The organism is Actinosynnema pretiosum, assembly GCF_024171695.1.
Lineage (GTDB): Bacteria > Actinomycetota > Actinomycetes > Mycobacteriales > Pseudonocardiaceae > Actinosynnema > Actinosynnema pretiosum.
In genome coordinates this window covers 346,029-403,699 of record NZ_JAMTCF010000006.1, presented here as the reverse complement: position 1 = coordinate 403,699, position 57,671 = coordinate 346,029, and the positions used below count along the sequence as shown (strand labels likewise).

At 74.8% G+C, this 57,671-nt stretch carries 48 protein-coding genes (2 of these 48 cut by a window edge); 26 read left to right on the top strand and 22 right to left on the bottom strand.

Annotated elements, in window-relative coordinates; genetic code table 11:
- The 4 genes from LV78_RS14970 to LV78_RS14955 all read right to left on the bottom strand — a co-directional run.
- Positions 1 to 87: the 5' end (the start) of a glucuronyl esterase domain-containing protein gene (locus LV78_RS14970; RefSeq protein ID WP_253845880.1), read on the bottom strand. It extends 1,527 nt beyond the left edge of the window; 87 of the gene's 1,614 nt are visible here — the first part of the coding sequence; the start codon lies at positions 85 to 87; its stop codon lies off the left edge, out of view.
- Between the two features lie 117 nt (positions 88 to 204).
- Positions 205 to 702 carry a hypothetical protein gene (locus LV78_RS14965; protein ID WP_253845879.1) on the bottom strand — a complete coding sequence of 166 codons (498 nt, stop codon included), beginning with the start codon at positions 700 to 702 and terminating at the stop codon, positions 205 to 207.
- A gap of 153 nt (positions 703 to 855) precedes the next feature.
- Complete coding sequence (manD, locus tag LV78_RS14960) at positions 856 to 2,079, bottom strand: D-mannonate dehydratase ManD (protein ID WP_253845878.1); 1,224 nt, start codon at positions 2,077 to 2,079, stop codon at positions 856 to 858.
- A complete protein-coding gene (locus LV78_RS14955; RefSeq protein ID WP_253845877.1) occupies positions 2,076 to 4,004 on the bottom strand; it encodes a cellulase family glycosylhydrolase in 1,929 nt (642 codons plus the stop codon). Before LV78_RS14955 ends, manD begins: the two co-directional genes overlap by 4 nt.
- Before the next feature lie 95 nt (positions 4,005 to 4,099).
- On the opposite strand from LV78_RS14955, the gene LV78_RS14950 reads away from it, so the two are divergent.
- A complete protein-coding gene (locus LV78_RS14950; RefSeq protein ID WP_253845876.1) occupies positions 4,100 to 5,131 on the top strand; it encodes a LacI family DNA-binding transcriptional regulator in 1,032 nt (343 codons plus the stop codon).
- 298 nt (positions 5,132 to 5,429) lie between these two features.
- Positions 5,430 to 6,128, top strand: a complete 699-nt coding sequence (locus tag LV78_RS14945; RefSeq protein WP_253845875.1) for a hypothetical protein — start codon at positions 5,430 to 5,432, stop codon at positions 6,126 to 6,128.
- Positions 6,129 to 6,198: 70 nt separating this feature from the next.
- Here LV78_RS14945 and LV78_RS14940 read toward each other — a convergent pair whose 3' ends face one another.
- Complete coding sequence (locus tag LV78_RS14940; RefSeq protein WP_253845874.1) at positions 6,199 to 7,254, bottom strand: restriction endonuclease; 1,056 nt, start codon at positions 7,252 to 7,254, stop codon at positions 6,199 to 6,201.
- A gap of 83 nt (positions 7,255 to 7,337) precedes the next feature.
- On the bottom strand, positions 7,338 to 8,171 hold the full coding sequence (locus tag LV78_RS14935) for a polysaccharide lyase (RefSeq protein ID WP_253845873.1): 834 nt from the start codon (positions 8,169 to 8,171) through the stop codon (positions 7,338 to 7,340).
- Positions 8,172 to 8,360: 189 nt separating this feature from the next.
- On the opposite strand from LV78_RS14935, the gene LV78_RS14930 reads away from it, so the two are divergent.
- Both LV78_RS14930 and LV78_RS14925 read left to right on the top strand, forming a co-directional pair.
- On the top strand, positions 8,361 to 8,825 hold the full coding sequence (locus LV78_RS14930) for a (2Fe-2S)-binding protein (protein ID WP_253845872.1): 465 nt from the start codon (positions 8,361 to 8,363) through the stop codon (positions 8,823 to 8,825).
- The gene (locus LV78_RS14925) at positions 8,822 to 10,837 is read left to right on the top strand and encodes a xanthine dehydrogenase family protein molybdopterin-binding subunit (protein ID WP_253845871.1); all 2,016 of its coding nucleotides are present in this window, start codon (positions 8,822 to 8,824) and stop codon (positions 10,835 to 10,837) included. The genes LV78_RS14930 and LV78_RS14925 overlap by 4 nt, the downstream gene beginning before the upstream one ends.
- Positions 10,838 to 10,843: 6 nt before the next feature.
- Here LV78_RS14925 and LV78_RS14920 read toward each other — a convergent pair whose 3' ends face one another.
- The 4 genes from LV78_RS14920 to LV78_RS14905 all read right to left on the bottom strand — a co-directional run bounded on the left by LV78_RS14920 (position 10,844) and on the right by LV78_RS14905 (position 17,018).
- Entirely contained in the window at positions 10,844 to 12,133 is a 1,290-nt protein-coding gene (locus LV78_RS14920) for a putative PEP-binding protein (RefSeq protein WP_253845870.1), read from the bottom strand.
- Positions 12,134 to 12,206: 73 nt separating this feature from the next.
- The gene (locus tag LV78_RS14915) at positions 12,207 to 14,045 is read right to left on the bottom strand and encodes an FAD/NAD(P)-binding protein (RefSeq protein WP_253845869.1); all 1,839 of its coding nucleotides are present in this window, start codon (positions 14,043 to 14,045) and stop codon (positions 12,207 to 12,209) included.
- Between the two features lie 365 nt (positions 14,046 to 14,410).
- Positions 14,411 to 16,438, bottom strand: a complete 2,028-nt coding sequence (locus LV78_RS14910; RefSeq protein ID WP_253845868.1) for a DUF6239 family natural product biosynthesis protein — start codon at positions 16,436 to 16,438, stop codon at positions 14,411 to 14,413.
- 4 nt (positions 16,439 to 16,442) lie between these two features.
- A complete protein-coding gene (locus LV78_RS14905; RefSeq protein WP_253845867.1) occupies positions 16,443 to 17,018 on the bottom strand; it encodes a hypothetical protein in 576 nt (191 codons plus the stop codon).
- 1,049 nt (positions 17,019 to 18,067) lie between these two features.
- On the opposite strand from LV78_RS14905, the gene LV78_RS14900 reads away from it, so the two are divergent.
- On the top strand, positions 18,068 to 18,811 hold the full coding sequence (locus LV78_RS14900; protein ID WP_301306620.1) for a helix-turn-helix domain-containing protein: 744 nt from the start codon (positions 18,068 to 18,070) through the stop codon (positions 18,809 to 18,811).
- 127 nt (positions 18,812 to 18,938) lie between these two features.
- On the opposite strand, the gene LV78_RS14895 is transcribed toward LV78_RS14900, so the two are convergent.
- Entirely contained in the window at positions 18,939 to 20,000 is a 1,062-nt protein-coding gene (locus LV78_RS14895; protein ID WP_372494906.1) for an enediyne biosynthesis protein, read from the bottom strand.
- A 1-nt stretch (position 20,001) separates the two neighbouring features.
- The gene (locus tag LV78_RS14890; RefSeq protein ID WP_253845865.1) at positions 20,002 to 21,969 is read right to left on the bottom strand and encodes a CRTAC1 family protein; all 1,968 of its coding nucleotides are present in this window, start codon (positions 21,967 to 21,969) and stop codon (positions 20,002 to 20,004) included.
- Positions 21,970 to 22,357: 388 nt separating this feature from the next.
- Here LV78_RS14890 and LV78_RS14885 point away from each other — a divergent pair, with 388 nt between their 5' ends.
- From LV78_RS14885 to LV78_RS14850, 8 genes are all read left to right on the top strand, one after another.
- Positions 22,358 to 23,188: a p-hydroxycinnamoyl CoA hydratase/lyase gene (locus tag LV78_RS14885; RefSeq protein ID WP_253845864.1), complete on the top strand. Its 831-nt coding sequence runs from the start codon at positions 22,358 to 22,360 to the stop codon at positions 23,186 to 23,188.
- Positions 23,185 to 24,744 (top strand): AMP-binding protein, encoded by a 1,560-nt coding sequence (locus LV78_RS14880; protein ID WP_253845863.1) that lies wholly within the window; start codon positions 23,185 to 23,187, stop codon positions 24,742 to 24,744. The genes LV78_RS14885 and LV78_RS14880 overlap by 4 nt, the downstream gene beginning before the upstream one ends.
- Before the next feature lie 36 nt (positions 24,745 to 24,780).
- Entirely contained in the window at positions 24,781 to 25,479 is a 699-nt protein-coding gene (locus tag LV78_RS14875) for a DUF899 domain-containing protein (protein WP_253845862.1), read from the top strand.
- A gap of 67 nt (positions 25,480 to 25,546) precedes the next feature.
- Positions 25,547 to 26,293, top strand: a complete 747-nt coding sequence (locus LV78_RS14870; protein WP_253845861.1) for an SDR family NAD(P)-dependent oxidoreductase — start codon at positions 25,547 to 25,549, stop codon at positions 26,291 to 26,293.
- Between the two features lie 345 nt (positions 26,294 to 26,638).
- On the top strand, positions 26,639 to 28,579 hold the full coding sequence (locus tag LV78_RS14865; protein WP_253845860.1) for a CRTAC1 family protein: 1,941 nt from the start codon (positions 26,639 to 26,641) through the stop codon (positions 28,577 to 28,579).
- Positions 28,576 to 29,580, top strand: a complete 1,005-nt coding sequence (locus LV78_RS14860; protein WP_253845859.1) for an enediyne biosynthesis protein — start codon at positions 28,576 to 28,578, stop codon at positions 29,578 to 29,580. Before LV78_RS14865 ends, LV78_RS14860 begins: the two co-directional genes overlap by 4 nt.
- A complete protein-coding gene (locus tag LV78_RS14855) occupies positions 29,577 to 30,866 on the top strand; it encodes an ACP S-malonyltransferase (RefSeq protein WP_253845858.1) in 1,290 nt (429 codons plus the stop codon). Before LV78_RS14860 ends, LV78_RS14855 begins: the two co-directional genes overlap by 4 nt.
- Positions 30,863 to 31,375: a flavin reductase family protein gene (locus LV78_RS14850; RefSeq protein ID WP_253845857.1), complete on the top strand. Its 513-nt coding sequence runs from the start codon at positions 30,863 to 30,865 to the stop codon at positions 31,373 to 31,375. Before LV78_RS14855 ends, LV78_RS14850 begins: the two co-directional genes overlap by 4 nt.
- A gap of 273 nt (positions 31,376 to 31,648) precedes the next feature.
- Here the strand turns inward: LV78_RS14850 and LV78_RS40755 are convergent, their stop codons facing one another.
- Complete coding sequence (locus LV78_RS40755) at positions 31,649 to 32,218, bottom strand: TetR/AcrR family transcriptional regulator (RefSeq protein ID WP_301306523.1); 570 nt, start codon at positions 32,216 to 32,218, stop codon at positions 31,649 to 31,651.
- A gap of 84 nt (positions 32,219 to 32,302) precedes the next feature.
- Between LV78_RS40755 and LV78_RS14835 the strand changes: the two genes are divergently transcribed.
- Positions 32,303 to 33,256, top strand: coding sequence for a zinc-binding dehydrogenase (locus LV78_RS14835; RefSeq protein WP_253845856.1), 954 nt, complete (start codon positions 32,303 to 32,305; stop codon positions 33,254 to 33,256).
- A 99-nt stretch (positions 33,257 to 33,355) separates the two neighbouring features.
- Here LV78_RS14835 and LV78_RS14830 read toward each other — a convergent pair whose 3' ends face one another.
- Positions 33,356 to 34,063: a TetR/AcrR family transcriptional regulator gene (locus tag LV78_RS14830; RefSeq protein WP_253845855.1), complete on the bottom strand. Its 708-nt coding sequence runs from the start codon at positions 34,061 to 34,063 to the stop codon at positions 33,356 to 33,358.
- A 408-nt stretch (positions 34,064 to 34,471) separates the two neighbouring features.
- Here LV78_RS14830 and LV78_RS14825 point away from each other — a divergent pair, with 408 nt between their 5' ends.
- Positions 34,472 to 35,224 (top strand): helix-turn-helix transcriptional regulator, encoded by a 753-nt coding sequence (locus LV78_RS14825; RefSeq protein WP_253845854.1) that lies wholly within the window; start codon positions 34,472 to 34,474, stop codon positions 35,222 to 35,224.
- Positions 35,225 to 35,276: 52 nt separating this feature from the next.
- Here the strand turns inward: LV78_RS14825 and LV78_RS14820 are convergent, their stop codons facing one another.
- From LV78_RS14820 to LV78_RS14810, 3 genes are read right to left on the bottom strand one after another with little or no spacing between them, the layout of a single operon-like run.
- A complete protein-coding gene (locus LV78_RS14820; protein WP_253845853.1) occupies positions 35,277 to 36,608 on the bottom strand; it encodes a carboxymuconolactone decarboxylase family protein in 1,332 nt (443 codons plus the stop codon).
- Between the two features lie 31 nt (positions 36,609 to 36,639).
- Positions 36,640 to 37,998, bottom strand: coding sequence for a cytochrome P450 (locus LV78_RS14815; RefSeq protein ID WP_253845852.1), 1,359 nt, complete (start codon positions 37,996 to 37,998; stop codon positions 36,640 to 36,642).
- Positions 37,995 to 38,981, bottom strand: coding sequence for a DUF1702 family protein (locus LV78_RS14810; RefSeq protein ID WP_253845851.1), 987 nt, complete (start codon positions 38,979 to 38,981; stop codon positions 37,995 to 37,997). The genes LV78_RS14815 and LV78_RS14810 overlap by 4 nt, the downstream gene beginning before the upstream one ends.
- Before the next feature lie 216 nt (positions 38,982 to 39,197).
- On the opposite strand from LV78_RS14810, the gene LV78_RS14805 reads away from it, so the two are divergent.
- Entirely contained in the window at positions 39,198 to 40,745 is a 1,548-nt protein-coding gene (locus tag LV78_RS14805; protein ID WP_253845850.1) for a GMC family oxidoreductase, read from the top strand.
- Positions 40,746 to 40,852: 107 nt separating this feature from the next.
- On the opposite strand, the gene LV78_RS14800 is transcribed toward LV78_RS14805, so the two are convergent.
- From LV78_RS14800 to LV78_RS14790, 3 genes are read right to left on the bottom strand one after another with little or no spacing between them, the layout of a single operon-like run.
- On the bottom strand, positions 40,853 to 41,722 hold the full coding sequence (locus tag LV78_RS14800) for an SDR family NAD(P)-dependent oxidoreductase (RefSeq protein WP_253845849.1): 870 nt from the start codon (positions 41,720 to 41,722) through the stop codon (positions 40,853 to 40,855).
- Positions 41,719 to 42,351 carry a carboxymuconolactone decarboxylase family protein gene (locus tag LV78_RS14795; RefSeq protein ID WP_253845848.1) on the bottom strand — a complete coding sequence of 211 codons (633 nt, stop codon included), beginning with the start codon at positions 42,349 to 42,351 and terminating at the stop codon, positions 41,719 to 41,721. Before LV78_RS14795 ends, LV78_RS14800 begins: the two co-directional genes overlap by 4 nt.
- A gap of 7 nt (positions 42,352 to 42,358) precedes the next feature.
- Positions 42,359 to 43,675, bottom strand: a complete 1,317-nt coding sequence (locus tag LV78_RS14790) for an ABC1 kinase family protein (RefSeq protein WP_253845847.1) — start codon at positions 43,673 to 43,675, stop codon at positions 42,359 to 42,361.
- Positions 43,676 to 43,941: 266 nt separating this feature from the next.
- Here LV78_RS14790 and LV78_RS14785 point away from each other — a divergent pair, with 266 nt between their 5' ends.
- Positions 43,942 to 44,820: a maleylpyruvate isomerase family mycothiol-dependent enzyme gene (locus tag LV78_RS14785; protein ID WP_253845846.1), complete on the top strand. Its 879-nt coding sequence runs from the start codon at positions 43,942 to 43,944 to the stop codon at positions 44,818 to 44,820.
- Here LV78_RS14785 and LV78_RS14780 read toward each other — a convergent pair whose 3' ends face one another.
- Positions 44,821 to 45,798, bottom strand: coding sequence for a hypothetical protein (locus tag LV78_RS14780; RefSeq protein WP_253845845.1), 978 nt, complete (start codon positions 45,796 to 45,798; stop codon positions 44,821 to 44,823).
- 974 nt (positions 45,799 to 46,772) lie between these two features.
- Between LV78_RS14780 and LV78_RS14775 the strand changes: the two genes are divergently transcribed.
- The 7 genes from LV78_RS14775 (at position 46,773) to LV78_RS14745 (ending at position 55,302) form a co-directional block, all read left to right on the top strand.
- Positions 46,773 to 47,912 carry a Gfo/Idh/MocA family protein gene (locus LV78_RS14775; protein ID WP_253845844.1) on the top strand — a complete coding sequence of 380 codons (1,140 nt, stop codon included), beginning with the start codon at positions 46,773 to 46,775 and terminating at the stop codon, positions 47,910 to 47,912.
- 49 nt (positions 47,913 to 47,961) lie between these two features.
- Positions 47,962 to 48,735 (top strand): DUF899 domain-containing protein, encoded by a 774-nt coding sequence (locus tag LV78_RS14770; protein ID WP_253845843.1) that lies wholly within the window; start codon positions 47,962 to 47,964, stop codon positions 48,733 to 48,735.
- A 127-nt stretch (positions 48,736 to 48,862) separates the two neighbouring features.
- Entirely contained in the window at positions 48,863 to 50,086 is a 1,224-nt protein-coding gene (locus LV78_RS14765; protein WP_253845842.1) for an epoxide hydrolase family protein, read from the top strand.
- Between the two features lie 192 nt (positions 50,087 to 50,278).
- On the top strand, positions 50,279 to 51,457 hold the full coding sequence (locus LV78_RS14760; protein ID WP_253845841.1) for an acyl-CoA dehydrogenase family protein: 1,179 nt from the start codon (positions 50,279 to 50,281) through the stop codon (positions 51,455 to 51,457).
- Between the two features lie 128 nt (positions 51,458 to 51,585).
- Positions 51,586 to 52,872: a glycosyltransferase gene (locus LV78_RS14755; protein ID WP_253845840.1), complete on the top strand. Its 1,287-nt coding sequence runs from the start codon at positions 51,586 to 51,588 to the stop codon at positions 52,870 to 52,872.
- The gene (locus LV78_RS14750; protein WP_253845839.1) at positions 52,869 to 54,128 is read left to right on the top strand and encodes a glycosyltransferase 87 family protein; all 1,260 of its coding nucleotides are present in this window, start codon (positions 52,869 to 52,871) and stop codon (positions 54,126 to 54,128) included. The genes LV78_RS14755 and LV78_RS14750 overlap by 4 nt, the downstream gene beginning before the upstream one ends.
- 151 nt (positions 54,129 to 54,279) lie before the next feature.
- Positions 54,280 to 55,302: an alpha/beta fold hydrolase gene (locus LV78_RS14745; protein WP_253845838.1), complete on the top strand. Its 1,023-nt coding sequence runs from the start codon at positions 54,280 to 54,282 to the stop codon at positions 55,300 to 55,302.
- Here the strand turns inward: LV78_RS14745 and LV78_RS14740 are convergent.
- The gene (locus LV78_RS14740) at positions 55,287 to 55,856 is read right to left on the bottom strand and encodes a winged helix-turn-helix transcriptional regulator (RefSeq protein WP_253845837.1); all 570 of its coding nucleotides are present in this window, start codon (positions 55,854 to 55,856) and stop codon (positions 55,287 to 55,289) included. The genes LV78_RS14745 and LV78_RS14740 overlap by 16 nt on opposite strands.
- A gap of 229 nt (positions 55,857 to 56,085) precedes the next feature.
- Here LV78_RS14740 and LV78_RS14735 point away from each other — a divergent pair, with 229 nt between their 5' ends.
- Together LV78_RS14735 and LV78_RS14730 are read left to right on the top strand one after the other, a co-directional pair.
- On the top strand, positions 56,086 to 57,363 hold the full coding sequence (locus LV78_RS14735; RefSeq protein ID WP_253845836.1) for an MFS transporter: 1,278 nt from the start codon (positions 56,086 to 56,088) through the stop codon (positions 57,361 to 57,363).
- A gap of 197 nt (positions 57,364 to 57,560) precedes the next feature.
- On the top strand, positions 57,561 to 57,671 hold the beginning of the coding sequence (locus LV78_RS14730) for a carboxymuconolactone decarboxylase family protein (protein WP_253845835.1). The gene runs 438 nt beyond the window's last position; 111 of the gene's 549 nt are visible here — the first part of the coding sequence; it begins with the start codon at positions 57,561 to 57,563; its stop codon lies beyond the right edge, outside the window.

Sequence of the window (57,671 nt, the reverse complement as noted above, 5' to 3'; positions counted from 1 at the left end):
CGCGGCGGTGGCGAGCGCGGTGCCGGTGAGGGCGAGCGCGGTGAGGAGGGCCAGGGACAGCCGGAGACGGCCGGAGCGGGTGATCACCGTTGATCTCCTTCCGGGGAGGAGGCGTGGCGGCGGTGTTCTAAAGTTTCGAGGCAGAGCTCGAAACATGTCAATGCCGCCGGGGTGACCGGTGGTCTCAGTTGGCCGGGAGCGCGCTCACGCGTCGGTGACGGTGAAGTGGCGCAGCGTCAGGGTGAGGACGCACCCGTCGGGGACCTCGGCGTTGGCGGAGAACCCCAGCTCCTTCGTCGACGCGGGGACCTCCCAGCGGACCGGGGCGAGCGAGGGGACCGGCGCCTCGGCGAAGCTCGCCGCCCCGGTCGCGCCGCTGTGGTAGTCCGCCTGGTAGGGGCCCGCCCCGTCCACGCGCACGGTCAGCGAGAAGGAGAGCGGGGAGCAACCACCCGTCGCGGACACCCCCGGCGTTCCTTCGAGCAGTCGTTTCCTGCCCTCCAGGGGGAGGGTGAAGAACGTCTCGACGTTCTTCTCGTTCACCCTCAGGTCGAACCGGACCTCGTTGTCCTGCTTGCTGACGATCGGGGTGCTGCCGCGAAACTCGGAACCCGCGATGGCGTGGGGCGGGGTGAACAGTTGGCACCCGCTGACCAGGGCGAGCAGCGCTGTCAGCAGGGCAGTGGGGAGTAATCCGCGCATCCCGCAACTGTAGAGCGCGATTCTCCCTGGGGCGGTGAGTGGGTATTCGGGGAATTTTGTCCCCGCAATTCTGCGATTCCCGGCAGGGAATTGCTCACCCCTGCCGGAAAACCACGCCCGCCGAGGCCTCGAACCCCGGCGGGCGCGGCCCGGTCACCAGTCGTGCACGGTCCCGTCCCGCAGCCGGTTCACCGGCAGGTACGCCGCCTCGTACGGGAAAGCCGCCGCCGCCTCGTCGTCCAGCTCCACGCCCAACCCCGGCGCGTCCGACGGGTGCAGCAGCCCGTCCCCGAACGTGAACGACGTCCGGAACACCTCCAGCGTCCGGGCCGTGTGCTCCATGTGCTCCTGGATGCCGAAGTTGTGCACCGCCAGGTCCAGGTGCAGCGCCGCCGCCATCCCCACCGGCGAGATGTCCGTCGGCCCGTGGATGCCCGACTTGATCCCGTACACCCCGGCGAAGTCCAGCAGCCGCCGCATCCCGGTCACCCCGCCCGTGTGCGTCACCGCCGACCGCACGTAGTCGATCAGCCGCTCGGTGATCAACCCCTGGTAGTCGTGCACCGAGTTGAACACCTCGCCGATCGCCAGCGGCGTCGTCGTGTGCTGCCTGATCAACCGCAGCGCCGCCTGGTCCTCACCGGGGGTGGCGTCCTCCAGCCAGAACAGGTCGTACGGCTCCAGCGCCTTCCCCAGCTTCGCCGCCTGGATGGGCGTCATCCGGTGGTGCCCGTCGTGCAGCAGCGGCAGCTCCGGGCCGAACTCCGCCCGCACCGCCTCGAACACCCCCGGCACGTGCCGCAGGTACGCCCTGGTGTCCCACTCCTCCTCCACCGGCAGCGCCGTCCGCCGCGCGGGCTCGTAGTCGTACCGCTGCCCGCCCACCGACGCCGCCACCCCGTACACCACGCCCAGCCCCGGAACCCCGGTCTGCACCCGGATCGCCCGGTACCCGCGCTCCAGGTGCGCCCGGATCGAGTCGAACAGCTCCGGCAGGTCCCGCCCCGACGCGTGCCCGTACGCCAGCGCGCCCACCCGGCACGCCCCGCCGAGCAACTGGTACAGCGGCATCCCGGCCGCCTTCGCCTTGATGTCCCACAGCGCCGTGTCCACCGCCGCGATCGCCGCCATGGTCACCGGCCCGCGCCGCCAGTACGCGCCCCGGTACAGGTACTGCCAGGTGTCCTCGACCGCCGACGCGTCCCGCCCGATCAGCAGCGGCACGACGTGCTCCACCAGGTACGCCCGCACCGCCAGCTCGCGCCCGTTGAGCGTCGCGTCCCCGAGCCCGGACAGCCCGTCCTCGGTGGTGATCCGCAACGTCACGAAGTTCCGCCCAGGGGAGGTCACCACGACCTCGGCCGACACGATCCTCACCGCTCCACCTCCGCCACCACGACCCCGTGCGGGCCGAGCTCCACCACGTCGCCGAACGAGCGCAACCCCGCCCCGAGCACCCGCGCCGTCACCGGTTCCCCGCGCTGGCTCACCAGCCACGCGAACCGCCGCCCGTCCTCGTGCTCCAGCACCGACACCAGCACCCCCGGATCGTCCACCGACACCTCCGGCGCCACCCCGGCCTCCGCCGCGAGCGCCGCGTACAACCGCCAGGTGTCCTCCGGGTTCACCGACGGCGTCGCGGAAGCCATGTGCTCCAACGGATACGCGCACAGCACCATCGCCCCGGACCCCACCCGCCGCCGCAGCAGCGCGGGCCGCCCGCGACCGTCCACCGCCAGCACCTCGGCCTCCACCGGGTCCACCGGCAGGAACGCCCGCGAGTGCTCGTTCCCGCCGACCGCGAACACCAGCTCCTCGCCCACCGCCAACCCGCCGAACCCGGTCACCACCCGCAACCGCAGCTCGTCCTCCACGACCGGTTCCACCAGCCCGTACCGGGACCGCTTGGCCACCCCGAACATCCCGTCCAGGTCCGGCCACCACGACCCGCGCTGCACCTTGTGCGCCCCGTGGAAGTACGACGCGTACACCACCGCCCCCTCCTCCGCCCGCCGCAGCAGCTCCCGCCACGTGGGCGCCAGGAGCTGCTTCGCCGACGGCAGCAGGTAGAGCGCGCAGTCGTCGGGCAGGCCGTCCAGCTCGCGCGCCACCCCCACCGGCAGGTCCGCCTCGCGCGCCGCCGCGTACGCCTGCCGCCCGTGCTCGAACACGCTCGTCGCGTCCTCGGGCATCGTGAACGGGTAGCGCTTCTCCAGGTACGACGGCACCACCAGCGCCACCTCGGCGTCCGGCCTGCGCAACCGCGAGAAGTCGGTGCGCCGCAACACCTCCGCGAACTCCCGCAGCTCCAGCAGCTGCGGTTTCGGCACGCCGCGCGCGTCGGTCAGGCCGAAGTGCAGCTCGAACGGGTGGTGCGAGTACGGCTCCTGGTCGGCCAGGTCGTCGAAGTCCGTGTTGTTCCAGGCGATCCAGCCGGTCGCGCCCGCCAGCAGCGAGTTGTGCAGCACCTGCCGGTAGTAGTGCGCGGCGTTCTCGTCCGAGGTGTAGTCGGAGGTGACGCCGAACTCCTCCAGCACCACCGGCCGCCCGCCCACGTCGAGCAGCTCGCACACCCACGCCGCCGCGAGGTGCAGCCGCAGCGGGTCGTCCTCCATGCGGTAGACGTGCGGGCCGTGGAAGTCCACCAGCGGGGCCAGGTCGCGCACCCGGAAACCGTTGTCCAGCCCGGTGACCTCCACGCCCCACGCGCCGTCGCCGACCGACACCGGCTGCCGCGCGCCCGCCGCCCGCACCTCGCCGATCAGCGCCTCCGCCCACGCCGTGACCGCGTCGGCGTCCAGGGTGCCGATGCCGCGCGTGCGCTCGTCCGCGTAGAGCGGGATCTCGTTGCTCAGCAACCACCCCGCGACCGCCGGGTGGTCCTTCCAGCGCGCGACCAGCTCCCGCACGTACCAGCGCTGCCGCGCCACGAACGACTCGTCGCCGAACACGTCCCGACCGCGCCGCCACGGCGGGTCCCAGTTCTGGCCGGACATGTGGCCCACCAGGAACGTCGGGATGGTGCGCATCCCCAGCTCCTCGTGCAGGTCCAGGAAGTGGTCGAACCGGGCCAGGACCGCCTCGTCCAGCCGGTCCTCCTCGGGCATGAAGTCCGGCCAGTAGCAGAAGCTCCTGGTCAGCGGGACGCCGTGCGCGCGCATCACCAGCAGTTCCGCGCGCACCACGTCGGGGTCGTAGCGCCGCCACATCAGCGGGCCGCCGACGCGGGACCAGAAGTTCACCCCCAACCACACGTCGGGCCTGCCGTCCGGACCGGTCACCAGTGCCGAAGAGCGCTTCACGCCATCAGGTATAACGTTTCACCACGGTCGAGGGCGAGACCCTGGACCGCAGTGCGGCGACGGGTTGCGCCGAACGGGCTCCGGAGGAGGTCGCGGTGGGGCGAACGGGATCGGGCAGACCGACCATCGCGGACGTCGCCGCGCGCGCGGGCGTGTCGGTGGGCGCGGTGTCGGCGGCGGTCAACGGCAAGGGGCGGCTGGCCGAGGCGACCCGGCTGCGCGTGCTCGCCGCCGCCGCCGAACTCGGGTGGGCGCCGTCGGTCGCGGCCGTGGCGCTGCGCGGGGCGCGGGTCGGCGCGCTCGGGCTGGTGCTGCGCCGCGAGCCCGACCTGCTCAGCAGCGACCCGCACTTCGCCCAGCTCATCACCGGCGTCGAGAGCGCGCTCGCGCCGCTCGGGTGGGGGCTGCTGCTGCACCTGGTCGACGCGGACGGCGAGGAGGGCGCGTACCGCGGGCTCGCCGCCGGGCGGCGGGTGGACGGGGTGGTGCTCACCGAGAGCCGGGTGCGGGACCCGCGCTTCGCGCTGCTGCGCGAGCTGGGGCTGCCCGCCGTGCTGGTCGGCACGCCGTGGCGGCCCGACCCGGTGCCGACCGCCCGCGCCCGCGACCAGCACCGGGGGATCGCGCGAGCGGTGGAGCACCTGGTGGGGCTGGGGCACCGGCGGTTCGGGTACGTGAGCGGGCCGGAGGACCGGGTGCACACGCGGCGCAGGCGCGCGGCGTTCCGGCGGGCGCTGGGCGGGCACGGCCTGGTCCCCGAGTGCGCGTCGGCCACCGGGTTCGACCCCGGCGCGGCGGCGGTGGCGGCCCGCGCGCTGCTGACCTCGGCCGAGCGGCCCACGGCGGTGCTGTTCGCGAACGACTCGATGGCCGCCGCCGGGCTCGCCACCGCCCGGCGGCTCGGGATCGACGTGCCGGGGGAGCTGTCCGTGGTGGGGCACGACGACCTGCCGCTGTGCGAGCTGCTGCACCCGGCGCTGACCACGGTCCGGCAGGACCTGGTCGGGCTCGGGCGGGCGGCGGCGGTGGAGCTGCTGGCGGGGCTCGGGGTGGTGGACGGGGGACCGGCGCAGGTGCGCCCGCCCGAGCTGGTGGTGCGCGGGTCGACGGGACCCGCGCCGCGCTGAGCCGCCGGGGTGTCGCGGCGGTGGTGGCGGTGGCGGTGGCGGGAGCGTGGTGGCGGCGGTGTCACGGGAGCGCGTCGGCGGTCGTCGCGCAGTGTCCGCCCGCTCGCTGAAGTCCCGCTGAAACCACCGCCGGGTGTCACCCGGATTCCCCGCTCCGCTCACCGGACGTCACGGTGCACAAGTGGGTGCCCTGCAAGGGTGATCACCGCGTTCTGCCGGGTGGTTCCCGCCGCTTGGCTGGCCGCACCGCCGTCCGGCGCGCTGCACTCGGAGGGACGAGTCCACATCCGAGGAGCTGATGACGTTGTCCCCCAGCACCAGGCGAGCGGCGGTGACGGCGGTGGCCGGGCTGCTCGCGCTCACCCCCGTGCCCGCGACCGCCGCACCCGAGGGCGCACCGGCCAGGACCGCGCCCACCAGGACCGCGCCCGGCGGCGTCTCCGGCGCGGCCAGCGTCGGCAACGCCGTGATCCGCACCGCGAGCGAGCTGCTCGTGGACATCCCGCCCCTGGCCACCTGCGTCAGCGGCGAGTCCACCGGCGCCGAGACCTCCGGGGTGACCGGCGGCAAGCTGGTCGCGTTCGGCCAGGGCAGCACCACCTGCGAGACCGAGCCCTCCGGCGCCGTCACCACGACCGCGACCGGCAAGGCCTTCCGCTTCAACCACGCCGACACGGGCCTCCCGCTGCTGAAGGTCGGCACCTACGCGATCTCCTGCCGCGCCACCCCGGACGGCACCGTCGAGTCCGCGTTCACCCTGCGCGGCGTCGTCGGCGCGTCCCTCCCGGACACCGTGCCGGTCGACTACGAGACGACCCTGGCGAACGGCGTGCGCGCCGTGTTCAACACCCGCTCGTGGGACGAGGACGGCGACGGCTCACTGACCGTGCACGCGGTCCGGCTGTGGCTGGGCCCGGACATGGGCCCGGCGACCGACCGCGCGGGCGAACGCGGCGCGGTGACCGTGGGCAGCGTGACCTGCACGCCGCCCGCGTGAGCCGAGCACCGGGTGACGCCGCCCGCGCGCCGATCGCAGGCGCGCGGGGCGGCGTCCCCGCGCACCACCCTCACCCGTCCTCCACCAGCGCCCACACCTGCCGCAGCGGCAGTTCCGCGCGCAGTTCCGCGGGCAGCGCCGGGTAGTTCGCGAACACCCGCTCCAGCAGCAGCTCCGAGTCCCACACCTTGATCGTGAACCGCTGGGTCGACAGGTACTGCTTGGCCTGCTTCGTGATCCCGCCCCACGCCACCAGCAGCCCCGCCGCGCCGTGCGCCGTCGCCGCGCCCTGGAGCTGCTGCACCACCGGCAGCCCCACCTGCCCGGCCTCCGACTTCACCTGCACCACCAGGCGCGGCTCGCCGAGGCCGAGCGCGCCGGTTCCCGCCAGGACGTCCACGCCCTGGTCGGCGCCAGGCGGGGACTTCTCGCACTGGAAGCCCTCCGCCGTCAGCACCGCCGCGACCAGGTCCGCCAGCCGGTGTCCGGCGAACTCCTCGATGGTGCGGCTCGCTATGCGGTCCAGGGCGTAGCGGGCGATGTCCACGTCGTGCTGCGCCGAGTCCGCCACCTCGTCCGGGGCCTCCTCCGGCTCCCGGCGGCCCTTCGGCGCGGGGGTCGACGCCCGCGCGCCCGGATCGCGGCCCAGCTCGGCCAGCCGGGACACCCGCCAGGCGGCGTCGTTGCGGGACAGCTCGCAGACCGTCGAGAACGCGCCGAACGAGTACAGCAGGTCCTGCTTCACCACCGTGCGCGGCAGGTCCGTCACCAGCCAGCGCACCGGGCGCACGTGCCTGCGGTCCACGTCCGGCTCCGCCGCCGAGTACCGGTAACCACCCGTGACCTCGCCGATCGCCAGGTGCTGCCCCGAGCTCTTCAGCGGCATCACCACCAGGTCGCCCTCGGCCATCCGCGAGCGCAGCGCCCACAGCTGCGCGGTGAAGTTCCGCAGCGCCTGCTCGGCGGCGTCCGGCTTCGCCGCGCGCACCGCCGCCAGCACCGCCTCGCGGTCCACCGCCCCGCCCAGGTCCGCCACCCCGCCGAACCCGCCGCCCGTGCACCCGGCCCCCAGCGCCCACGCCTCGCGCTCGCCGCCCCTGCCCGCCCGCACCAACCACGCCCGCACGTCGCGACCTCCCCGGCTCCGACCAGGGGCGATCCTAGTGCGGGCCCGGCCTGGCGCGGCCGTGGTTCACCCTGCCGTGCGAGCTACAGGGGGGTGGTGGACACCCGGACGTCGTCGTACCAGATCCACGAGTCCCGCTGCGGGGCGAAGCTCTCCGTCGCGCCCCCGAAGAACGAGGAGAAGTACGCCCGGTCCACCAGGTCGGCGTTGGTCACGAACCGCAGCCCGGCGCGCTCGCCCGCCTTGCGCCCGTCGAACCACACCTCCACCGCGCCGTCCGGGTTCGCCACCCCGTTCGCCACCGTGTTCACCCGCACCCGCTGCTTGAGCTCCACCCACCGGCCGAGCGGGTAGTGGACCGGCGCGCCGTCCAGGCGGAGGTCGATCGCGTCGCCGTACTGACCCTCCTTGCCCATGTGGTAGACGTACAGCGACGCCCGCCCGCCGGTGCGCCAGGTGAACCGCGAGGTGAACCCGTTCGTCCCGTCGCACGCCTGCCCGCCCGAGCACGCCTTGCCCCCGCCGAGGCCGATGCCGATCTTGCCGCCGTACTCGGTGGTGCCCCAGCTGAAGTCCGGCGAGAACCGCACCCACTGCCGAACCCAGTACTCGCGCGCGGGTTCCAGCGCGAACGGGGCCTGCGCGCCCGAGTCCGCCGGGCCGATCTTCCCCTTCGGGTACAGCACGCGCAGCGACTTGCCGCCGGATCGGGCCACCGAACCGTCGACCACCGCCCGGCTGCCCATGCCCTGGTCCCAGGTCGCGCTCCAGCCGTCCGCCGCCCACTCCGCGCGGGTGTACGGCGCGCCCGACGGCAGCCGCTCGAAGCCGTTGGACCGGGTCGCGGCGCTCGCGGCCGTCGCGGGCACGAGCAGCGCCGCGCACACCCCCAGCGCCAGCAAGGACTTCCTGCGCACCAGCGGCTCCCCTGGTCGTCGTGGGCCGTTCGGAGCACCAGTATCGGCACACCCGGCGGATCTGGGTCAACGCCTCGCGGCCGACTCAGGGGTCGCGCGCGGCCGAACGCCACCCCCGCCGCCGAACGGGCGCATTGTGCCGATTGTCCGATCGGGGCACGCTGGCCGACGGCTACCCGAGGAGGACGCGTGGTGCGACGGCGGTTGCGGGTCAACGAGCGGTGGCACGTCGTGGACGTGCCCGACGACACCCCGCTGCTGTGGGTGCTGCGCGAGGACCTCGGGCTCACCGGGCCCAAGTACGGGTGCGGCGTCGGCGCGTGCGGGGCGTGCACCTCGCTGGTCGGCGGCGCGGCGGCGCGACCGTGCGTGCTGCCGGTCTCCGACGTGGCGGCCGAGGTCACCACCGTCGAGGGACTGTCCGCCGACGGCGACCACCCGGTGCAGCGGGCCTGGTTGGAGCTGGACGTCGCCCAGTGCGGCTACTGCCAGCCCGGCCAGATCATGAGCACCGTCGCCCTGCTGGCCCGCGTGCCCGACCCGAGCGACGCGGAGATCGACGAGGCGCTGCGCGACAACGTCTGCCGCTGCGGCACCTACTCGCGGGTGCGCGCGGCCGTGAAGCGCGCCGCGCGGGACCGGGGGCCGAGGTGATCGGGCGGCGCGGCTTCCTGGCCGCCGTCGGGCTCACCGTCGCGCTCCCCGTTCCCGCCCTCGCCTCCGGGACGGGGCTCGTGCCGAACGTGCTGGTGCGGCTGGACGCGCGCGGCCGGGTCACCGCCACCGTGCCCCGGCCCGACACCGGGCAGGGCGTGCGCACGGTCGTCGCCATGCTGGTCGCCGAGGAGCTGGCCGTGCCGCTCGACGCGGTCGCCGTCGAGCAGGCCCCCGGCGACACCGCCCGCTACGGCAGGCAGGGCATCGGCAACTCCACCTCGGTGCGCCAGCTCGCCGACCCGGTGCGCCGCGCCGCCGCGACCGCCCGCGCCCTGCTGGTCACCGCCGCCGCCCAGCGCTGGGGCGTGCCCGTCGCCGAGTGCGCCGCCCGCGACGGCCACGTCCGGCACCGCCGCCGCGCGCTCCCGTACTCCGCTCTGGTCGAGGCCGCCTCGGCGCTCGACCCCACCACCGTCACCGCCCCGCTGACCCCGAGCGCCGACTGGAAGGTCCTCGGCAAGCGCGCGGGCCGGGTCGACGCCCGCGACATCGTCACCGGCCGCGCCCGCTACGGCCTGGACGTCACCCTCCCCGGCCTGCTCACCGCCGTCGTGGCCCGCCCGCCGTGGCTGGGCGCCCGGCTCGCCTCGCACGACGACGCGCGGGCGCTGGCCGTCCCCGGCGTGCTGACCACCGTGGTGCTCGACGGGGTCGACGGGGCCCAGGGCGGGGTGGCGGTCATCGCGCGCTCCGCGTCCGCCGCGCTCGCGGGCAAGGCCGCGCTCACCTGCGAGTGGACCGGCGGCACCCCGGACGCGGACAGCCGCGAGTGGCTCGCGCAGCTGGTGGCCGCGCTCCCGCAGGAACCGCCTGCGGCGGACGGCCACACCGCCACCTACGAGCTGCCGCTGCTCGCGCACGCCCCCATGGAACCCATGAACGCCACCGCCGACGCCCGCCCCGACCTGGTCCGGCTGTGGGCGCCCACCCAGGACCCCGGCGGGCTGCGCGACACCCTCGCCCGCAAGCTCGGCGTGCCCGTGGAGGTCGAGCCCACGCTGTCCGGCGGCGCGTTCGGCAGGCGCATCGAGGACGACTACGCGCTGGAGGCCATCGCCTGCTCGCGCGCGGCGGGCGCCCCGGTCAAGGTGCTGTGGACCCGCGAGGACGACACCAGGCACGACTCCTACCGGCCCATGTCCGCGCACCGGCTCACCGCCGAGCTCGGCCCCGACGGGCTGCCCGTGCGGCGCGCGCACCGGGTCGCCACCTGGGGCCTGACCGTGCTGCCGTTCTTCGGCACCCCCGAGCTGGTGCTGGCCAGCGGCGACCACTTCCCGTACGCGGTGCCCGGCGAGGTGACCGCCACCGTGCTGCCCGCGCCGCTGCGCACCGGGTTCTGGCGCGCGGTCTACGCCGGGCAGTTCGCCTACGCCGAGGAGTGCTTCCTCAGCGCGCTCGCCCAGCGCGGCGGCTGGGACCAGGTCGAGTACCGGCGCAGGCTGCTGGCCGACCAGCCCAGGCTGCTGCGGGTGCTGGACGCGGCGGCGGCCAGGGTCCGGTTCCGGCCGGGGCCGGGGCGGGCACTCGGCGTCGCCTGCCACCTGGAGTACGGCTCGGCCATCGCGGTGCTCGCCGAGGTCGACGCGCGCGGGGAGAAAACCCTGGTGCGCAAGGTGACCGCCGCCGTCGACGTCGGCCGGGCGCTGCACCCGTCCGGGGTGCGCGCGCAGGTGGAGGGCGGGGTGCTGGACGCGATCTCCACCGTGCTCGGCGCCCGGATCACCGTCCGCGCGGGCCGGGTGGAGCAGTCGTCGTTCCGGGACTACGCGTGGGCCCGGATCGACGCCGCGCCCGAGTTCGACGTGGTCCTGGTCGACTCCGACGCGCCGCTCGGCGGCATGGGCGAGCTGGCCTACCCGCCCGCCGCCGCGGCGATCGCCTCGGCCGTGGCGCAGGCGACCGGCAGGCCGGTGACGGGGATGCCGGTGCACTCCGAGGTCGGCTGACCGGCCTCAGCCCGCCGTCGCCAGCCGTTGCCCCGCAGCCCGCTCCACGGCGGCCTGCTCCTGGGCCGCCCGCTCCCGCGCGGCCAGCGCCACCTGGCGCAGCTCGGCCGTGCACATCATCAGCCTGCGGGTCGGCAGCCTGCGCACGTAGTGCTCCACGTCCGCGCCCAGCGCGAACACGTGCACCGGCACCCCGCCGCCCCGCCCGGCGGTGACCGCGTGCCGCAGCGCCGCCAGCACCGCCGGGTGCCTGGTCTGGTAGGTCGCCGCCACCAGGTGGTTGCCCCGGTCGGCGGCCAGGTAGAACTGGATCAGGTCCTTGGTGCCGACGAACAGCTCGCTCGCCCCGGCCACGCAGAACTCGGCGGTCGAGTGCACCGCCGCCGGGGTCTCCACGAACACCCCCAGCGGGGTCCCCCCGTCCAGCCCCAGGTGCGCGCGCAACCGCTCGAACTCGTCGCGGTCGTTGATGAACGGCACCGCGAAGCTCACCCGGTCCGCCGCGGGCCCCGCCAGCTCGCGCACCCGCTCGCGCAGCGCGCGGAACGCGTGCGGGTAGTTCTCCTCCGCCAGCAGCCAGCGCGCCCCGTGCAGGCCCAGCTCCGGGTTCGGCTCGCCCTCCACCGGCACGCCCGTGGTGATCTGCGCGGCGTCGTCCGAGCGCAGGTCCAGCAGGCGCATCACCAACCGCTGACCCGGCAGCAGCTCCGCGAGCATCCCGCACAGCTCGTCCGCCAGCGCCGCCCCGTACCGGCGCGCCCCGGCCACCCCGGAGCGCAGCGCGTCGATCGGGCTCAGCTCCGCCGACAGGCAGGCGAACTCCTCCCGGATGAAGTAGCTGTCCACCTGCGCCACCCCCGGCGACAGGGCGTTGACCGCGCGCACGTCCGTCGCGTCGGCCACCACCACGCACACCGAGTCCACCTCGTCCAACCGCGCCGGGGCCGGACCGGGGGCGCGCGGGGCGGGGACGGCCGCGCCCAGCAGCACCGACTCCCGGTCCAGCCGCACGGTCACCTCGCCCACCAGCGCCCCCAGCTCGGCCGGGGCCACCCGGAGCACCGGGATGCCCCGCGAGCGGCACAGCGACTGCATGTGCCCGGTGCGCCCGCCCCGCGCGCACACCACCGCCGCCGACACCACGATCGCCTCGTACAGCTCGGGTCCGAGCGATTCGGCCACCAGCACCGCGCCCGGTATCGGCTCACCTCCCCGGTTGCACTCGCCGTGCACGCTCGCGGTCGGCGAACCGACGAGCACCACTCCGGGGACCTCACGCACGCTCGTTGCCGTCATGCCCCGAGCGTGCTGCCCACCCGACCTCCTCCGCATCTCCTCCCGTGCGCGGTCCTAGTACATCCACAGTGGACTAGTCGACCGGCAACCCCTGCTGCGAAAGGGTTTCGGCCAGGCCGAGGCGGTCGCGCAGCTCGCGCGGGGTGACCGACAGGTCGTTCAGCCGGGTCGACGCGGCCTCGTTCACCGCCGTCCGCAGCTCGCGCGTCGAGGGCGCGCTCCCACCCCAGCGCTCGCGCGCCGACCGCACCGCGCCCGCCAGCTCCCCGGCCAGCGCGGTCCGCTCCGCCAGGGTCGCCGCGGCCATCCGGCGCACGTCCAGGTCCACCGCGCGCTCGAAGTCCGCGCGCGCGGCCGGTTCCGCCGCGTCCGGATCGGCCTTCGCCGGGCCGTAACCGGACTCCAGGCGGCGCAGCAGCGCCGACGCCACCCCCACCGAGTGGTTCTTGATCGCGGCCAGGTTGAACGAGAACGCGCCCAGCCTGCCGTTGCGCACCACCTCGTCGCCCTCGCGCGGCCCGCCCACCGCCCACAGCCCGCCCCGCTCGGTCCCGCCGGGGCACAGCAGCGCGCCGTCCGCGTCCACCTCGACACCGCGCCCGGTGCGCGCGTGCGGCACCGCCAGCCCGGTGCGCAGCAGGGTGCGCCACAGCGCCGAGTCCACCCGCTCGTAGTCCGGTTCCCGGCCGAAGTTGGAGATCACCAGGTCGGCCGGGAACTCGCGGCCGTCCACCAGCGACACCACCAGCGAACCCCCGTCCACCGCCCGGATGCCCGCGACCCTGCCGGACTCGGCGGTGACCCGGTCGCCGTCGGCGAGCGCGGCGTCCACCACCCCGGTGGTGTGCTCGACCGCGCTGACCCGCAGCGTCGCCAGCAGCCCGCCGTGCGCGTCCAGCAGCGCCCGCAGCTCCGGCGTGGGGATGCGCGCCATCACCTCCGGCAGGTGCGGCTCCCAGGCCTTGAGCACCCGCTCGGCCACCACGGCGGGCGCGACGTCGGGGTGCTCGCCGACCAGCGCCTCGCACGCCCGCCGCCACTCCGCCAGCCAGCGCCGCACCAGCGCGTCCCTGCCCTCGTAGCGGGGCGCGGACAGCCGGGGCGGCGGCAGGTCGAGCACGCGGTGGCGGTGGTCGGCCGGGTAGGTGCGCAGGGTGCGGCCGGAGCCGGACAGCATCCGGACGCGACCGGTGTGGCCCCGGCGCAGCAGCAGCGCCGCCGAGTCGTAGGCGCTCAGCAGCGTCCCGACGATCACCACGCTCGCCTCGGGCGGGACGGCCAGCACGCGCTCCAGGCCGTCGCGGGAGTACGGGCGGCGCACGAACGCCGGGTGGTCGGCGACGTCCGCCGCGAACGGCAGGTCCTTCTCCTCCAGGCCGGTGGCGAGCACGACGTGGTCGGCGGGCACGCGCTCGCGCCCACCGCCCTCGGACGGCGGGCGCTCCACGACGACGAGGTGGCCGTCGTGGTCCGGTTCGACGTCGACCACCTCGCCGTCCACCTCCACCAGGCGCACGCCCGGCGCGGCCTCGCGGGCGGCGGCGGCCAGCCGGTCGGCCAGGTAGTCGGCGTACACCCGGCGCGGCGCCGGGCCGGACTCGGTGAACTCGGTCCCGCGCCACTCGTCCGGCCAGGCCGAGCGGTCGGCCTCGGTGTTGGCCCAGGAGACGAAGTCGTCCACGGCCTCGCGGAACACCGACATGCGACCGGCCTGGATGTTGAACACGTGGTGCCAGTGGTTGCCGTCGTGGTGGTAGGCGACGCCCGCGCTGCGGTGCGCGGCCCTGCGCTCGACCAGGCGCACCTCGACCGGTTCGGCGGCGAACCGGAGCAGGCGGATCGCGGTGGCCGTGCCTGCCAGGCCCGCGCCGACGATGACCACCCTGCGGGGGCGGTCTGCTGGAAGCGGCATTCTCTGGGGGTCCTCTCGGGGGATGGCCGGGGCGCGGGGAGGGCTGGGGTGGTGGTTCCTGGGGTGGGAACCGGGGCGGTTGAAGGACTTGGGGCGGGAACCGGGGGCGGGGTGTGGTTCCTGGGGCGTGGGGAGGGGAGCGGGGCCAGGCAGAGGCGAGGGCTGGAACTGGGAGGGGTTGGGTCTGCGGCGGGGCTGGATTTGGGCCTATGGCCCATGCCGGGGCTTGGGTTTGTGCTCGGTCCGGTCCGGGGGCGGTGGGGACAGGGGCGCGGCGGTGGTTCGGGTGTGGCTGCGGGGCCGGGGTGTTCCGGGTGCGGGACGGGGTGGTCGCGCTCCCGGAGCGCTGTGGTCAGGAGCTGCGGTCAGGCACCGGTGGTGAGCCAGGCGCGCAGGCCGGACGTGGTGGGTCTCGCGTCGGGGAACGCCTCGGCGAGCACGGTGGCGTACCGGCGCGCCTGCGGTGACGACAGGTCCGGCGGGGCGAGCCAGGGCGCGAGGTGGTCGCCGGTCGGCGCACCGTCCAGTGCGAGGGTGCTCGGCGCGGCCGGGTCGACGGGGACGCCCAACCGGTCCGCCTCCGCCCGCACCACCTCCAGGGCCCGCGCCGAGCGCGGCGAGGCGTCCGCGCGCACCGCGAACGGGCCGCCGATCGCCGCGACCTCCGCGCGCAGCGCGCCCGCGTCCTCGTCGGACAGCTCGGGCAGCGGAAGGTCGCCGCGCCCGCCCGCGAGCCTGGCGGCCAGCACGGCGGACGCGTAGTCGGGCCCGTCCGGGCCGCGCACGTCCCGCCCGGTCCACGCGGTCTTCCCGGTGTCCACGACCACGGTCGTCCGCGCGCCCGCCCCGGCCAGCCACAGCTCGCCCCTGCCCTCGTCCAGCCACACCAGCGCCCACCGCCCGCCGTGCCCGGCGACCGGTTCGGCGGGGACCAGCGCGGTGGGGGAGTTGCCCACGGACAGGTCGGCGTCCGAGGTCTGCACGAGGTTCCAACCGGGCATGTGCGGCACCACGAGCACGTCGACCACGCCCCCGCCCAGCTCCGCGCGGGACAGCAGCGGATCACCGGCGGTCGGCGACACCAGCCAGCCGGAGGCGGTGACGTGCCCGAGCGCGGCCAGCAGCACCGCGCCGAACGCGCCCCCGACCACCCGCGCCGCCCGCGTCGGCGGGCACAGCGCCAACCAGGACGCGCCCGCGAACGCGGCGATGAGCGCCAGGTAGGACAACGTCGACGGGGGAGCGGCGAGCACCGCGTCCAGCGGGGAACCGGTCGTGAGGGTAGAACCGGCGTCGAGCGTGGAACCGGTGTCCAGGGCGGAGTCGACGTCCAGGGCGGACCCGGTGTCGGGCGTGGGGCCGGTGTCGAGCGCGGAGCCACCGGCGGGGCTGGAGCCGTTGGCGAGTCCGGAACCGGTGTCGGGCGTGGGGCCGGTGTCGAGCGTGGGGCCACCGGCGGGGCTGGAGCCGTCGGTGAGTCCGGAACCGGTGTCGGGCGTGGGGCCGGTGTCGAGCGCGGAGATACCGGCGGGGTTGGAGCCGTCGGTGAGTCCGGAACCGGCGTCGGGCGTGGAGCCGTCGCCGATCGCGGAGCCACCGGCCTGACCGGAGCCATCGGCAGGCCCGGAACCACCCGCCGAACCGGAGCCGCTGTCCGGCCCGGAAGCAGCACCCGGTCCCGCGCCGTCGGCGAGTCTGGAACCGCTGTCCGGCCCGGAGCCGTTCGCCGAACCGGCGCCGTTGGCCAGCCCGGAACCGCCGTCCAGCCCTGGGCCGCTGTCCGGCCCGGAACCTTCGGCCGTGTCCGCAGGCGGTCCGGCGTCGGCGGGAGTGCTCGCCGAACCGGTCGCCGCGTCCACCGCCGGTCCGGGCGCGGGGGCGACCCCCGCCGGGTCGACGGCCGATCCTCCACCGGCCGCCGAACCCGCAGGCGCGCCCCCGCCAGTCGGCGCGGACCCGCCCGCAGGCGCGCCCCCACCCGCCGCCGTCCCGCCGGCAGGCGCGCCCGCACCCGCTGCCGTCCCGCCCGCCGTCCCGCCCGCAGGAGCGCGCAGCGCCGCCACACCCACCGCCAGCGCCACCGCCGTCACCCCGGCCGTCGCGGACCAGCCCAGCAGCGGGCGCGGGCCGCGCAGGACCGGGGGGAGCACCAGCAGGGCGATCACCACCACCGCCGCCTGGTCCGGCATCCAGTTCGCGCCCGCCGCGAGCAGCGCCGCGATCCCGCCGAGCGTCGCCGCCCCGGCCGCCGCCCGCCGGGACCGCTCGCCGGGGTGCGCCGGGGCGACGGCGCGCAGCAGCGACCAGGACGCCACCAGCGTCACCGAGCCGAGCAGCAGCAGCCGCAGCAGGGTGAAGCCGAGCGGCAGGCCGACGGCGCCGTGGTCGTGCACCGGCTCAGGCCGCCGAGGTCGCCGGGGCGGCGCAGGAGCAGGCCATGCCCGCGCGCTCCTCCGGGGTCGGCCGCATGTGCTTGACCACCGCGACGACCATCGGCACGGTCACCAGGAAGTTGTAGAACAGGTGCAGCTCCACCCTCGGCACGATCAGCTGGATCACGCTCGTGGGCACCGGCTTGCCGAGCAGGTACGCGCCCGTCGACGCCTGCACGATCAGCAGCAGGTGCTCGAAGTGGTGCCAGAACTGGAGTCCCAGCGTGAGGTCCCACCACTTGCGCGACCGGCCGGTGAACCCCTTCCGCAGCGCGAAGAGGAACACCAGCATCACCAGGGCGAAGCCGTAGTGCATCACCTCGGACTTGACCAGCCACGGGAACCACAGCCCGAGCACGCCGCCCGCCCTCGGGGTCGGCCAGCCCAGCACGTAGATCTGGTACGCCTGCGCCAGGTGCTCCGCCCAGTGCGCGACCACGATGGCGGTGAAGGCGTACAGCGCGGGCTTGTGCCAGCGCGTGTTGAGCGCCGCGCCGGTGAGGCGGGCGCCGGAGCGGGTGGGTAACGACGCGTCGACCACTGTTCCTCCTGGATCGGTTGTCCCGGTCGGGTGCTGCTCGTTCCGGCGCCGCTCGTTCCGGTGCCGCTCTTTCTTGAGCCGGGCGGTTTCGGAACTGCGGACCGTTCCTGACCAGCCAGATTATCGGTCGCGGCGGCTCGGGAGAACGGGTTCGCGCCGATTGGGCAACCTCGGAGAAACCCGAGCGGCGTTCGGTGCCAGGATGGGGTTCGGGCCCGTTCCGAGAAGCGCGGAGGTTACCCGCCGGTCGGTTGGCGGATCTCCGAAGTGCCCCGCGCGGTCGGTGCTCGCGGAACCGGTCGCGGCGCCTTGTTGGGCCGGTCGTGATCGTTCACACCCCGTCCGCACCAGTGCGGTTTCCGCGCTTCGAAGCGGGAGAACGGGCGTGAGGTGCGGCGCGACGGTCCGAGCGGGACCGGTCGCGCTTGGACGGTGCCGCGCCATTCGTCCTCCCGATGGCCGCCGCGCGACCGGTCCGCAGTGGACCCCGCCGCGCCCCGCGCCATCCGGAGCGGACTGTTCGCTGAGGTGGCGGGCCTCCGCGCGCGGCGACCGCCGACCCCGCTGGGGCGGATGACGGCGTCGCCGCTGCCCCGTGCCGCCCCGCGGCCGGGCGTTCCGGTGGAGGGGGTCGGATCCGGGTCTCGCCGGAACGGTCCGGTCGGTGCGGATTGTCCGACTGCGCTCGGCTACCGGATTCGGCGCGCACTCACTCGGAAGGTCTAGCAAACACCGGGCGCCGGGTGATGAAAATAATTTATCGGGTCACCCTCCGGGGTGAGGCTGAAGGCAATGTCAAGATCATCCGCCGGTTCGCGGAGTGATCGCGAACGGCGGAATCGGGAGCCGTATTCGCTGCTTGCGGAGGTTGTTTGGGTCAGGTAGCTTCCGGAAATATAGCAGGTGGATTAGTTGGGCCCGGAGTCGCCGAAATTGTTTTCGCTAACGCGTCGTGGCGCGGCGCGGGCGCGTTTTCGCCTCCGCACGCGAGGATGGGAGCCCAGGTGGAGGAAGTCGTGGAACAGGCAGTCGGTCGCGTCATCGAATTCATGCGCAGCAGCATGGGCGAGCAGTTCACCATCGACGACATGGCCCGAGCGGCGATGTACAGCAAGTTCCACTTCTCCAGGGTCTTCCAGCGCGTCACCGGCGTCTCGCCGGGGCGGTTCCTGTCCGCGATGCGGCTGCAGGAGGCCAAGCGGCTGCTGGTGTCCACCACGTTCACCGTCACCGACATCAGCCACCGCGTCGGCTACACGAGCGTCGGCACGTTCAGCTCCCGCTTCCGCGCCAGCGTCGGCGTCTCGCCCACCACCTACCGCCAGCTCGGCGGCTTCCCGCCCCGGACGTCCGCGCTCGTCGCCGCCTCCAGCCCGGTCGGCCCAGCCGCCGAGGGCGGCGGGCTCGGCGAGGTGCGCGGCAGGGTCGGCGCGCCCTGCGGCGACGTGCCCGGCCCGATCTTCGTCGGCCTGTTCCCCGACCTGATCCCGCAGGGCGCCCCGGCCCGCTGCACGGTGCTCGACCGCACCGGCCCGTACACGATCACCGACGTGCCGCCGGGGACCTGGCACGTGCTGTCCACGACGGCCTACCCGTCCTTCGCGGGCAAGCCCGCGCGGGCGACCGCCGAACCCCCGTCGGTCGCCTCCGCCGGGCCCGTGACGGTGCCGCCGGGGGAGCTGGTCGAGCGGATCGACCTGGACCTGCGGCCGAGGGGCGTCCTGGACCCGCCGGTGCTGCTGGCGCTGGTCGACATCCGCACCATCGTGCTCGCCGCGACCGCCGCAGGCTGAGCGCACGGCTGAGGCCCACCGCTCCCCGGAGCGGTGGGCCTCAGCCGTGCGTGGGGAAGTCCGACCCGCGCACGGGCGCGCCGCTCCTCCCCACGCGGGGAGGAGCGGCGCGCCCAGGCAATCCGGCTCAGCCCGCGGCCACCCGCGCCCCGCCGGGCAGGCCGCTCGGCGCGCCGTCCAGCACCGGGTCCGCCGCCGGGCCCACCGCCGCCGCCCGCTCGGCCGCGACCCGCGCCGCCGCCTGCTCGCGCGAGCGGTCCACGAAGTGCAGCGCCCACAGGAAACCGCCGCGCACCAGGCACACGATCGCGGTGGCGAAGAAGATCCCGTACGGGATGCTCATGCCCATCAGCACCCCGTACACCAGCGCCACCCCGCCGCCGAACGCCACCTGCGACGCCGGGCGCGACGGCGAGGTGCCGGGGTCGGTCACCATGTAGTTGGTGAACAGGATGAACGCCACCCCGGTCATCATCCCCAGCCCGGCCGGGATCGACACGTCCAGCAGCACCCCGCGCACCACCGCCTGCACCGCGAAGCCCAGCAGCCAGGCCAGGATCAGCCACATCCGGCCGGTCAGCGCCCCGTTCAGCATCGACCCGGCCACCAGGATGATCAGCGGGATCACCCAGTCCCAGAACGTGCCGACGTGCTCGGTGAAGTGGTACGGCGGCGCGGTCGACGCCCACGGGAACACCAGCAGGATCACCGTGATCCCGAAGTTCGACGGGTTCATGAAGTGCCGCAGCCGCCCGCGCACCGGCGCCCGCAGCACCCACTTCGCGCCGACCGCCACCACCACGCCGAACACCATCACCCAGACCCGGTCGTTGACGTAGGTCAGCATGTTCACCGCGAGGCTGGTGATGTGCGCGGGCAGCAGGAAGTCCGCCAGCCCGCGAGCCCCGCCGCCCGCGAACCTGGGCGCCCTGCCCTCCTGCCGCGCCGACACCGCCTCCAGCAGCAGCTCCACCGAGTAGCCGGTGAGCACCGCGATGAACGGCCACAGCCACGGCTGCTCGAACCCGAGCACGGTGTAGCCGAGCGCGTTGAACACGCTGATCGAGATCGCGAACCGCCGCAGCGCGGTGGTCACCTTCGGGTCGTGCCTCGGCGCGCCCGCACCCTGCCCCGTCGCCACCACGCCCGTCGTCGTGCCCGTCACCGCGCCTGCCGTCGTGCCCGCCACGTCACTCACCCTCCTCGACCCGCTCGCCCAGCCGCAGGTCGTGCCAGCCCGGCTCCAGCGACAGCTCCTGCTCGTGCGCCTGCCCGTCCCGGTCGCGCCAGGAGATCCGCGCGCGCACCGCCCGGTCGTCCTCGCCCAGTCCGAAGTGGACCTCGTGGGCGCGCTTGCCGGAGTGCCCGCTCCCGCCGTCCACCCGGTTCACCAGAACCCGGCCCGACGCGGTCGTCACCTCCACCTGCGCGCCGATCACCGGCGAGCCCGCGCCGGGGAAACCGCTTTCCGGGCGCTGTCCCTCGTGGGTCAGCCGCAGCCCCAGGAAGTTCCCGGACCGCTGCGAGGTGTTGCGGTAGAACACCGGGTCCTCCCACTGCCGGGACACCGCCATGTCGAGCCTGCCGTCCCCGTCCACGTCCCCGGTCGCGATGCCCCGCGTGGGCACCGGCACGTCAAGGCCCAGCTCGTGCGACAGGTCGCTGAAGAACCCCTCGTCGCCGGTGCGGGCGAAGAACGCGAACCGCTGGTGCCCGCCGACGTCGTCGCCGGGACCGACCACCGGCCACCACAGCGGGTTCGCCAGCAGCGCGTCGTTCGCGGTCGCCAGCTCCTGCAGCTGCGGCCAGCGGTTCACCTGCCCCTTCACGAACCCGGTGGCCTGCGCGATCTCCAGGCCGCCGCTGTTGTCGAAGTCGGCGAGCTTGACGTCCCAGCCCCAGCCGGACCAGGCCACGTGCAGCGGCGCGCTCTCGTCCTCCCACACCGCGCGCCCGGCGCCCAGCTCGCGGGCCACCTCCGACCGGTCGCCGGTGGTGCTCAGGAACGCGAAGTGCGACTCCTCGATGCCGAACGAGGTGGTGATGTTGCTGACGTACATGTCGTACACGCCGTCGCCGTTGAGGTCGCCGAAGTCCACGCCCATGCCCTTGAACGAGTCCTGGCCGACGTTCTTCGACTTCGGCTCCATCGGCCCGCGCGAGCCCTCGGCGATCCGGAACCGGATGCTGCCGGGCGTGGACTCGTTGTGCAGCAAGCGGTCCGGGCCGAAGTCGTGCGCCAGGTACAGCTCGGGCAGCAGGTCGCCGTCCAGGTCGTTGGAGCCCGACGCCAGCGCCCAGCCGCGCGAGGCCTCGTCCGGGATCACGCCCTCGGCGAGCTCGAAGCTCGCGGTCGGCCGCCCGCCCTCGCTGCCGCCGGTCCAGCGCAGCACGTGGTCCTCGCCGCCGTTGAGCGCGCTGGACATGGAGGCGTTCATCTCCACGCCGGTGCTCTGCGCCGGGTCGAGCACCGGGCCGTCCGGGAAGTAGTTGCCGATGTGGACGTCGTCGTGGCCGTCGCCGTCGAAGTCCGCGACCGTCGCCGAGTTCGAGTTCCAGCGCGGCCCGTCGTAGGTCCCGGAGCCGTTGCCCGGCACCAGTTCCACCGGCTCGTACGCGTCCTGCGCGAGAGCGGTGGCGTCCGCCCTGGCCAGGTGCAGGATCGGCGTGCGACCCCACAGGTAGACCAGCAGGTCGATCCGGCCGTCCTCGTTGAAGTCGCCGGGCACGCAGCCCATCGGCGCCATCACGTCGTCGACCGGGAGCGACCCGGAGGACAGGGCGAACGGCTCGTAGCGGGCCGCCTCGCCCGCGACGGGGGCGGGCGAGACGACGACCTGGTCGGTGCGCACGTCCACGTAGCACAGGTCGTTGGACAGCCCGTCGCCGTCCAGGTCGTTCAGCGCCACCGCCGAGCCGACCGAGGAGATCCACGCGTTGATGTGCGCGTAGCGCTGGTTCACCGGGCGGATCGAGCGCTGGGTGAACCCGCCGGGCAGTGCGATCGAGGCGGGGGCGAACCCGAAGCGGGAGGCGAGGTCCCGCCGCTCCTGCGCGGACACCTCCGGCGACCTGGCCGCGGTGAACGAGGCCGCGACGAGCACCAGCGCCAGCGCGCCGGGCAGTTGCCCGCGCAGCCATCGGGCTGTGGAGGACACGGGGGTGGCTCCTTCCGGGGACGGGGTTGCCGCGACGCCCGCGCGGCCGGGGTGCGCGCGGGACCCGCGCCAGTGCGCCGGGACGGCGCGGGCGGGTTTCCGGGCGGGCGAACGGAAAAAGAGTCGCAGAGCCGATCGCGGCGGGGCTACTCCGGACTTGCTCACCCCATTCGACCACCACCCCGATCACTACTTCGACAACCGAACTGCTTGCGATCTGAAATCGGTAGTGCGCGTTGTCGGCGCGCGTTGTCGGGGGCGCCCACGACAACACGCGCGCGCGGAGCCCGGAACCGCTTGCCCGGAAAGGCAATCGGCGAGAAGTGCGGGCAATGCCCGCCGTGTGATCCTCGTGCCGCGGGTCGTCCCCACCAGGAAGAGGTCAGGCATGATCACGCTGGAAACCGTGAACGTCGAGATCGACGGCCCCAGGGCCACCATTTACCTCAACCGCCCGGACAAGAAGAACGCCATGAACCCCCAGATGCACGGGGACATGAACCGGGCGCTGGACGCCATCGAGGAAGCGGGCACCGTCAAAGCCGTCGTCGTCACCGGCAACGGCGACAGCTTCAGCTCGGGAATGGACCTGGAGGAGTGCTTCCTGCGGCCGTTCGACGACCCGCAGCTGTTCCACCGCACCAACATGGTCGCGCTGACCTGGTTCAAGCGCCTCAAGGCCTTCCCGGCGGTGACCATCGCCAAGGTCAACGGCTTCGCCTTCGGCGGCGGGTTCCTGGTGACCGGCCTGTGCGACCTCGCGGTGGCATCGGAGACCGCGCTGATCGGCCTGTCCGAGATCAACTTCGGGATCTTCCCGGCGGGCGGCGCGACCTGGGCCGCGACCCACAACCTGGCGCGGAAGCAGGCCCTCTACTACATCCTCACCGGTGACGCGATGACCGGAAAGGACGCCGAGCGGCACGGGCTGGTCAACCGCGCGGTGCCCGCAGACCAGCTGGACGCGGCCACCGACGAGCTGGTCGGCAAGATCGTCAAGAAGAACCCGATCACCCTCCAGCTCGCCAAGCAGGTCTACGAGGGCACCACGCGGCTCGACCTGCCCGCCGCCATCGACTACGACCAGGCCAAGCTCTGGGAGCTGTCCCGCCTGAGCGGCAACGAGTGGATCAACGTCGCGCTGCGCCAGTTCGAGAAGCGCAGCTACCAGCCTGGCCTGAGCACCTACGACCGAGGCGAGAAGGAAGCGGTCCGATGATCTTCAGCGGGCCCCCGGTGGACGTCCCCGCCACCAACCTCAGCGAGTTCGTGCTGCGCCGCGCCGACGCCTACGGCGACACCCCCGCCGTCGTGGACGTCTCCGGTGGCGGGCAGCTCACCCACGCCGAGCTCGCCGCGACCGCGCGCGGGTGCGCGGCCGGGTTGCGCGCCAAGGGCTTCGGCCCCGGCGACGTGCTCGCCGTGCTCTCCCCGAACTGCCCCGAGTACCCCGCGATCGCCCACGCGGCGACCGGCGCGGGCGGGGCCGTGGTGGTGCTCAACCCGCTGGACACCGAGCGGGACCTGGCCGCCCGGCTCACCGAGTCCGGGGCCCGGCTGCTGGTCGTCGCGCCCGCCGACCTGGAGCGGGGGACGGCGCTGGCCGCGAAGGCGGGCCTCGACGAGGTGCTCACCACCGCCCCCGCGCCCGGCGCCCGCCCCTTCACCGCGCTGGCCGACGACGCGGGCGACCCGGCCGCCGGAGCGGTCAGGGAGCTCGACCCGGCGCGCGACCCGGCCGCCCTGCTGCACTCCAGCGGCAGCACCGGCCACCCCAAGACCGTGGTGCTCACCCACCGCAACCTGGTCGCCAAGGCGCTGCTCACCAGCATGGTCGCCCCGATCGAACCGGGGGAGGTGGTGCTGGCCGTCCCGCCGTTCCACCACGCGTTCGGCCTGACCATGATGATGAACGCGACCCTGCTGCAGGGCGGGACCCTGATCACCGTGCCCCGCTTCGACCCCGAGGCCTTCCTGCGCGCGATCGAGGACCACCGGGTCACCCGGCTCTACGTCGTGCCCACCATGGCCGTGCTGCTGGCCAGGAGCCCCCTGGTCGACCGGTACGACCTGTCCTCGCTGCGCTCCATCGTCTCCGGCGGCGCCGCGCTCGACCCGGAGATCGCGCGCCTGGTGCGCGAGCGGATCGGCTGCCGCATCGCCCAGGGCTACGGGATGACCGAGTCGATGGTCTCGTTCATGCAGTCCGACCACCCCGCCACCGACTCCTCGGTCGGCACGCCCGCGCCGGGCGTCGAGTGCCGCGTGGTCGACACGGGCACCGGCGAGGAGCTGAACGCCGAGGAGATCGGCGAGGTGCTCATCCGGGGCCCGCAGGTGATGCGCGGTTATCTGGACGCCGGGGCGACCGACACCGCCGCCACCGCCGAGGTGCTCGGCCAGGACGGGTTCCTGCGCACCGGCGACCTCGGCTACGTCGGCTCCGACGGCGAGCTGGTGCTCGTGGACCGCATCAAGGAGCTGATCAAGTACAAGGGGCAGCAGGTGTCCCCGGTCGAGCTGGAGTCCGTGCTGCTCAAGCACCCCAAGGTCGCCGACGTCGCCGTGGTGGGCGTGCCGGACGAGGAGGCCAGCGAGGTCCCCAAGGGCTTCGTGGTCGCCAGGGAGCCCGCGACCGCCGAGGAGCTGATCGCGTTCGTGGCCGAGCGCGTCGCCCCCTACAAGAAGATCCGGCGGATCGAGTTCGTCGACCGCATCCCGCGCACCCCGGTCGGCAAGGTCGAGCGCCGCGCGCTCCGCGACCGCGCCGCCTGAGCCGCGCCGACCCACCGGTCCCGAGGAGGAGAGCAGATGAGCAGTCCGCAGGTCGTGAGCAGGGCGGAGTGGTTGCAGGCCCGCAAGGCCCTGCTGGAGAAGGAGAAGGAGGTCACCAGGGCGCGCGACGAGATCGCCGCGCAGCGCCGCGCGCTGCCGATGGTGCTGGTGGAGAAGGACTACCGGTTCCAGGGCCCGGACGGCGAGCTGTCGCTGCTGGAGATGTTCGAGGGCCGCCGCCAGCTCGTGGTCCGCCACTACATGTACAGCCCCGGCGCCGAGGAGGGCTGCATCGGCTGCTCCATGCAGGCCGACAGCGTCGGCGAGCTGGCGCACATGTGGGCGCGCGACACCACGTTCGCCATGGTCTCCCGCGCACCGTACCCGGACTTCCAGCCGTTCAAGGCCCGCATGGGCTGGACCATGCCCTGGTACTCCTCGTTCGGCAGCGACTTCAACTACGACTACGAGGTCTCCACCGACCAGGGCGAGTCGCCGGGCGTGAGCGCCTTCTACCGCGAGGACGACCGGGTCTTCCACACCTACTCGGTGTTCGACCGGGGCGGCGAGATCTTCAAGAACTTCTACAACTACCTCGACATCACCCACCTCGGGCGCCGCGAGGACGAGCTGGAGCACCCGTGGGACTGGTGGCGGTTCAAGGACCGCTACGAGGCCGCCGACTCGTCCGGCCCCGGCGAGAACTGGTGGAACAACACCAGGTTCAAGGGCTAGCGACCACCGACGACCCGTGGGAACGACCCACCGCGACGATCCGCACCACCACCGGGAGGCAACCACCATGAGCGACTTGTCCGGCAGGACCACGATCGTCGTCGGCGCCAGCCGGGGCCTCGGCAGGGGGATCACCGCCGCGCTCGCCGACGCGGGCGCCCCGGTGGTCGCGGTGGCCCGCACCGCCACCGAGCACCCCGCGCCCGCCTCGGGGCCGGGGGAGGTCCGCGCCGAGGTCGTGGACGCCGCCGACGGCAAGTCCGCGACCGAGCTGATCCGCCGCCACGAGCCGCACGCGCTCGTGGTGGTCGCGGGCGCCGTCCCGGTCATGCGCCCGCTGCAGGAGCAGGACTGGGAGAGCTTCTCGGTCAACTGGGAGACCGACGTCCGGATCACCTTCGACTGGCTGCGCGAGGCGCTGACCGCCCCGCTGCGGCCCGGCGGCCGGGTGGTCGTGGTCAGCAGCGGCGCGGCCCTGAACGCCGACGGCTCCCCGCTCAGCGGCGGCTACGCGGGCGCGAAGGCCATGCAGCGCTTCCTCACCGGCTACGCCCAGGGCGAGGCGGACCGGGCCGGGCTGGACCTGTCGTTCACCGCCGTGCTGCCCCGCTTCGCCCCCGAGACGGGCGTGGGCTCGGCGGCCGTCGCCGCGTACGCGGAGCGCGCGGGCGCGCCCGTCAAGGCGTTCCTGGAGCACCACAAGCCGCTGCTCACCCCGGAGATCGCCGGACGGGCCGCGGTGGGGCTGCTGAGCGCCGACACCGTCGCCCCCGCCTACCTGCTCAGCGGCGCGGGACTGCGCGAGCTGCGCTGAGCGCGCGACCCCGGTGAAAGGGGGGCGGGACCGGAGTGCTCTCCGGTCCCGCCCCCCTTTTTTCTTTCCAGGTCGGCGAAAACGTTGCCGCATTCCCGGAGAAAGCTCGCAGCACTCCGGGAGAAGCACCCCGCCGAACCCGCTCCCATACTGGGTCGGAGCTGTTCCACAGCGCAGGCCGCCAGTCCGGGAGCGCAGATCCGGTGGTGAACCGCCGGTCCCGGCGCGCGGCCCCGATTCCACTCACTCATCCACTCAGAGCCGGGCGGGAGGCGACTCCCGGTGGCGTGCGGCGGGGAGATCATGGCTGATTTTGCTGAGCGAACGCGGAAACTGGTTCCGGGCGTGGTGACCGTCCTCGTCGGCGCGTCGCTGCTGGCGGTCGGGCACACCGCCGTCGCGGTTCCCGGAGCGCACGACATCGCCGCGCAGTACGGGTTCCGGGAGCTGCCCATCGAGCTGCCACCCGGCTACGCGGACCTGCCGATGAAGGACGTCCGGGAGGTCAACCCGGAGTTCCACCGCATCCGCAGCTGGATCTCCTCGGTCGGCGCGGGCATCGCCCTCAACGACCTCACCGGCCACGGGCGCGCGAACTCGCTGTGCGTCGTGGACCCGCGCACCGACGAGGTGATCGTGACACCGGCGCCCACCGCGCCCGAGGAGGACCGGTTCGCGCCGTTCCTGCTCGACCCGGCGCCGCTGCCGGTGGGCCGCGCGATGGCCCCCACCGGCTGCACGCCGGGCGACTTCAACGCGGACGGGCGCGCCGACCTGCTGGTGAGCTACTGGGGGCGCACCCCGGTGCTGTACCTGGCCAAGGAGAGCGCGCAGCGCGTCGAGCTCGCCTCCTACCACCCGACCGAGCTCGTCCCGCAGGTCACGCAGGACGGCGACTACCACGGTCCCAAGTGGCACACCAACGCCGTGACGGTGGGCGACCTGGCGGGCAACGGCCGCCCGGACATCATCATCGGCAACTACTTCCCCGACTCCGACGTGCTGGACCCGCAGGGCCAGAACAACGTCTCCATGAACGACTCGCTGTCCAGGGCCCTCAACGGCGGCGGCAACCACGTGCTGCGCTGGACCTCCGGCTCGGCCGGTGACGAGCCCAGCGCGGCCTACGTGGAGGAGGACGCGGCGATCCCGCACCTGGCCGCCAACGGCTGGACCCTCGGGCTCAGCAACGCCGACATGACCGGCGACGGCCTGCCCGAGGTGTACATCGCCAACGACTTCGGCCACGACTTCATGCTGCACAACACCTCCACGGCCGACCGCATCCGGTTCACCCCGGTGCTCGGCACCCGCACCCCCACCACGCCCAAGTCGTTCGTGCTGGGCAAGGACTCGTTCAAGGGCATGGGCGTGGACTTCGCGGACGTGGACCGCAACGGCAGCTTCGACATGGCCGTCAGCAACATCACCACCGCCTGGGGCCTCGAGGAGAGCCACTTCCTGTGGGTCAACGACGCGGCCGAGCCGAAGGCGCAGGCCGAGGCGATGGGCGGCGGCAAGGCGCTGTTCACCCAGCGCGGCCAGGAGCTGGCCACCGCGTGGTCCGGCTGGGGCTGGGACATCAAGATGGGCGACTTCGCCAACACCGGCAACCTCGACGTCGTGCAGACCACCGGGTTCGTCAAGGGCGACACCGACCGCTGGCCGTGGCTCCAGGAGCTGGCCATGGCCAACGAGATGCTGGTGTCCAACCCGGTCATGTGGCCCACCCTGCAGCCCGGCGACGACATCTCCGGCCACGAGGCGCCCGCGTTCTTCGCCAGGGGCCGCCACGAGGAGCAGTTCGTCAACATCACCGGCGAGCTGGGCCTCGGCGTGCACCACCCGAGCCGGGGCATCGCCATGGGCGACAGCACCCGCAGCGGCGCGCTCGACCTGGCCATCGCCCGCCAGTGGGGCCCGCCCTCCTTCTACGCCAACACCGCGCCCGACCGGGGCGGCTACCTGACGCTGCACCTGTACCGCCCGGTGGACCGGCCGAACACCGGCCTCACCGGACCGGGCAGCCCCGCCTACGGCGCCACCGTCACCGCCCGCACCCCCGACGGCAGGCAGCAGGTCTCGCAGCTCGACGGCGGCAGCGGCCACGGCGGCAAGCGCAGCTTCGACGTCCACTTCGGCTTCGGCGACTACACCGGCCCGGTCGAGCTGACGCTGTGCTGGCGCGACCTCGACGGGCGGCTGCACGAGCAGACCACGACGGTCGACCAGGGCGACCGCACCCTCTACCTGACCAGCACCGCACAGGAGGTCCCGGTCCGATGACCGCCACCGCCCCCACCACCGACCGGGCAGGCGACGGCCAGGCCCCCGCGCCGACCATCCCCGCCCCGAAACCGCCCAAGCTCGACCCGCGCTACGTCGCGCTGCGCAACTTCGCCCTGTCCATCAGCGTGTTCAACGTCTTCGGGTACACGCTGCTCGGCTTCGAGCAGCCGTGGCTGTGGCCGTTCATCGCCGTCCTGGCCGGGTACACCACCGAGATCGTGCTGGAGGTGGTCAGCGCCTGGGCGTACGAGCGCGCCCCCCGGTTCGCCGGGCGCGGGATGCGCGGGGTGTACGAGTTCCTGCTGCCCGCGCACATCACCAGCCTCGCGGTGAACATGCTGCTGTACGCCAACAACCAGCTGTGGCCGATCCTGTTCGGCGTGTTCTGCGGCGTCGCGGCCAAGCACGTGCTCCAGGCGCCGATCGCGGGCCGGATGCGGCACTACATGAACCCGTCGAACTTCGGGATCACGCTGGCGCTGCTGTTCTTCGGCTCGTGGATCAGCATCGCCCCGCCGTACGAGTTCACCGAGGAGGCGAACTACTACTGGCGGGTCATGATCCCGATCATCATCGCCACGGCGGGCACGGTCATCAACGGGCTGCTCACCAAGCGGGTGCCGCTGATCGTCGGCTGGATGGGCGGGTTCGCCATCCAGGCGTTCGTGCGGCACTGGATCTGGGACGTGTCGCTGTACAACGCGCTCGGCGTGATGACCGGGGTGGCGTTCGTGCTGTTCACCAACTACATGATCACCGATCCGGGCACCACGCCCACGAAGCCGGTCAACCAGTTCATGTTCGGCAGCGGGGTCGCGTTCATCTACGGCATCCTCATGGTGTTCAACGTCGTCTACACGCTGTTCTTCGCCACCGCCATCATGTGCCTGCTGCGCGGGTTGTGGTGGTGGGGCGTGCACCTGCGCGCCCGGCGGGCCCAGGACCCCGGTTCCCCGGAAACCGCTGCCGCGCGACCGGTCCCGGAGGCGGCGCGATGAGCGCCGGGGACGCGGAGCTGCTGCTGCTCGACGCGGCCGGGTTCGGCGAGCTGCGCGACCGGCTGGCCGGGCTCGCCGGCCCGCCCTCCGGGGGCGAGCTGCCGGAGCACGCGCAGGACGTGGAGGCCGAGCTGACCGGTGGCGCGCAGGCCCCGCTGCCGCTCGCCGCGCTGGCGGCCGAGCTCGCCGGGAGCCGCACCGGCGGTCCGGTGCGGGCCGCCGTCGTCGCCACCGGCGCGGCGGACGCGCGGCGGGCGTTCCGGGTGCTGGTCGAACTGCTGGACGCGGGCGCCACCAAGGCCTTCCTGCCCGACGAGGGGGTCTTCCTCGGCCGCGCCACCACCGCGCCCCGGATCGCCTACCTGTTCCCCGCGCAGGGCGGCAGGGTGGTGGGCGGCGCGGTGTGGCGGCGCTACCCGGAGGCCGCCGAGGTGCTGCGCGCCGCCCGCCTGCCGGACGGCCCCGACGCCGAGCAGCCGCGCGTGGTCGCCGGTTCGCTGGCGGCGGCCAGGCTGCTGGGGATGGCCGGGGTCGACGCGCACGTCGCGGTCGGCCACAGCCTCGGCGAGTTCACCGCGCTGAGCTGGGCCGGGTGCCTGGACCCGCGCGCGCTGCTGGAGCTGGTGGCCGAGCGGGCCCGCGTGATGGCGACCGCCTCGGCCGGTGGTGGCGCGATGGCCGTGCTGGGCGCCGGTTCCGACACCGCCGCGGCGCTCGCGGTGGCCGAGGACGTCGCCGTCGCGGGTGACCACGCGTTCGACGAGAGCGTCGTGGCAGGCCCCGCCGACGCGGTGGACCGGGTGTGCGCGGCGGCGCGGGGCGTTGGGGTGCGGGTGCACCGGTTGCGCGTGCCGCACGCCTTCCACACCCCGCACGTGGCGGGCGCGGGCGAGGCGATGGCGACGGCGCTCGGCCGGTTCCGGATCGGCCCGCCGCAGCGGGAGGTGGTCTCGACCGTCACCGCCCGCCCCGCCGAGGACCCGGAGACCCTGCTGCGCGAGCAGGTCCACCGGCCGGTGCTGTTCCGCCAGGCCGCCGCGCTGGCGCTGCGCGACGTCGACCTCGCGGTGGAGCTGGGACCGGGCCGGGCGCTCACCGACCTGGTGGCGCGCATCGCCCCGGACGTGCCCGCGCTGGCCACCGACACCACCAGCCCGACCGGCGCGCCGCTGCTCGCGGTGCTCGGCGCCGCGCACGCGCTCGGCGCCGACGTTGACCTGAAACCGCTGCTGCCACGGGAAGAGGTCCCGCACTGCTGCGCCGGGCACGCGGGGGTGGAGCGATGAGCACCCGACCAGCGGCCCCGCAGGTCTCCCGCCCCGCGCTGCGCGAGGCGATGCGGACCTTCGCCACCGGCGTCACCGTGCTCACCACGGCCGGTCGCAGCACCCACGGCATGACGGCGAACGCGTTCTCCTCGGTGTCGCTGGAACCGCCGCTCGTGCTGTGCTGCGTGGCGCGCACCGCGCTCATGCACGCGGCGATCACCGAGGAGGGCGAGTTCGCGGTCTCGGTGCTGGCGCAGGGGCAGGAGCACGTGGCCCGCTACTTCGCCGACCGGTCCCGCCCGCAGGGGGCCGCCCAGTTCGACGGCGTCGGCTGGCGACCGGGCGAGCGCACCGGCGCCCCGCTCCTGGCGGGCGCGCTGGCCTGGCTGGAGTGCCGGGTGGCGCACGCGTACGACGGCGGGGACCACGCGGTGTTCGTCGGCGAGGTGCTGAGCGCCACGACCGCGTCGGACGGCGCCCCGCTGGTGTTCTTCGGCGGCCGGTACCGCAGGCTGGACGAGGGGTGACCTGGGGCTGACCGGCGTCGACCGGGGCCGCGCCGACCTGGCCTGCACCGACCTGACGGGCGCCCGCGTGGGGGAGCACCTCGCGCGGGCGCCCGTCGGCGTGTCAGGAACCGCCAGGTGTTCGACGGCGCGTCCGGAACCGCCGGGTGTTCGTCGGCGCCTCCGGATCGTGCCAGCGCCCGTCAATCCGTCCGGATCGTGCCAGGGGCCCGTCACCCCGTTCGGATCGCGCCTGGGCACCTGTCAGCGCGCCTGGGCCGCGCCCGGCGCCCGTCAGCGCGCCCGGATCGCGTCGAGCGCCAGGTCCGCGAACCGCCGCGCGTCCGCGTCCCGCGCCTGCGGGGTGCTCGCCGACAGCCCGCGCCCGGCCCGCAGGAGCAGCACCAGGTCGGCCACGCCGAAGTCCGCCCGCACCCGCCCCGCCGCCTGCGCCCGCCGGGTCAGGTCCGCCAGCATCCGGTGCAGCTCGCGCCGCTGCGCCGCGATCGCCTCCCCGGTGCGCGCGTCCGGGGCGAGCGCCACCACGAACCCCAGGTTCCGGCTGTTCAGCACCACCAGCTCCCGCACCACCGACACCAGCCCCTCCCACGGGTCCCCGGCCGCGCAGCCCCGCGCCACGATCGCCTCGCAGTCCGCCATCTCCCGCCCGAACGCCGCCTCCACCAGCGCCTGCTTGGTGGGGAACCGCCGGTACACCGTCGCCGGGCCGACCCCGGCCGCGCGGGCGATCTCCCGCACCCCCACGTCCACCCCGCGCTCGGCGAACAGGGCGCGCGCCGCGGTGAGGACCCGCTCGCGGTTGTCGAGCGCGTCCGAGCGCAGGTGAGTCGTCCCGGCGGCCATCTGCCTCACTTCCGGTCGGGCGGACGGGGGCGTCCGTAGCGTCCGCAGGGTACGACGACCCGCGAGGACGAGGAGGGACCGGCGGTGCGAGCGGTGACCGTGGCAGGAGCTGGTGGACCCGAGGTGCTGGTGGTGGGGGAGGCGCCCGACCCGGCGCCGGGACCCGACCGGGTGCTGGTCAGGACCGAGGCGATCGGCGTGGGCGGGGTGGACGCGGTGCTGCGGCGCGGCGTCCTGGGGCTGGACTTCCCGCCGGACCTGCCGCTGGGCAGCGAGGTGGCCGGGACCGTGACGGCGGTCGGGGCCGACGTCGACCCGGCGTGGACGGGCCGCCGGGTGTGGGCGTTCACCGGCACGGGTGGGGGTTACGCGGAGTGGGCGGCGGTTCACCCGGATGATCTGACCGAGCTGCCGGAAGGCTTGTCGGCCATCGACGCGGTCACCCTGGGCAGCTCGGCCACCGTGGCGCACTTCGCCCTGGCGCACGCCCGCTTCGCGCCCGGCGAGCGCGTCCTGGTGCGCGGGGCCTCGGGCAGCATCGGCATCGCGGCGGTGGAGATCGCCGCCGCGCGCGGGGCGTCGGCGGTCGCGGTGACCACCTCGTCGCCGGAGCGCGGCACCCGCCTGCGCGCGCACGGCGCGACCCACCTCCTGGACCGGGCGGGCGGCGGCGACGGCCCCGAGGCGTTCGACGTCGTCCTGGACGTGGTCGGCGGCCCCGACCTGCCCGCGTTCCTGGACCGGTTGGCCCCCAACGGCAGGCTGGTCCTCGCCGGAGCCGTGGCGGGGTGGCCGCCGCCCGACTTCGGCGCGGCGCTGCTGCGCGGGTTCCAGCGCTCGCGCTCGTTCGCCACGTTCAGCCTGCTGACCGTGCCCGTGCCCGAGCGCAACCGGGTCCGCGCGCGACTCCTGGCCGCCGCGGCGAAGGGCGAGCTGAGCCCGGTCGTGCACACCACCCTGCCCCTGGCGGAGGCGGCCGAGGCGCACCGGTTGATGGACGCGGGCGAGGTGTTCGGCCGGATCGTGCTGCTTCCCTAGGGCGGCGGGCGGCGGGCGGCGGGCGGCGGGCGGCGGTTCGGGGAAGGGGGACCCCGGCCCGGCGCTGTCCACTGTGGACTCATTGTCGGGCGACCCTGCTCACGTCCCAGTGTCCTCGCCGACCGCGTCCACCCCGTCGTCCGCGCCCCCGTCCGCCTCCACCTCGTCCCGCCGCCTGCGCTCCGCCCGCGCCACCGACCGCCCGGCCGACGCCGCGTCGTCCCCCGCGCCCGCGACCAGGCCGCACAGCAGCGCCTCGTAGCAGCGCTCGGCGTCCACCGGCGGGATCAGGTAGCCGCCCAGCTCCAGGTTCACCAGGCCGTGCGTGGCGATCCACATCTCGTGCGCGATCAGCGCCGGGTCGCCCTCGCGGAACCGGCCCGCCGCGATGCAGCGGGTCACCCGCTCGACGGCGGTCAGCAGCGTGTACCGGCCGTACTGGCGGTCCTCCTCGGTGAGCGAGAACCCGGCCAGCGACTGGCCGCCGAACATCACCGCGTACAGGTGCGAGTTGGCCTTGGCGTTGTGCCGGTAGGCGTGCCCGAGCACCAGCACGTCCGCCACCGGGTCGTCGGTGTGCCTGACCCGGCCGAACTGCCGCTCCAGCCGGGCGAAGCCCTCGTGCGCCATGGCGCGCACCAGGCCGCTCATGCCGCCGAAGTAGGTGTACACGGCCATCGTGGAGGTGCCCGCCTCGGCGGCGATGCGGCGGGTGGAGAGCGCCTGCGCGCCGTGCTCGGCCAGCAGCCGCCCCGCGATGTCGACCAGCGCCGTGCGGGTCTCGGGTGCGAGCTTTCGCGGACTCACCGGGCCAGTGTCACACAGCGGGGACGCGCTCTCCCGGCTCCGGCTCAGACCGGTCGCCGGGCCTGCGCCAGTCCGAAGCGGCGGGGCGCGCGAGGCGCCGGACTGGCGGAAAGCGTTGTCGGGGAAGAGGGAAGCGCGGCACGGGGTCCACTGTGGACGCAGGGCGTCCGGTGGTCCGGAACGGCGGCTTGAGCGGCTGGACGGACCAACCGGGTACGCGCTGTGCGACGCGCGCATCTCGCAGAGTGCGGTGCTGCCGCGCGGGGGCTTCCCAGCGGCGTTCCCGCTGCTAGCGTTCCTGGCGAAGGACCGGTGGCCGCTCGCGGCCACCGGGGCGGAACCACCCCCCGCGTCCCGGACCCGGTCCACCGACTGGCCACCGCTTCGCCGAGCGGGATGGAGGCTGCTGTGCAGGACGCGGTAGAGCGCGCGATCGACACGATGTGGACCCGGTACCACGAGCCGTTGTCCCTGGCGGACATGGCGACCCCCGCGATACTGAGCAAGTTCTACTTCTCCAGGGTCTTCCGAGGGCTCACCGGCACCTCGCCGGGCCGCTTCCTGACCGCCATCCGGCTCAGCCGCGCCAAGCAGCTGCTGCTGGAGACCAGGCTCAGCGTCACCGAGATCTCCTACTCGGTCGGCTACAACAGCCTCGGCACGTTCACCAGCCGGTTCACCCGCAGCGTCGGCGTCTCACCGGCCCGCTACCGGGCGCTGTCCGCCGAGGGCCTGCTGTCGCTGTCCGCGCTGCCCAGGGCTCAGGCGAGCCCGGTCACCGGCGCGGTGCGCGGCTGGGTGGACGTGCCGGAGACCGGGCGCCCGGCGCGGGTGTACGTGGCCGCGTTCGCCGACCCGATCGCCCAGGGCGTGCCACGCGCCTGCGACACCGGCGACGGCTCGGGCCCGTACCGGTTCGACGCGCTGCCCGAGGGCGTCTGGTACCTGCGGGCCGCCGTGGTCGCGCTGGACGACCCCGAGCCCCGGCCGTGGCGGCAGGGCCCGGCGCTGGTCGCCGCAGCCGACCGGGTCGAGGTCGTCGCGGGCCGCACCACCGAGGTCGACCTGTCGACCAGGCCGACCCGCGTGCTGGACCTGCCGATCCTGCTGGCGCTGCCCGAGCTGGACAGCGCGGGTCTGGCCGTGGCCACCGGCTCCTGACGCGGCGGACCCGGAACGCCCAGGGGCGCTCCGGGTCCGCGAGTGCTCCGGCTCAGGGCAGCGGCGCCCACGAGCCGATCCGGCGCGCGGCGGCCGTGCTCGCCCACGACGTCAGCTCCACCAGCGCCCGGTCCTCCCCGTCGACCGCGCGGAACGCGGCCACGGCGGCGTCGTCCACCTGGTAGGCGGCCAGCGCGGTCAGCAGCGCCAACCGCCCCGCCGCCCGCTCGGCCGGGGGCAGCCCGGACACCGCGTCCTCGACCCACGCCCGGCTCACCCCCGGCGCCCGCCCGTCCCAGGCGGCCAGCCGCTCCAGCACCAGCTCCCGAGCCCCGACCGGCACCGACCGCCTGCCCGCCGCGTCCAGCGCCCCGGCCGCCCGCGCGAACGCGTCGGCCAGCACCGGGTCACCGCCCGCCCAGCCCAGGTCGGCGGGCAGGTCGGCCTCGGGCAGCAGGTCCAGCGACGCGCCCCGCACCGGCCCGCCGCGCTCGGCGGCCTTGATCAGCCGCACCAGCACCCGGCGCACCACCACCATCGACGCGGCGGGCGCGCCCGGCGGCAGCGGCAGCGGCCCCAGGAACAGGTTCACCACCCGGTTCAGGTGGTGCAGCACCACGGCCGTGCCGAGCACCTCGGGCGCCTGGTCGGCCGGGAACGGCGCGGGGACGGTCGACCCGGCGAACGCGGCGGCGGAGGCCCACTCGGCCGCCGCCGCCCACTCCGCGCCGACCGCGTCCACCTGGCCTGCGCCCGCACCGCCCGCATCACCGGCGTTCACACCGCTGGCGCTAATCCTGCCCGCGCCCGCATCACCCGCGTTCACGCCGCCGGCGCTGGTCCTGCCAGCGCCCGCGTCGCCTGGGTTCGCGCCGCCAGCGCCAGCGCCAGCGCCGACCGCGTTCACGCCGCTGGCGCCTGTGCCGCCCGCGTTCGCGCCGCCGAGGCTGGTCCTGCCCGCACCCGCGCCGCCCAGCTCCGCGCCGCCCGCGCCGGTCCGGCGCGCGCTCGCCCCGCCCCAGCCCCCGCCCCCCGACGCCCCGCGTCCCACCAGGTCGTCGAGCACCGACGAGTGCATGGTCACGCAGAACGGGCACCGGTTGGCCTCCGACACCGCCGTCGACACCGCCTCCTTCACCGCCCTCGGCGCCCGTCCGGGCACCAGCAGCGTCTCCCGCAGCACCAGCCACACGGCGGCCAGCACGTCGGGCGCGGGGGAGTGCAGCGCGACCGGCGGGGCGAGCACCCCGAAGTCGCGCTCCAGCTCCCGGTACACCCTGGCCACCAGCCCGTCCGCCGCGCCGTGCCGCACCGGCCGCACCCGGCGGACCTGCGCCGTGGACAACCCGCGCAGGCCCGCCGCCACCACACCCCGCAACACCATCGATCCCTCCACCGGGCTCAGGGCCGTCCGGTCACCGGACCGGCCGCACCCGCATCGGCAGCCCGCCGCGCACCCGCAGCGTCAGCATGGGTTCCGCGCGCACCCGGTGGCCGGGCGCGGTGCTCAGCCGCAGCTCCCTGGCCACGCACGCGGTCACGATCGTCGCCTCCAGCATCCCGAGCGCGCTGCCGACGCACACCCTGGGCCCGGCGCCGAACGGCAGGTAGGCGTAGCGGGGCCTGCCCGCCGCCCGCGCCGGGTCGAACCGCTCGGGGTCGAACCGGTCCGGGTCCTCCCACAGGCCGGGGTGCCGGTGCAGGGTGTACGGGCAGATCAGCACGTCCGCGCCCGCGGGCACCGGGTAGCCGCCGATCTCGTCGGCCTCCCGCGCCTGCCTGGGCAGCAGCCACACCGCCGGGTACAGCCGCATGACCTCCTGCAGCACCATCCCGGTGTACCGCAGCCGGTGCACGTCCTCGAACGTCGGCACCCGGTCGCCCAGCACCCCGACGGCCTCGGCGTGCACCCGCTCCCACACCTCGGGGTGCCGGTCCAGCAGGTGGAAGGTCCAGCTGAGCGTGCTGGCGGTCGTCTCGTGCCCGGCCAGCAGCAGCGTCACCAGCTCGTCGCGCATCCGCAGCCGCCCGGCCCGCTGGTCCGCGTCACCGCGCACCGACTCGACCAGCCGCGACAGCACGTCGTCCCCGTCCGGGCCGGGGATCGCGGCCCGCTCGGCGGCCAGCCGCGCCACCACCTGCTCCAGGTCGGCGCGCGCCCGCCGGAACCGCAGCTGCCTGGGCAGCGGCAACCACGTCGGCAGCGCGCTCAGCGTCATCATCTCGAACATCGCCTGGTCCTGGACCGCCTCGAACGAGGCGCCCACCGAGTCGAACGCGCCCAGGTCCGCGTCCAGCAGCGACCGGCCCAGCACGGCCAGCGTCAGCCCGGTCATCTCGGCGCTGACGTCCACCGGCCCGTCCCCGGCCCGCGCGCGCAGCCGCGCCACCAGCCGCACCGCCTCCTGGGCGATCGCGTCCGCCTTGCCGTTGACCCTGCGGGCCTGGAACACCGGCCCGATGGTGCGGCGCTGCGCCTTCCACTTCTCGCCCTCGCTGGTGAGCAGCCCGTCGCCCAGCGCGCGCCGGGCGTGCACCAGGCCGATGCCCTTGCGGTAGTTGGCGGCGTGGTCGGCGAGCACGTGCTTGGCGTGGTCGGGGTGGTTGAAGAAGTGCAGCGACTTCGGCCCCAGCCGCAACCGCACGGCGTCGCCGTACCGGGCGGCCACCGAGGTCATCACCTCCAGCCGGTCCCGCGCCATCCTGGCCAGCAGCGCAGGGGCCTGCCGCGCGGGCGGTCCGGGGAACTCGCGCACCGGCCGCACGGCGGTCACGCCGACACCCCCGCCCCGAACGCCGAGGCGATCCGCTGCCGCCACACCTCGTAGGCGGGCACGCCGGGCCGCTCGGGCAGCTCCGCCACCGGGCCCGGCCGGGTGCGGTCGCACAGCTCCTTGGCCTCGCGCGGGGTGATCCCGCAGAACACCCCGGTGGCGACCGAGGTGTGCGGCACCTCCAACCCGGCGTCCACCCGCGCGGTCGCGGCGAACGCGCTGCCCTGCGCCAGCTGCGGCGCCCAGTCACCGGCGCGCGCGGCGAACTCCCGCAGCTCCCCCTCGTCGCCGCCGCCCGCGTAGGTGGCGGCCAGCCCCGCGCCCGCGTACAGGTCGCCGCGCCGCGACTCGGCGAACGAGTCGATCAGGTCGGCCACCACCGCAGGGTCCGCGCCGCCGACGAACCACGACGCCCGGCCGATGCCCTGGTCGATCACGTGGTCGGCGTACCAGGACATCGGCCCGCCCGGCCAGGGGAACCGCGCCTCCCGGTACCGCTCGCGCACGTACCGCCCGGTGTGGAAGTACGCCTGGTGGAACCCGTAGCCGTCCAGCGCCAGCCAGCGCAGCAGCGGGTCGTCCAGCGCCATCCGCGACCACAGCGCGCGCGGCACCCGCGCCATCGCCCAGCCCGCGCCCACGTACACCATGTACGCGTGCGGCGCGCCCGCCCCGCTCAGGAACCGGGCGTTGCGCCCGCGCCTGCCCAGCGGCAGCGCGTCCCGGATCGCGAACGCCATGCCCGCGCCCTCGTACGCGAAACCCCGGTACGGCGCGGGAATCCCGTCCAGCGGCGCGGTCGCGTCCTCGGGCGCGCGGGCCTGCGCGGCGTGCCCGAAGCCCGCCAGGAAGCTGCCGCCCACGGTCTCCAGCAGCTCCCGCGCGGCCGGGTCCTTGTCGTGGAACCCGCGCACCGAGAGCCTCGTCTCGGACACGTCGGGGGTCAGGACTCGGCGCCGGAGCGCGCCCAGCGTGCTGCTCATCGATCGCTCCCCTCGCCCGGCCGCTCAGGCGCGGCTGACGGATCACCCGATCGTCACCGCGCGGGCCGGTCACCGCCTACTTCCAACGTGCGAAGTGCGCCACCGGCGGCGCGGAGCGCGGGCAACGCGCGAGTAGCAGCGCCGTTCGGCGCGGTGCGACTCTCGGCTCCCGGCGGGTGCGACCCGTGCCCGCACCCACTAGCCCAGAGGGATCACATGACGGCCCACTACAACGACATCATCGTCGGAGCGGGATCGGCGGGCTCGGTGCTCGCGGCCAGGCTCAGCGAGGACCCGGCCCGCCGGGTGCTGCTGCTGGAGGGCGGACCCGACCACGCCCGGCCGGACGAGCTGCCCGAGGAGGTCTTCCACGGCAGGTCCATGTCCTTCACCGGGCAGGACTGGGACTTCCGCGCCGACGTGCACGACGGCCGCCGCATCCGCTACCCGCGCGGCAAGCTCACCGGCGGCTCCTCGGCGGTCGGCGCCACGGTCGGGCTGCGCGGCGTGCCCGCCGACTACGACGACTGGGCGGCGGCGGGCAACCCCGCCTGGTCCTACCAGGGCGTGCTGCCCTACTTCCGGAAGCTGGAGAGCGACGGGGACTACGGCGAGAGCGAGTTCCACGGCGGCTCCGGCCCGATCCCCATCCGGCGCTGGAGCGCGGACGAGCTGCCCATCGGGCAGACCGCCTTCACCCAGTCCTGCCTGGAGAACGGGTTCGCCGAGGTCGCCGACCACAACCACCCGGAGGCCACCGGCGTCGGCTCCATCCCGTCCACCCGGCACGACCGGGACCGCAGGGCCACCACCGCCAGCACCTACCTCGCCCTGACCAGGGGAAGGGCCAACCTGGAGCTCGCACCCGGCCTGCTGGTCGACCGGGTGGTGTTCGAGGGGCAGCGGGCGGTCGGCGTGCTGGTCGGCGCGCCCGGCGCGGAACCGGAGCTGGTGCGCGGCGACCGGGTGCTGCTCGCGGCGGGCGCGATCGGCACGCCCGCGATCCTGCTGCGCTCGGGGATCGGCCCCGCCGAGGACCTGCGGCGGCTGGGCGTCGACGTGCGCGCCGACCTGCCCGGCGTCGGCGCGAACCTGGTCGACCACCAGCGCACCGGCGCGTTCCTGGTGCCCGAACCGGGCGCGGTGGACCGCACCGAGGCGTTCCTCCAGCAGATCCTGCGCACCACCTCGCCGGTCACCGGCGACTTCAACGACCTCCAGTACTACATGGTCAACCACTTCGGCCTCGGCCCGTTCCCCGAGCTCCAGATGCTCGCGGGCACCACCGAGATCCTGGGCGTGATGGTCGTGGCGCAGCGCCCCGGCTCGCGCGGCCGGGTCACCCTGGACTCCACCGACCCGCTCGCCGCCCCGGTCATCCGGCTGAACTTCCTGGACGACGAGCGCGAGATCGACGTGCTCGTGGACGGCGTGCGCACCGCGTGGCGGCTGGCCCACCACCCGGACATCCTCAAGCTGGGCCAGGGCTTCGTCGTGCTGCGCGACGCCATGATCGACAACGACGACATGGTGCGGCAGTACGTCAAGACCAGCCTGGAGAGCGCTTACCACCCGACCGGCACGGTCCGCATGGGACCGGCGTCCGACCCGTCGACCGCGGTGGACGAGCGGGGCGCGGTGCACGGCCTGGAGGCGCTGCACGTGTGCGACGCCTCGATCATGCCGAACACCGTGCGCGCCAACACCAACCTCACCTCCATCATGATCGGCGAGCGGATGGCCGACTGGCTGCGCACCGGCTGAGCCCGGCGCGGTCCGCCGCCGTTCCGGGGGCGGAGGAACCCCCGCCCCGCAAGCGAAAGCGGCTCCGGACCCGTGCGGGGGTCCGGAGCCGCTGCGCGCTCACCGGGTCACGGCTGCGGGAAGAACCGCTTCACGAACACCTCCCACGCCCGGTCGCCGAAGATCGCCCGCTGCGGCCCGAGCAGCCGCACCGGGATGCCCACCCGGTAGCGGATGCGCGGCCTGCGGTCGGTGATCGCCCGCTCCACCACCTTCGCCACCTGCCCCGAGCGCACCGACGTGCGCCCGCGCCCGGTCGGGTTCTCCACCTCCCGGTAGGCGCCGTGCCAGTCCACGAACCGCTGCCAGAAGTCCGCGTACAGGTCGCTGTCGGAGGACAGGCCCAGGTCGCCCACGGTGGTCGGCACGAACGAGCCCAGGATCGGCGACGGCTCGATCACCGCCACCTTGATGCCCCACGGCGCCACCTCCAGCCGCAGCGAGTCGCTGATGGCCTCCAGCGCGTGCTTGGTCGCCTGGTAGTAGCCCCGGCCGGGGGTGGCGAACAGCCCGAAGATCGAGGACATCATCACGATCCGCCCCGACCGCTGCTCCCGCATCCCCGGCAGCACCAGCTGCGTCATCCTGGACAGCCCGAAGAAGTTCGTCTCGAACTGCCTGCGCACCTGCTCCACCGGCGTCTCGCCGATCGTGCCGTTGAGGCTGTAGGCGGCGTTGTTCACCAGCACCCCGACCGCGCCGTGGTCCTCGGTGACCCGCTTGACCGCCGCGGCCATCGACGCCTCGTCGGTCACGTCCACCCGCAGCGTCGTGATCCCCTCGGCGGCCAGGTCCTGCAACCCGTCCGGGTTCCGGCCGGTCGCGTACACCGGGTGCCCGGCGCGGTGCAGCCGCAGCGCCGTCGCCCGGCCGGTGCCGGAGGACAGCCCGCCGCTGGAGTTGACCCCGGTGATCAGGACCGCCCGCGACGGGCTCACCGGTCACCGCCGCCCGGCGCCTGCTGCGACACCGGCTGCTGGGCCACGGGCTGCTGCGACACCCGGCTCGCGGCCACCGAGTAGCCGAGGCCCAGCCCGTCGACCATGCGCGTGATGAAGTTGAACATCGACGCGGTGAAGAACGCCTCCAGCAGCTCCTCCCGGCTCCACCCCGCCTCGCCCGCGACCAGCCAGTCCTCCTCGGTGATCTTGTACGCCTCCCGGCTGACCTTCGTCACCAGGCGCAGCAGCACCTTCGTGCGCTCGTCCACCGGCAGCTCCTCCACGCCGGAGGCCGTCTCCACCGCCTTCGCGGTCTCCTCCGGCCCGCCGAACGCGCGGAAGAAGAAGTTGTGCGTGCCCACGCAGTACGGGCACTGGTTCACCTTCGACGTCCACGCCGAGATCAGCTCGCGGGTCTGCCTCGGCAGCACCCCGCCCAGGTACATGCCCTTGTAGCCCGCGACCACCGCCTCCAGCAGGTCCGGCCGGGACGAGGTCAGCCGGAACATGTCGGGCACGAACGGCAGCCCGGTGGCCTGCTTGATCTCGGCGTACAGCTCGGCGACGCGGCCGGTGGCCTGCGCCTCCTCCACCATCGGGACTCGGACCTCGGTCGTTGCGTCCATTCTCGACTCACCTCTCAGCGGTGGAACCGGGGATACGGGGGGTGTTGCGGCGGCGCAGGACCGGGACCGCCTCGGCCTGGAAGTCGACCTCGGCGTCGAAGCCCTTCACCATGCCCTCCACGACCAGCAGCGACAGCAGCGGGAACGCGAACTCCGGGGCCGGGAACAGCCCGAACCGCCGCTGCAGGTCGAACAGCCTGCCCGCGAACCGGGCCAGGTCGAACTCGCCGGACAGCGCGCCGGAGCTCTCGGCGACCAGCTCGCGCAGCCCCGACCGGAAGCCCTCCAGGTCGCAGTCGTCGGCCACGTGCGCGGCGCTGTCCACGACGATCTGGGCGCACATCCAGCCGTCGCCCATCGCCATGTTGATGAAGAAGTCGGAGAACGACCGGCGCACCGCCTCGGGCAGCCGGATCACGAACCCGGCGTCCAGCACGACCAGCCCGGCGTCGCGGTCGAAGTACAGGTTTCCGGGGTGCAGGTCGCAGTGCACCACGCCGTCCACGAACAGCATCTCGTAGATCGCCGCCAGCACCGCCCGCACCACCGCGCGCCGGGTCGCCGCGTCCAGCTCGCCCGGCTCGAACCGGGTCAGCCCGTCCACGTACTCCATGACCACGATCTCCGGCGTGCACAGCCCCGGCAGCGGCTCGGGCACGCGGACGTTCCCGAACGCGGCCAGGTTCGCGCGCAACCGGGCCAGCGACTCGGCCTCCGCGGTGAAGTCGAGCTGCCGCAGGATGGCCCCGCCGACCTGGGCGTGCATCAGCGCGAACGGCATCCTGCGCAGCGCGGGCAGCCGCGCGGCCAGCGCCATCGCGGCGGAGGTGAGCGCGAAGTCCTGGCGCATCACCCGCGCGATGCCGGGCCTGCGCACCTTCACCGCGACGTCCCGGCCGTCCAGCGTGGTGGCCCGGTGGACGGTCGCGATGCTCCCGCACGCCACCGGTTCCCACTCGAACCCGGCGAACGGCCACTCCCGGTCCCGGTAGGCGCGCCGCACCGCCCGCCGCACCCGCCAGGCGCGCGGCGGGCGCGCGGCGTCGGTGAGCGTGGACAGCGGACCGGTGACCGCGTCGGGCAGCAGGTCGCGGCGGGTGCTCAGCAGCTGGCCGATCTTGATGTAGGACGGGCCGAGCGCGGTCAGCAGCCGCACCCACCGCCCGCCGTCGCGCAGCACCACCCCGCCGGGCGAGCCGCGCAACCGCGCCAGCAGCGCCGCGCCCGCCAGCGCGGCGGCGTGGCCCAGGACCACCGCGCCCACGCGGGCGCCGCGCAGCGCCAGACCGGGCAGTCGGACCAGGCGGCGTGCGGTGTTCGGCACGAGCGCCCCCTCTCCGTCGTGGGACCGGGTGGACCCGGCCGGGTGGACCGGTGTGCGACCTGGCCCGATCGTGCTGACCGGGGTGCGCGGACCACTACTCCCTGCGTGCCCCGAACACCGAGAACGGTGGGGCGACAGGGCTCTTGGACCCTGGACGGGCGCGCGGGGCGTGGCGAGGGCGTGATCGGGCAACCTCGGAGAGCCGCCGCCCGCCCGGCCGGGCCACCCTGGGACGCGGTCCGCAGCCGACGAGCGAGGGGTGAGCGATGGTCCGGGCACGTGCGCGCGGCGAGGCCGCCACCAGGGTCACCCCGGAGCGCTGGCGGCAGGCCAGGGCGGCGGTGCGGGACGCGGGGGAGCGGTTCGCCGCCCTCGTCGAGTCCGCGCCCGACCCGGCGGCGCGCGCGGTCGGCCGCTGGAGCGTCGCCGACACCGCCGCGCACGTCACCGCCATCGCGCTCAACAACACGGCGGTCGTCGCGGGCGGGACCAAGCCGTTCCCCATCCCGGAGGTGCGCCCCCACCTGCCCGCCACCACGCTCGCCACCCTCTCCGGCGGCATGAACGCGGTGCAGCTGGACGCCTTCGCCGAGCGCGACCCGGAACGGCTCGCCGCCCGGCTGCGCGAGGCGGTCGCCGAGGTGCTGGCCACCACCGAGCACGCCGACCCGACCACCGTCCTGCCCTGGCTCGGCGGCTCCCGGCTGCCGCTCGCGGGCCTGCTCGCGCACCTGAGCAACGAGCTGCTGGTGCACGGCTGGGACATCGCCCGCGCGTCCGGCGTCCCGTGGGAGCTGCCGGAGGAGCAGGCCGCGCTGTTCCTCGACCTGTTCCTGGTCGAGCTGACCAGGCACGGCCACGGCCGCCTGCTCGACGACTACCCGGATCCGCCCCGCCCGATCGCGGTCGGCTTCCACTCCACCCGCACCGAGCCCGTGACGATGGTGCTCGGCGCGGGCGTGGCGCGGGTGGAGGAGGGCGGCGGGCCGTGCGACGTGCACCTGCGGTTCCGGCCGTCCGCGCTGAACCTGGTGGTGTTCCACCGGATCGGCCGGGCCCGCGCCGCCCTCACCGGCGGGCTGCTGGTGTGGGGCAGGCGCCCGTGGCTGCTGGAGCCGTTCCTGCGGAAGGTGCGGATGCCCTGATCAGCCCGCCCACGGCGCGACCGGGTACCACGGGATGATCTCGCGGCGGGCCAGCAGCCGCACGTCCCAGTACAGGAACGTGAACACCCCGGCGGTGATCAGCGCGGCGGCCGTGATCGCGGCGGCGCGCGAGGGCTTCGCGGTCAGCCAGCGGTGCAGCCGCCCGCCGGTCAGCGCCGCCAGCGCCACGAACAGCACCGCCATCACCAGCACGTTCCCCAGCGACTGCAGGGTGAACGCCGCCGCGCCGTAGAACGGGTCGTGCCGCTCGGCCGCGTCCCGGAACATCTGCCGGAACAGCGGGAACGGGCGGCCGATCAGGAACGCGCCCACCAGCACGCCCATGAGCACCAGCGGGGCCTGCGGGAAGCGCCGGGAGACCCGGCGGAACGGGTCGCGGACGTAGCCGAGCGCGGACAGCCCCAGGTAGACCATCACCAGCCCGATCAGCCCGAACACCACCAGCGACTGCACGGCCCGCCCGTTCAGCACGCCCGGTTCGGTGGCGGCGGTGGAGAACTGCGGCATCCGGGTGCCGACCAGCCCGACCACCGCCCCGTACAGCGCCGACACCGGCACCATGCCCGCCGCCAGCCAGCCGAGCGGGGTGAGCGCGGCCCGCGCCCTGGCCCACCGCGACCCGTCCGCGCCGAGCATCGGGGCGACCGCGCTGAACGCGGCCACGTTGCACGCGGTGAACGTGCCCGCCAGTCCGCTGACGAACGCGAACAGCACCCCGGCCGCGATCCCGGCGATCGGGGTGGCCTTGGCGTCGTGGCCGAGCAGGGTGTTGGCCACGGTGTCGCCGATGGTGGAGTCCACGAAGTGCGCCGACCAGACCACGGTCAGCAGGAACCCGGCGACCGAGCTGAGCAGCAGCACCAGCCCGCGCCTGCGCGGGAAGTGCCCGTTGACGAACAGGGACGTGCCGGTGTCGGGAACCGGCGCGGGTGAGCGGTCTGCGGTGGGGCGCGCCATCTCGTCTCCTCGGGGAGCGGCAGGGGAGCGGTGCGGGGGCCGGGCGCGCTACAGCATCCCGGCGCGGTCGTCGGCGCGCTTCTCCCAGAGTGCGCACCCGACCCGAGTGCCGGGACGTCCCCCGGAAGGCGGCCAGGCGAAGAGGGCAGCCTGGGAGAAGCGCGGCAGGCGGGCCCGGAGCCATGCTGGTCGTCGGTGCGCGAACGAGGCGGGACGGACCCGCCCGGCGCGCACGGACGGCAACCCCCGGCGCCGACGCGCCGGGGACCGCACGAGGCGTGGCGCGGCGACCGGTGGGCCCTCGCCGCCCCCTCGGGCGGCGCGCAGGCCGGGGACGGACGCCCCCAGAGCCCGCTCCCCGGCCACGCGCGCCCGTCCACCGCGCCCACCACCCGATTCCGCCTGCCCGCCACCCCACCCGTCCACCCACGACCCGTCCGCGTGCGGCACCCGCTTGCGCGCCACCACTTGTCCGCCACCGCCCGCCCGCGTGCGGCGCCCGCTTGCGCGCCGCTACCTGTCCACCACCGCCCGTCCGCGTGCGGCACCCGCTTGCGCGCCACCACTTGTCCGCCACGGCCCGCCCGCGCGCACCACCCACCCGCGCGCCGCTACCTGTCCACCACCGCCCGTCCGCGTGCGGCACCCGCTTGCGCGCCACCACTTGTCCGCCACGACCCGTCCGCGTGCAGCACCCGCTCGCGCGCCACTACCTGTCTGCCACCGCCCGCCCGCGCGCACCACCCACCCGCGCCCCGCCGCCACCCACCCGCCAGCCGTCCTCGCCCGCCCGCTGCCGGTGCCCGACTGCCCGCTGCCGCCCGCCACCGGCCCACCCGCGTGCCCCCCCACCGACCGCCTGCCCGCCCACGCGCCACCGCCGCCCGCAACGCCCGCCGCCACTCGCCGCCGCACCCGGACCCCGCCGTCGCCGCCGCCCCGGCCACGCGCCACCCAACCCCCGAAAGGCGACCATGGACAGGACAGAGCTGCGGGTCGGACTGGTGGGCCACGGCTTCATGGGCGTGGTCCACTCGCACGCCTGGCAGGTGGTGAACCGGGCCTTCGACCTGCCGGTCCGCGCCCGCGCCGCCGTGCTCTGCGGACGCGACCCCGACCGCACCGCCGACGCCGCCCGCCGCCTCGGCTGGGACGGGCACGTCACCGACTGGCGCGACCTGGTGGCCCGCGACGACGTCGACGTGATCGACGTGTGCACCCCCGGCGACAGCCACGCCGAGATCGTCACGGCCGCCCTCGCCGCGGGCAAGCACGTGCTGTGCGAGAAACCCCTGTCCAACACCCTGGCCGAGGCGGACCTCATGGTCGACGCGGCCGAGGACGCCCGCGCGCGCGGCGTCCGGTCCGCGTGCGCCTACAACTACCGCCGCCTGCCCGCGATCGGCCAGCTGCGCGAGCTCGTGCATGCCGGTCGCCTCGGCGAGATCCGGCACGTGCGCGCCTCCTACCTCCAGGACTTCTTCGCCGACCCCGACGTCCCCCTGGTGTGGCGGATGGAGCGCGAGCGGGCCGGTTCCGGCGCGCTGGGCAACCTCGGCTCGCACGTGGTCGACCTGGTCCAGCACGTCACCGGCCTGCGCTTCACCGGCGTGAGCGCGCTGACCGAGACGTTCACCCGCCGCCGCGCGCTCCCGGACGGCACGGGCTCCGCCGAGGTCACCGTGGACGACGCCGCGCTGCTCACCGGCCGCCTGGGCAAGTCCGCGCTCGCCACCTGCGAGACCAGCTGGGCCGCCACCGGCCACCGCAACACCCTGCGCCTGGAGGTCGGCGGCACGCTCGGCGCCGCCGCCTTCGACCTGGACCGCCTCAACGAGCTGAGCTTCCACGACGCCACCGGCCCCCGCACCGAGCGCGGCTTCCGCCGGATCATGGTCACCGAGCCCGAGCACCCGCACGTCACCGGCTGGTGGCCGCCCGGCTGCGCGGTCGGCTTCGACCACCCGTTCACCCACGAGATCCGCGACTTCCTCGCCGCGATCGCCGACGACCGCGACCCCACCCCGTCCTTCGCCGATGCCCGGCAGGTGCAGGAAGTGCTCGACGCGGCCACGAGATCCGCCCGTTCCGACTCCACTTGGGCCAAGGTGTGACCCGGACCACCAGGGACCGCCACGGGGCGGTCCCGGAGGAGGACGGACGATGACCGACCCGGAGATCGTGACCCGCGAGCAGTGGCTGGCCGCCCGGCTGGAGCTCCTCGACCAGGAGAAGGAGCTGACCAGGCACCGCGACCGGGTCAACGAGGCCCGCCGCCGCCTGCCCATGGTCGAGGTCACCGAGGACTACCGGTTCGCGGGCCCGGACGGCGAGGCCACCCTGCTCGACCTGTTCGACGGCCGCCGCCAGCTGCTCGTGCACCACGTGATGTTCGGGCCCGACATGGACGCCGCCTGCCCGTCCTGCTCGTTCTGGCAGGACTGCGTCGGGGACCTCACCCACCTGCACGCCCGCGACACCACGCTCGTCGCGATCTCCCGCGCGCCGCTGCCCCGGCTCCAGGCCTACCGGGAGCGGATGGGCTGGCACGTGCCCTGGTACTCCTCCCACGGCAGCGCGTTCAACTACGACTACCACGTCAGCTTCGACGCCTCGATCGCCCCGGTCCAGTGGAACTACCGGGACTACGACGAGCTGGTGAGGCTCAACCCGGCCTGGGAGAACTGGAGCGGCGAGGAGCAGGGCGTCAGCGCGTTCCTGCGCCAGGGCGACCGGGTCTTCCACACCTACTCCTGCTACGGCAGGGGCGACGACCTGCTCAACACCACCTACAACTGGCTGGACCTGACCGCGCTCGGCCGCCAGGAGGGCTGGGAGAAGCCGGAGGGCCGGGGCTCCGGCCCGATCATGGGCTGGTTGCGCCGCCACGACGAGTACGACCCCGCCACGATCGCGGGCGCGCGGGACCGGGCCTAGCCCCGGACGCGGCGCCCCCGCTCGCGGCGGGCGCCGCCCGCGCCGAACCCCCAGCGCCGAACCCGACGCCGTCGCGCCCGGCGCGCACCCGCGCGCCCCGAGCGCGCCAGACGAGAGGCCCACCACCGTGGACGCACCCACCTCCGCCCCACCCGCACCCGGCGCCGCCGACCTGCGAACAACACCGTTCCGGGTCGCCGTCCCGCAGGCCGACCTGGACGACCTGGCCGACCGCCTCGCCCGCACCCGCTGGCCCGCAGGACTCGATGAGCACGACCGCGCCGACTGGTCGCGGGGCGTGCCCCCGGACTACCTCAAGGACCTGGTCGAGCACTGGCGGACCTCCTTCGACTGGCGCGCCGTCGAGTCCCGCCTGAACGAGCTGCCCCAGTTCACCGCCACCGTCGACGGCGCGAACCTGCACTTCGCCCACGTCCGCTCGCCCGAGCCCGACGCCACCCCGCTGCTGATCGCGCACGGCTGGCCCGGCTCGTACGTCGAGTTCCTCCGGGTCGTCGGCCCGCTCACCGACCCGGCCGCGCACGGCGGCGACCCGGCCGACGCCTTCCACCTCGTCCTGCCGTCCCTGCCGGGGTTCGGCTTCTCCGGACCCACCACCGGACCCGGATGGGGCCACCGCCGCGTCGCGCGCGCGTTCGGCGAGCTGATGGCGGGCCTCGGCTACGACCGCTACCTCGTCCAGGGCGGCGACTGGGGCATGGCCATCGCCGCAGAACTCGCGCTGCACGACCCCGAGCACGTGGCGGGCGTGCACGTGAACACCCTGCTGACCTTCCCGCCCGACGACCCGGCCGCGCTCGCCGACCTCACCCCCGACGAGACCGCGAGGCTGGCCGCTCTCGCCCGCTACGGCGAGGACGGCTCCGCGCACTTCCGGCTGCTCACCACCAGCCCGCACACCGTCGCCTACGGCCTCACCGACTCCCCGGTCGGCCAGCTCGCCTGGATCGTGGAGAAGTACCGCGAGTGGAGCGACTGCCGGGCCACCCCCGACGAGGTGATCGACCGGGACCTGATGCTGGCCAACACCACCCTGTACTGGCTCACCGCGACCGCCGCGTCCTCCGGCCGGATCTACCACGACTCGCTGGACGGCAGCAACGCCAACACCGGCCGCATCGCGGGCCCGTGGCCGCTGTCCTGCCCGGTGGGCGTCGCCGTGTTCACCCGCGACATCACCCTGCCGCTGCGCCGCTTCGCCGACGCCGTGCTGCCCACCATCGCGCACTGGTCCGAGTTCGACCGGGGCGGCCACTTCCCCGCGCTGGAGGTCCCCGAGCTGTACGCGGGCGACCTCCGCGCGTTCGCCAGGACGGTGCGGGGCGGCTGAGCGCGGACGAGCCGGGCGCGGCAGCCGGGCAACCTGGAAGACGCCTTGCGGTACCGCGCGGTGCCACTATCGGTTCCACCTCCACCACCCAGGCCGCCGCAGCGGGTGGCCCGGCCGCCGCAGAACCCCCATCCCCGGAAACGCCCGGTCCCGCGCGATCACCGGACCGGCGGACACGTGACGGAGCCACTGATGAACAACACCACCGCGCTCTCGCGCGACGAGCTGGTCGGCAGGGCCGCCGAGCTGGCGCCCGCGCTGGCTAAGCACGCGACCTGGCAGGAGGAGAACCGCGTCCTGCACCCGGACGCGATCGCGGCGCTCGCCGACGCCGGACTGCTCAAGCTCACCCTGCCCGCCCGCTACGGCGGCCACGAGTGCGACACCACCACCCTGGTCGACGTGCTGTCCGAGATCGCGCTCGGCGACGGCGCGGCCAGCTGGGTCGCCACGGTCTGGAACATCAGCACCTGGCTGGCGGGCCTGTTCCCGGACGAGGTGCAGGACGAGGTCCTCGCCTCCGGCGACACCCGGATCTGCGGCACGTTCGCCCCGCACGGCGTCGGCGTGCCCACCGACGGCGGCGTCGTGCTCAACGGCCGCTGGAGCTTCAACACCGGGGCCAGGCAGAGCGGCTGGAACGCGCACGCCGCCGTCCGCGCCGCCGAGGGCGCCGACCCGGAGCCGGTGCTGGTGCTGGTGCCGCTCGCCGACATGGAGGTCGTGGACGACTGGCACTCGTCGGGCCTGCGCGGCACCGGCAGCGTCACCACCACCGCGAAGGACGTGTTCGTGCCCGACGCGCGCGTGCTGCCCATGGCCCCGGTGATGCGCGAGGGCAGGCACCGCTCGGCGACCAACGCGGCCTCGCGGCTGTGGAACGTGCCGTTCCTGCCGTGGGCGTGCGCGGTGACCAGCGCGACCGCCTACGGCCTCGCCCGCGCCGCGCGGCAGGCCTTCTTCGAGCGCCTGCCCACCAGGGGCATCACCTACACCGACTACGAGCGGCAGGCGCACGCCCCGATCACCCACCTGCGGGTCGCCGACGCGCAGGCCCGCATCGACGAGTCCGGGTTCCACGTGCACCGGGTCGCCGCGCGGGTCGACGCGAAGACCGGCGCGCCGTGGTCGGTGCAGGACCGGGTGGGCGCACGGCTCGACCTCGGCGTCGGCGTGCAGCGGGCCAAGGAGGCGGTGGACATCCTGGCCGACGCCAGCGGGGCCTCGTCCACCCTGACCACCGTGCCGATGCAGCGGATCGCCCGCGACAGCCAGACCTCCAGCCTGCACGCGTTCGCGCACCCCGACACGAACCTGGAGCTGTACGGCCGGGTCGCGTGCGGCCTGGAGCCGAACACCCAGTTCCTGTAACCGCCGCCCGCCGCCGCTCCCGCCGCCGCACCGGTCCCACCCGGTGCAGAAAAGCGCACTCTGGAAGAAGCCCGCCCCCGCCCGGCAGCCCTAGGGTCACCGGGCGGGGGCCCTGCGAGGAGCTGACGATGGACGGTGGAACCACCACGCGGCTGCCCGGTCCCGACGAGCGCGCGCCCGGACCCCCAGGCGGGTCGGGGCCGCTGTCCTCGGTGACCGTCGACGTCGTCGTCCCGGTGCACGACGAGGAGCGCGCCCTGCCCGGCTGCGTCGCCGTGCTGCACGCCTACTTCACCGAGCACCTGCCGTTCGACTGGACCATCACCGTCGCCGACAGCGGCAGCACCGACCGCACCCGCGCCATCGCGCTCGAACTGGCCGAGGCCCTGCCGCGCGTGCGCGTGGTGTGCCTGGACCGGCGCGGCAAGGGCAGCGCCGTGCGGGCCGCGTGGATCAGCAGCACCGCCGCCGTGGTCGCCTACATGGACGTCGACCTGTCCACCGGGCTGGACGCCCTGGTCCCGCTGCTGGCCGCGCTCGCCGTCGGCCACTCCGACCTGGCCATCGGCTCCCGCCTGGTCCCCGGCGCGCGCACCGTGCGCGGGGCCCGCCGCGAGCTGATCTCGCGCGGCTACAACACCCTGCTCCGCCTCACCCACAAGACCCGCTTCCTGGACGCCCAGTGCGGGTTCAAGGCGGCCCGCTCCGACGTGGTCCGCCCGCTGCTGCGGCACGTCGAGGACGACGCCTGGTTCTTCGACACCGAGCTGCTGCTGCTCGCCGAGCACAACGGGCTGCGCGTGCTGGAGCTGCCGGTGGACTGGGTGGAGGACGTGGACAGCCGGGTCCGCGTCACCCGCACCGCCGCCGCGAACGTGCGCGGCCTGGCCAGGATCGCGCTGGCCAGGCTGTCCGGCGCCGCCTACGTCGCCGGCCTGCCGCCGCGCCCGGCCCCCGCGCCCACCCACCCCGACGCCGTGCTCGGCGGCCAGGCGAGCAGGCTGCGCGCTCTGCTGCTGTTCTGCGTCATCGGGTTCGCCGCCACCGCCACCACCGTCGTGCTCTACACCGCGTTCCGCACCTGGTGGCCGCCGCTGCCCGCGAACCTGGCCGCCGTCGCGCTCAGCGCCCTGCTCACCACCAGCGCCCACCAGCGCTCCACCTCGCTGGGCCGCTCCCGCTCGCCGCTGCAGGCCCTGCTGGTGTTCCTGCTGTACTGCGCCTTCACCTCCGGCTCGCTGCTCGCGCTGACCGCCTTCGCGGCCCGCGCCTCCCGCTGGGCCGAGATCGCCGTGCTGCTCGTCGCGTCCGCCGTCGGCGCGGTCGGGCGGTTCGCCCTGCTGAACACCGCCTTCCGCCGACCAGGGCGGGGGCGGGTCCACGTGCCCCGGCAACGCGAGGAGTCGATCAGGTGACCGGTACCGCTGTTCCCGACAGCCCGGAGCGGAGCCCGGCGCAGGCCCCGCCGCGCACCCTGCTGTGGGGCGCGCTCGCCCTGGCCGCGCTGGTGACCGCGGTGGTGGCCGCCGGTCTCGCGCTCGGCGACGCGATCCCCATGCTGGAGCGCGACTTCAAGGTCTACGACGTGAGCGGGCGCGCGGTGCTCGACGGCGTGTCCCCGTTCGACGTGGCCACCGACGACGGCCTGCTGTTCATCTACTCCCCGTTCTCCGCCCTGCTGTTCACCGCCGTCGCCGTCGTCGGCCTGCACCCGGCGTTCGTGCTGTGGACGTTCGCCTCGCTGCTGGCGCTCACCGCGTCGATCTGGCTGCTCGCCGGGCTCGCCGCCCCCGAGGACCCGCGCCGCCGCGCCCGGTACACCCTGCTCGCGTCGGCCGCCGCGCTGCCCACCGCGCCGGTGTGGGTGATGGTCGGCAACGGGCAGATCAACCTGCTGCTCACCATCCTGGTGCTCGCCGACCTGGTGCGGCGGCCCGGCCGCTGGCAGGGCGTCGCCATCGGGATCGCGGCGGGCGTCAAGCTCACCCCGCTGATCTTCATCCCGTACTTCCTGCTCACCGGCCGCCGCAGGGCCGCGCTGGTGTCCGGCGCGACGTTCCTGGCCACCGCGCTGATCGGGTTCCTGGCACTGCCCGGCCCGACCGGGCAGTGGCTCACCGGGCTGGCCGTGGACACCACCCGGATGATGCCGCCGGACCACGGGCCGTGGAACGAGTCGGTGCGCGGAGTCCTCGGGCAGCTGCCAGGGGTGCTGCACGCGCCGTGGTTCGGGGTGGCGGTGACCGCCGTCGTCGGCGTCGCAGGGCTCGCGGTGTCGGTGTGGGCGAGCAGGCGCGGCCGGGAGGCGGCGGGCATCCTGGCCTGCGCGGTCACCAGCCTGCTGGTGTCCCCGGTGTCCTGGCCGCACCACTGGGTGTGGGTGGTGCCGGGGGTGGCGGCCTGGCTGTGGTGGGCGCTGCGGCGCGGCGAGCGGGCGCACGTCGTCGGCGCGCTGGCGGCGTGGGCGCTGCTGGTCGCCTCGGCGGTGATCACGCTGCTGGACGACTCGCCGGTGGCCGACGTGGCGGTGGGCGTGATCAGCCTGTCCGACGGCGGCCTGCTCGCCCTCAACAGCCTGCCGGTGCTCGGCGGCACGGCCTTCCTGGTCGTGCTCGGGCTGTCCCTGCGCCGCGCCGAACCCCGGCTCGCTGACCACCTGCCCGCGAGCTGAACCGGGCCCGCGGGCCCCGAACCCCGCCGCGCCGTGGCCCCGTGCCACGGCGCGGCGACCCCGCATTCCCTGGCCCGCGCCCCGCCGAAGGCGGTGCGGCGCCACGCGGCCCGCCGCCGCCCTTCCCGCAGGACGACGGAGGTAAGTCGGCATGGGCAAGTACAGAACGCTGCTCGCGCTCGTCGCGCTGCTGCTCTCGCTCACCGCGAGCACCGGCGTCGCGGAACCGTCCCCGGCGGGCGGACCCGCCGGACCAGGCCCCGCCGGGGCGTTCCACGCCGAGTCCGACCGCGCCGCCGAGACCGGGCACCGGGCCCAGAACGAGCGCCTGGTCGCCGGCCTGGGTCCTGGGTTCTCCTCCGGTTCGGCGCGGGTCAACGGCACCTCGCTGCACTACGTCCGGGGCGGCCGGGGCCCCGCCGTGCTGCTGGTGCACGGGCACCCGCAGGACTGGTCCGAGTACCGGGAGGTCATGCCGCGCCTGGCCCGCCGGTTCACCGTCGTCGCCGTGGACCTGCGCGGCATCGGCGGCTCCACCCCGACCCCCGGCGGCTACGACGCCCCGAACCTGGCCGAGGACCTGCGCCAGCTCGTGCGGCGGCTCGACCTCGGCCCGGTGCACGTCGTCGGCCACGACATCGGCGGCATGGTCGCCTACGCCTACGCCCGGCTCAACCCCGCCACCACGCGCGGCGCGATGGTGCTGGACGTGCCGCTGCCCGGCGTCGAGCCGTGGAGCGCGAGCACCGCCGGGCTCTGGCACCTCGGGTTCCACCAGGCCCCAGGGCTGGCCGAGGACCTGATCGACGGCAGGCAGGAGGTGTACCTGAGGTTCGCGCTGCCCGCGCCGACCTTCAGCGACGCCGAGGTGGCCCGCTACAGCCGCGCCTACCGGCCCAAGGCGCGGCTGCGCGCCGGGTTCGAGCTGTACCGGGCGTTCCCGGCGAACGCGGAGTTCAACGCCGCGCGCCGCGAGCGGCTGGACGTGCCGCTGGTGTGGGTGGCGGGGGACCGGTCGATCTTCGCCGGCATCGGCCCCGACGTCGTGCGCGGCCTGCGCGACCTGGGCGCGGCGGACGTGCGCTCCGAGGTGGTCGAGGGCAGCGACCACTACCTGCTGGACCACCGCCCCGACGCCGTCGCCGCGCTGGTCGAGCGCTACGCCTCGCGCTGAGCGGGCTCCCGCCCCGCCTCCGCCCGCCCGGCCTCCGCCGCCTCCGCCGCTTCGACCTCGGCCAGCGCGGCCAGGTAGGCCCGGTCCAGCCGTTCCCCCACGGAGGGACCGGGCCCGCGCGGAGCCAGCCGCGCGGCCGGACCCAGGTGGGTCTCCCGCAGCTCGTCCATGAACTCCTCCCACAGCGCGGGCCCGCCCGAGGCCAGCACCCCGGTGCGCGCGGCGTACTCGTCGCCCGCCCCCAGGTGCCGCACGCCCCAGATGCCCAGCTGCGCGAACACCGGCACCAGGGCGATCGAGCGCTCGGTGAGGCTGTAGACCACCTTCTGCCGGTGCGAGGGGTCGCCGCTCCTGGTCAGCATCCCGTGCTCCACCAGCACCGCGAGCCGGTCGGCCAGGATGTTCGAGGAGATCCGCTCCGGACCGGCCAGCAGCTCGCGGAAGTGCCGCGCGCCCAGGAACGCCACGTCCCGCAGCACCAGCAGCGTCCACCGGTCGCCGAAGATCTCCAGCGACAGGTTCACCGGGCAGGTGGACCTCGTGTCCCTGCGCACCCAGCCACCTCCCCGAACCGGTCCCGCCGATCACGCTACCCGCGCTCGCGCCCGCCGCGCGATCGCCGCCGGGGCGTTGCTCCGGGGGAAAGCGTCCGAACGGGCGCCGCGCGTCGCTGTGACGGCGGCCATAGCCCTGCTACGGTTCGACCGGTTGTAAAACGCAACCGGTCTTGCGGGCGGCGGTGCCGCCGCGCCGCGCACCCACCGCACCCGACGGAAGGCACCCATGAGCGCACAGCAGGCGGGCACGGACGACGAGACGCTCGGCAGGACCAGCGGGAAGGCGAGACTGCTGTTATCGGCGCTCTTCGTCGGCTCGTTCGTGCTCGGCACGGCGGAGCTGCTCATGGTCGGCGTGCTCAACCTCATCGCCACCGACCTCGACGTCTCCATCCCCACGACCGGCACCCTGGTCACCGCGTACGCGCTGGGCGTGGCCATCGGCGGCCCGCTGCTCACCGCCCTCACCATCCGGCTCGACAAGCGGGTCACCCTGATCGGCGCGCTCGCCCTGTTCGCGGTGATCAACGTCGTCCCGGTGCTCCTCGGCCAGTTCGCGCCGTTCCTCGTCGCCAGGGTCCTCACCGGCTCGCTGCACGGCCTGTACGTGGCGGTGGCCTTCATCGCCGCCGTCGCCGTCGTGCCGGAGAACCGCGCTGGCCGGGCGATCTCGGTGGTCTTCTCCGGCTTCGCCCTGTCCGCCGCGCTGGGCGCCCCGCTCGGCACGCTGGTCGGCCAAGGCCTCGGCTGGCGCAACTCGTTCGTGGCCATCACCCTCCTCAGCCTGGTGGCGTGCGCCGCCGTGGCCGCCGTCATCCCGCGCCTGCCCGAGCCCACCGGGGGCAGCGCGGGCGACCAGGCCAGGTACGCGTTCGCCCCGAGGGTGCTGACCGTGCTGCTGCTCGGCGCCCTGCTGTTCGCCTCGTCGTACGGCGCGTTGACCTACCTGGTTCCGTTCCTGGAGCGGGTCACCGGCGTCTCCGGCGCGCTGGTCAGCGTGTTCCTGCTCTGCTACGGCGTGGCCGCCGCCATCGGCTCCTTCAACGGTGGCCGCTTCGCCGACCGCGGCGCCGCCCGCACCATGCTCGTGGGCGGCGTGGGCACGGTGGGCGCCCTGCTGGCCCTGTACCTCGGCGGCACGTCACCGGTGGTGGTGGCGCTGGCCCTGGTCGCCTGGGGCCTGTTCGCCCAGGGCGCCGTCCCCGCCTACCAGTACCGGGTCCTCGAACTGGCCGGGCCGGGCAGCCAGCTGGCGTCGGCGCTGCCCGCGTCGGCGGCGAACGTGGGCATCGCGGTCGGCTCTGCGGTGTGCGGCCTGGCGATCGACGGCGACGCGTCGAGCGCGGTGCTGACGGGCCTGCTCATCGGCGTGGTGGCCATCCCCCTGGCCTGGGCGGCGACCCTGCTCCGCCCGCCGGTGACCACCCCGGCCGCCCCCGCGCGGACCGGAGCCGCCCAGGCGGACGCGGGGGACCGGGCGAGCACCGGGCCCACGACCGCCTGACCGCCGGGGGCGGGCGGTCGACGGCCCGTCGAGCGCCCGCCCCCCGGCGCGCACAGCACTCTGGAACAAGCGCCCGCGACCGGCGCGGTGCCACGATCGGACCGCGCTCCGGACCCGCGCGCCCACCCCGGCGTCCCGCAGCGCGGCGACGCCCCGCGTCCCGGCGGGCGCGCCCCGAGCCGAGGAGGTCGCGGCACATGGCCCAGTTCACCGCGCACGACGAGACCACCGCCCCCGAGCGGTCCCGGCCGCTGCTGGCCGCCGCCAGGAACCGGACCGGCGCCGTCACCGGCCTGGCCGCCGTCATG

Coding starts and splice junctions, on each gene's coding strand:
- LV78_RS14965 (WP_253845879.1), bottom strand. CDS start 702: ATGCGCGGATTACTCCCCACTGCCCTGCTGACAGCGCTGCTCGCCCTG.
- LV78_RS14945 (WP_253845875.1), top strand. CDS start 5,430: ATGACGTTGTCCCCCAGCACCAGGCGAGCGGCGGTGACGGCGGTGGCC.
- LV78_RS14920 (WP_253845870.1), bottom strand. CDS start 12,133: ATGACGGCAACGAGCGTGCGTGAGGTCCCCGGAGTGGTGCTCGTCGGT.
- LV78_RS14915 (WP_253845869.1), bottom strand. CDS start 14,045: ATGCCGCTTCCAGCAGACCGCCCCCGCAGGGTGGTCATCGTCGGCGCG.
- LV78_RS14900 (WP_301306620.1), top strand. CDS start 18,068: ATGCGCAGCAGCATGGGCGAGCAGTTCACCATCGACGACATGGCCCGA.
- LV78_RS14885 (WP_253845864.1), top strand. CDS start 22,358: ATGATCACGCTGGAAACCGTGAACGTCGAGATCGACGGCCCCAGGGCC.
- LV78_RS14880 (WP_253845863.1), top strand. CDS start 23,185: ATGATCTTCAGCGGGCCCCCGGTGGACGTCCCCGCCACCAACCTCAGC.
- LV78_RS14875 (WP_253845862.1), top strand. CDS start 24,781: ATGAGCAGTCCGCAGGTCGTGAGCAGGGCGGAGTGGTTGCAGGCCCGC.
- LV78_RS14870 (WP_253845861.1), top strand. CDS start 25,547: ATGAGCGACTTGTCCGGCAGGACCACGATCGTCGTCGGCGCCAGCCGG.
- LV78_RS14860 (WP_253845859.1), top strand. CDS start 28,576: ATGACCGCCACCGCCCCCACCACCGACCGGGCAGGCGACGGCCAGGCC.
- LV78_RS14855 (WP_253845858.1), top strand. CDS start 29,577: ATGAGCGCCGGGGACGCGGAGCTGCTGCTGCTCGACGCGGCCGGGTTC.
- LV78_RS14850 (WP_253845857.1), top strand. CDS start 30,863: ATGAGCACCCGACCAGCGGCCCCGCAGGTCTCCCGCCCCGCGCTGCGC.
- LV78_RS40755 (WP_301306523.1), bottom strand. CDS start 32,218: ATGGCCGCCGGGACGACTCACCTGCGCTCGGACGCGCTCGACAACCGC.
- LV78_RS14820 (WP_253845853.1), bottom strand. CDS start 36,608: ATGGTGTTGCGGGGTGTGGTGGCGGCGGGCCTGCGCGGGTTGTCCACG.
- LV78_RS14810 (WP_253845851.1), bottom strand. CDS start 38,981: ATGAGCAGCACGCTGGGCGCGCTCCGGCGCCGAGTCCTGACCCCCGAC.
- LV78_RS14805 (WP_253845850.1), top strand. CDS start 39,198: ATGACGGCCCACTACAACGACATCATCGTCGGAGCGGGATCGGCGGGC.
- LV78_RS14795 (WP_253845848.1), bottom strand. CDS start 42,351: ATGGACGCAACGACCGAGGTCCGAGTCCCGATGGTGGAGGAGGCGCAG.
- LV78_RS14785 (WP_253845846.1), top strand. CDS start 43,942: ATGGTCCGGGCACGTGCGCGCGGCGAGGCCGCCACCAGGGTCACCCCG.
- LV78_RS14780 (WP_253845845.1), bottom strand. CDS start 45,798: ATGGCGCGCCCCACCGCAGACCGCTCACCCGCGCCGGTTCCCGACACC.
- LV78_RS14775 (WP_253845844.1), top strand. CDS start 46,773: ATGGACAGGACAGAGCTGCGGGTCGGACTGGTGGGCCACGGCTTCATG.
- LV78_RS14770 (WP_253845843.1), top strand. CDS start 47,962: ATGACCGACCCGGAGATCGTGACCCGCGAGCAGTGGCTGGCCGCCCGG.
- LV78_RS14760 (WP_253845841.1), top strand. CDS start 50,279: ATGAACAACACCACCGCGCTCTCGCGCGACGAGCTGGTCGGCAGGGCC.
- LV78_RS14755 (WP_253845840.1), top strand. CDS start 51,586: ATGGACGGTGGAACCACCACGCGGCTGCCCGGTCCCGACGAGCGCGCG.
- LV78_RS14745 (WP_253845838.1), top strand. CDS start 54,280: ATGGGCAAGTACAGAACGCTGCTCGCGCTCGTCGCGCTGCTGCTCTCG.
- LV78_RS14735 (WP_253845836.1), top strand. CDS start 56,086: ATGAGCGCACAGCAGGCGGGCACGGACGACGAGACGCTCGGCAGGACC.